This window comes from Phocaeicola abscessus CCUG 55929 (assembly GCF_000312445.1).
Classification (GTDB): Bacteria; Bacteroidota; Bacteroidia; order Bacteroidales; family Bacteroidaceae; genus Phocaeicola; species Phocaeicola abscessus.
This window is the reverse complement of sequence record NZ_HE997182.1, coordinates 532,841-590,511: the sequence shown is the minus strand read 5'-3', so window position 1 is coordinate 590,511 and position 57,671 is coordinate 532,841. Positions and strand designations below refer to the sequence as shown.

The 57,671-nt window shown below is 48.1% G+C and carries 37 protein-coding genes and 2 pseudogenes (1 of these 39 cut by a window edge); 10 read left to right on the top strand and 29 right to left on the bottom strand.

The annotated features are described in order from the left end of the window. Together BN102_RS02360 and BN102_RS02355 are read right to left on the bottom strand one after the other, a co-directional pair. Positions 1-960, bottom strand: partial view of an iron chelate uptake ABC transporter family permease subunit gene (locus tag BN102_RS02360; RefSeq protein ID WP_021311801.1) — the 5' portion only. 51 nt of this gene lie to the left of the window's left edge; the window shows 960 of its 1,011 coding nt (coding positions 1-960); it begins with the start codon at positions 958-960; its stop codon lies off the left edge, out of view. A 17-nt stretch (positions 961-977) separates the two neighbouring features. Next, on the bottom strand, positions 978-2,141 hold the full coding sequence (locus BN102_RS02355; protein WP_036787138.1) for an ABC transporter substrate-binding protein: 1,164 nt from the start codon (positions 2,139-2,141) through the stop codon (positions 978-980). A 252-nt stretch (positions 2,142-2,393) separates the two neighbouring features. On the opposite strand from BN102_RS02355, the gene BN102_RS02350 reads away from it, so the two are divergent. Next, positions 2,394-3,512, top strand: a complete 1,119-nt coding sequence (locus BN102_RS02350; RefSeq protein ID WP_019207463.1) for a carboxymuconolactone decarboxylase family protein — start codon at positions 2,394-2,396, stop codon at positions 3,510-3,512. Between the two features lie 135 nt (positions 3,513-3,647). Here BN102_RS02350 and BN102_RS02345 read toward each other — a convergent pair whose 3' ends face one another. After that, the gene (locus BN102_RS02345; protein WP_019207462.1) at positions 3,648-5,057 is read right to left on the bottom strand and encodes an aldo/keto reductase; all 1,410 of its coding nucleotides are present in this window, start codon (positions 5,055-5,057) and stop codon (positions 3,648-3,650) included. A 158-nt stretch (positions 5,058-5,215) separates the two neighbouring features. Then, positions 5,216-7,039 (bottom strand): LTA synthase family protein, encoded by a 1,824-nt coding sequence (locus BN102_RS02340; RefSeq protein WP_019207461.1) that lies wholly within the window; start codon positions 7,037-7,039, stop codon positions 5,216-5,218. A 131-nt stretch (positions 7,040-7,170) separates the two neighbouring features. Here BN102_RS02340 and BN102_RS02335 point away from each other — a divergent pair, with 131 nt between their 5' ends. Beyond that, positions 7,171-8,241 (top strand): cyclically-permuted mutarotase family protein, encoded by a 1,071-nt coding sequence (locus BN102_RS02335; protein ID WP_036786947.1) that lies wholly within the window; start codon positions 7,171-7,173, stop codon positions 8,239-8,241. 18 nt (positions 8,242-8,259) lie between these two features. Here the strand turns inward: BN102_RS02335 and BN102_RS02330 are convergent, their stop codons facing one another. From BN102_RS02330 to BN102_RS02310, 5 genes and pseudogenes are all read right to left on the bottom strand, one after another. Continuing rightward, positions 8,260-8,703 (bottom strand): NanQ anomerase/TabA/YiaL family protein, encoded by a 444-nt coding sequence (locus BN102_RS02330; protein WP_019207460.1) that lies wholly within the window; start codon positions 8,701-8,703, stop codon positions 8,260-8,262. A 2-nt stretch (positions 8,704-8,705) separates the two neighbouring features. Continuing rightward, a pseudogene (locus tag BN102_RS02325) lies at positions 8,706-9,887 on the bottom strand (AGE family epimerase/isomerase). Between the two features lie 11 nt (positions 9,888-9,898). After that, positions 9,899-10,816: a dihydrodipicolinate synthase family protein gene (locus BN102_RS02320; RefSeq protein WP_019207457.1), complete on the bottom strand. Its 918-nt coding sequence runs from the start codon at positions 10,814-10,816 to the stop codon at positions 9,899-9,901. A 6-nt stretch (positions 10,817-10,822) separates the two neighbouring features. Then, on the bottom strand, positions 10,823-12,064 hold the full coding sequence (locus tag BN102_RS02315) for an MFS transporter (RefSeq protein WP_019207456.1): 1,242 nt from the start codon (positions 12,062-12,064) through the stop codon (positions 10,823-10,825). Between the two features lie 213 nt (positions 12,065-12,277). Beyond that, positions 12,278-13,492: pseudogene (locus BN102_RS02310) on the bottom strand (anaerobic sulfatase-maturation protein). Between the two features lie 201 nt (positions 13,493-13,693). Between BN102_RS02310 and argS the strand changes: the two are divergent. From argS to BN102_RS02295, 3 genes are read left to right on the top strand one after another with little or no spacing between them, the layout of a single operon-like run. Then, entirely contained in the window at positions 13,694-15,517 is a 1,824-nt protein-coding gene (gene argS / locus BN102_RS02305) for an arginine--tRNA ligase (protein WP_019207452.1), read from the top strand. A 3-nt stretch (positions 15,518-15,520) separates the two neighbouring features. Further along, entirely contained in the window at positions 15,521-16,192 is a 672-nt protein-coding gene (locus BN102_RS02300; RefSeq protein ID WP_019207451.1) for a ribonuclease H1 domain-containing protein, read from the top strand. 29 nt (positions 16,193-16,221) lie between these two features. Beyond that, positions 16,222-16,515 carry a hypothetical protein gene (locus BN102_RS02295; RefSeq protein WP_019207450.1) on the top strand — a complete coding sequence of 98 codons (294 nt, stop codon included), beginning with the start codon at positions 16,222-16,224 and terminating at the stop codon, positions 16,513-16,515. A 416-nt stretch (positions 16,516-16,931) separates the two neighbouring features. Here BN102_RS02295 and BN102_RS02290 read toward each other — a convergent pair whose 3' ends face one another. The 11 genes from BN102_RS02290 to kbl all read right to left on the bottom strand — a co-directional run bounded on the left by BN102_RS02290 (position 16,932) and on the right by kbl (position 35,488). Continuing rightward, entirely contained in the window at positions 16,932-18,812 is a 1,881-nt protein-coding gene (locus tag BN102_RS02290) for an FAD-dependent oxidoreductase (protein WP_036786946.1), read from the bottom strand. 177 nt (positions 18,813-18,989) lie between these two features. Continuing rightward, complete coding sequence (locus BN102_RS02285; RefSeq protein ID WP_019207447.1) at positions 18,990-21,467, bottom strand: hypothetical protein; 2,478 nt, start codon at positions 21,465-21,467, stop codon at positions 18,990-18,992. Between the two features lie 76 nt (positions 21,468-21,543). Then, on the bottom strand, positions 21,544-23,244 hold the full coding sequence (locus BN102_RS02280) for a RagB/SusD family nutrient uptake outer membrane protein (protein WP_021311798.1): 1,701 nt from the start codon (positions 23,242-23,244) through the stop codon (positions 21,544-21,546). A 13-nt stretch (positions 23,245-23,257) separates the two neighbouring features. After that, positions 23,258-26,653, bottom strand: a complete 3,396-nt coding sequence (locus BN102_RS02275; RefSeq protein WP_019207445.1) for a TonB-dependent receptor — start codon at positions 26,651-26,653, stop codon at positions 23,258-23,260. A 114-nt stretch (positions 26,654-26,767) separates the two neighbouring features. Then, positions 26,768-27,847, bottom strand: a complete 1,080-nt coding sequence (locus BN102_RS02270; protein ID WP_019207444.1) for a FecR family protein — start codon at positions 27,845-27,847, stop codon at positions 26,768-26,770. A gap of 56 nt (positions 27,848-27,903) precedes the next feature. Next, positions 27,904-28,536 carry an RNA polymerase sigma factor gene (locus BN102_RS02265; RefSeq protein WP_019207443.1) on the bottom strand — a complete coding sequence of 211 codons (633 nt, stop codon included), beginning with the start codon at positions 28,534-28,536 and terminating at the stop codon, positions 27,904-27,906. Positions 28,537-28,848: 312 nt separating this feature from the next. Beyond that, entirely contained in the window at positions 28,849-29,724 is an 876-nt protein-coding gene (locus tag BN102_RS02260) for an alpha/beta hydrolase (RefSeq protein ID WP_021311779.1), read from the bottom strand. A 3-nt stretch (positions 29,725-29,727) separates the two neighbouring features. Then, positions 29,728-32,124 carry an alpha-L-rhamnosidase-related protein gene (locus tag BN102_RS02255; protein ID WP_019207441.1) on the bottom strand — a complete coding sequence of 799 codons (2,397 nt, stop codon included), beginning with the start codon at positions 32,122-32,124 and terminating at the stop codon, positions 29,728-29,730. Between the two features lie 12 nt (positions 32,125-32,136). After that, a complete protein-coding gene (locus BN102_RS02250) occupies positions 32,137-32,946 on the bottom strand; it encodes a glycoside hydrolase family 78 protein (protein WP_198006536.1) in 810 nt (269 codons plus the stop codon). A 39-nt stretch (positions 32,947-32,985) separates the two neighbouring features. Further along, on the bottom strand, positions 32,986-33,849 hold the full coding sequence (locus tag BN102_RS02245) for a hypothetical protein (RefSeq protein ID WP_019207439.1): 864 nt from the start codon (positions 33,847-33,849) through the stop codon (positions 32,986-32,988). Positions 33,850-34,297: 448 nt separating this feature from the next. Then, positions 34,298-35,488 carry a glycine C-acetyltransferase gene (kbl, locus tag BN102_RS02240; RefSeq protein WP_019207438.1) on the bottom strand — a complete coding sequence of 397 codons (1,191 nt, stop codon included), beginning with the start codon at positions 35,486-35,488 and terminating at the stop codon, positions 34,298-34,300. Positions 35,489-35,654: 166 nt separating this feature from the next. On the opposite strand from kbl, the gene BN102_RS02235 reads away from it, so the two are divergent. Further along, entirely contained in the window at positions 35,655-36,614 is a 960-nt protein-coding gene (locus tag BN102_RS02235; protein ID WP_019207437.1) for an NAD-dependent epimerase/dehydratase family protein, read from the top strand. A 167-nt stretch (positions 36,615-36,781) separates the two neighbouring features. Here BN102_RS02235 and secDF read toward each other — a convergent pair whose 3' ends face one another. The 3 genes from secDF to BN102_RS02220 all read right to left on the bottom strand — a co-directional run bounded on the left by secDF (position 36,782) and on the right by BN102_RS02220 (position 41,516). Then, positions 36,782-39,787, bottom strand: coding sequence for a protein translocase subunit SecDF (gene secDF / locus BN102_RS02230; RefSeq protein ID WP_036786945.1), 3,006 nt, complete (start codon positions 39,785-39,787; stop codon positions 36,782-36,784). A 177-nt stretch (positions 39,788-39,964) separates the two neighbouring features. Beyond that, a complete protein-coding gene (locus tag BN102_RS02225) occupies positions 39,965-40,858 on the bottom strand; it encodes a rhomboid family protein (RefSeq protein ID WP_019207435.1) in 894 nt (297 codons plus the stop codon). After that, entirely contained in the window at positions 40,839-41,516 is a 678-nt protein-coding gene (locus tag BN102_RS02220; protein WP_019207434.1) for a rhomboid family intramembrane serine protease, read from the bottom strand. Before BN102_RS02220 ends, BN102_RS02225 begins: the two co-directional genes overlap by 20 nt. 211 nt (positions 41,517-41,727) lie before the next feature. On the opposite strand from BN102_RS02220, the gene BN102_RS02215 reads away from it, so the two are divergent. From BN102_RS02215 to BN102_RS02205, 3 genes are all read left to right on the top strand, one after another. Further along, complete coding sequence (locus tag BN102_RS02215; protein WP_019207433.1) at positions 41,728-42,000, top strand: HU family DNA-binding protein; 273 nt, start codon at positions 41,728-41,730, stop codon at positions 41,998-42,000. Between the two features lie 214 nt (positions 42,001-42,214). Continuing rightward, on the top strand, positions 42,215-45,448 hold the full coding sequence (locus tag BN102_RS02210) for a glycoside hydrolase family 2 TIM barrel-domain containing protein (RefSeq protein WP_051007702.1): 3,234 nt from the start codon (positions 42,215-42,217) through the stop codon (positions 45,446-45,448). A gap of 180 nt (positions 45,449-45,628) precedes the next feature. Then, positions 45,629-47,467 (top strand): DEAD/DEAH box helicase, encoded by a 1,839-nt coding sequence (locus BN102_RS02205; RefSeq protein WP_019207431.1) that lies wholly within the window; start codon positions 45,629-45,631, stop codon positions 47,465-47,467. Positions 47,468-47,658: 191 nt separating this feature from the next. On the opposite strand, the gene BN102_RS02200 is transcribed toward BN102_RS02205, so the two are convergent. The 5 genes from BN102_RS02200 to BN102_RS02180 are packed head-to-tail and all read right to left on the bottom strand — an operon-like array spanning position 47,659 to position 53,437. Then, positions 47,659-49,779: a S46 family peptidase gene (locus tag BN102_RS02200; protein ID WP_021311808.1), complete on the bottom strand. Its 2,121-nt coding sequence runs from the start codon at positions 49,777-49,779 to the stop codon at positions 47,659-47,661. A 19-nt stretch (positions 49,780-49,798) separates the two neighbouring features. Further along, positions 49,799-51,241 (bottom strand): polysaccharide biosynthesis C-terminal domain-containing protein, encoded by a 1,443-nt coding sequence (locus BN102_RS02195; RefSeq protein WP_019207429.1) that lies wholly within the window; start codon positions 51,239-51,241, stop codon positions 49,799-49,801. Positions 51,242-51,244: 3 nt separating this feature from the next. Continuing rightward, entirely contained in the window at positions 51,245-52,276 is a 1,032-nt protein-coding gene (gene ruvB, locus BN102_RS02190) for a Holliday junction branch migration DNA helicase RuvB (RefSeq protein WP_019207428.1), read from the bottom strand. 3 nt (positions 52,277-52,279) lie between these two features. After that, positions 52,280-52,888, bottom strand: coding sequence for an SIS domain-containing protein (locus BN102_RS02185; RefSeq protein WP_035456430.1), 609 nt, complete (start codon positions 52,886-52,888; stop codon positions 52,280-52,282). Positions 52,889-52,903: 15 nt separating this feature from the next. Beyond that, positions 52,904-53,437 carry an LOG family protein gene (locus tag BN102_RS02180; protein WP_019207426.1) on the bottom strand — a complete coding sequence of 178 codons (534 nt, stop codon included), beginning with the start codon at positions 53,435-53,437 and terminating at the stop codon, positions 52,904-52,906. Positions 53,438-53,544: 107 nt separating this feature from the next. Between BN102_RS02180 and BN102_RS02175 the strand changes: the two genes are divergently transcribed. Next, the gene (locus tag BN102_RS02175; protein ID WP_019207425.1) at positions 53,545-54,777 is read left to right on the top strand and encodes a M16 family metallopeptidase; all 1,233 of its coding nucleotides are present in this window, start codon (positions 53,545-53,547) and stop codon (positions 54,775-54,777) included. Here the strand turns inward: BN102_RS02175 and BN102_RS02170 are convergent, their stop codons facing one another. Further along, the gene (locus tag BN102_RS02170; protein WP_156810918.1) at positions 54,778-57,261 is read right to left on the bottom strand and encodes a hypothetical protein; all 2,484 of its coding nucleotides are present in this window, start codon (positions 57,259-57,261) and stop codon (positions 54,778-54,780) included. It abuts the gene before it with no gap. Positions 57,262-57,671: the final 410 nt, after the last annotated feature.

Here is a 57,671-nt window from a genome sequence, read left to right as displayed (position 1 = left end):
CGGCGCTCCGATCAAAGCGGTAACGGAATTGACGGGCAAGGCGCCCTCGAACCCCGGCATTCGGGCGATCAGATTGCATATCAACGCTAAAGCCGCTCCCGTCAACATAGTGCCGGGCATCAAGATCCGATGATTGGAAGTATGAAAGATGGCGCGGCAAAGGTGGGGGACTGCCAATCCGATGAACATGATCGGCCCGCAATAAGCGGTGACGATAGCGACCAATACGCCCGAACAGGCAATCACCCACATCCGCGCTCGCCGGATGTTCAACCCGAGGTTCCGTGCATAGCTGTCGCCCAAGAGCAACAGGTTCATCGTTTTGACCAACAGCATGGACAACGGCAACAAGATGGTCATCAGCACCACGAAGAGCAGCATCTGATTGCCGGACACCCTCGAAAAACTACCTAAACCCCAAACCACATACGCTTTCACATCTTCCTCCGGACTGAAAAACTTCAGCACACCGATAATCGCCGTAGCCAAATAGCCGATCATCACCCCGATCACCAACAGGGTGACGTTTCCCTTCACCTTTTGAGAGATGTAAACGATCAGTATCATAATGGCTAAGGCACCGACGACGGCCGCCGCAGACATCGCCGCATCCCCCAAGTAACCCAAACGACTCAAAGCGACGCCGCCCAACGAACCGGAAAGCAACACCACAAAAGCGACCCCGAGACTGGCTCCGCTGCTAATGCCTAACACCGACGGGCCGGCAAGCGGATTATGAAAAACGGTTTGCATCTGCAAACCGCTGACCGCCAAACCGGCGCCCGCCACGATAGCTGTCAACGCTTGCGGTAAACGGGACTTTAGAATGATGTTCCGCCAAACGATCGAATCACTTTCCCCGCCGAAAAGAATCCGGCAAACCTCGCCAGCCGGTATCTTCACCGTCCCTATCCATACATTGATCGCAAAGAAGAAAACGATCGTAATCAACAACAACATGAAGGGAATCGACTTTTTCACTGCTTCAGGATTTTATAAAAGGTCGGTCGATAATCGGCCGGCAACAACTCCGGGTGAAACACGTAGACAAAGTCGGCGAGGACGACATCCGGCTCTACCGGCGCAATTTCATAATAGGGACTCTGTTGCATGTTGCAATAAATCACTTGCTTTTTCTGGAAAGCTTTGAAATCGGCATTCCGCGGATCGCTCGCCTTCAGGGCCTCGTACGAAAACTCTCCCGGGAAGCTGTTCAATATCCGCCAATAATCGGCATCGGCAGCTATGCTGTACAGCTTTTCATATTCCATGTTGACTCCTCCGCTACTCGGATTATCCTTCATCACATAGTCGGCGCCGGCATCCTCGAACATTTTCGCCAAGTAGTTTCTCCCACCGACGGCAAACCAGTTACCTCCATGCATTTCTCCACTGAATACTACGGGGCGCACGCTCACTTTCGCAGCCTTTTCCTTCAATGCAGTATAGCGAGCGACAATTCCGTCGAATACGTCGTTCGCCTCTTTTTCCTTTCCGATGAACAGGCTGATGAACTTGATCCATTCAGCTTGTCCCAACGGATCAAGTTCTTTATATCCCAAATGAGGAATCAGCGTAATGCCCGTTTCTTTAATAGCTTCGTAACCACCCCGTTTGAAGGGAGAGATGAATATCACATCCGGATTGGCAGCCATAATGATCTCGGCATCGAAGTTCCCCTCCATCCCGATCTTGACGATGCGCCCGTCGTTCACGCGGGCGTGAATATCGCGATTGTACAAATTCTTCGTACCCGTAATACCGGTAATGAAGTCGTGCGCTCGTAAAACCGTAAAATTCGACAACTGTAGCGAGGTCATGCAAATACAACGAGCGATAGGGACGTTTATCGCCGTATACTCGGGCGGTATCGCAACAGATTTCATTCCCTTGGATACAAGGGCGAAACGATAAGCGACCTCTCCTTCGTTTTGAGGATCTCGAATATCGATCAATCTGACGCCTTCCTTCGAATATTCGACAGAAAAACCTTTGGCATAGCGAGCCTGAATGACGGTGGCAGCGTCGGGCTCCGTCGCCGTTGCCGCATGGCCGGCCTGCAGTTTTTTCGTTGACGGATTGCAGGCGTCGAATAGCATCGAAAGGGCCGCAGCCGCACTTAAAAACAATACCTCTTTCATCGTTCCAATCGATTCGATCATTTTATGCAAAGATACGAATATTCGGTACATGCATGCCTATTTCAGGATAAAAAGAGCGAACGGGAACGAGAGATCGGCACGAAACGGAATGCGCACCAACAGCGACAACCTGCATAGTGTGAGTCAGGGTAAAAACCCTAAAGTGTAATTTCGGTACGATTATCCGTAATTATGTAAAACTGGTTCCCCTTCGTAATTCGTAGCTTTGTATCAAATTTAAACACTTACTACATGAACAGGTTGATCAAAGGATGGGCGACGAGCCTCCTGTTCTTGCTGTCCTGTTATTCATTAAATGCACAAGGAACCATGAAACATTCATTAAGCAAACGCCTGCAGAACATGGCCGCCATCGCTTGCTTAGAAGCGAAAGGCGATTTGGCCCGCTTGAGCAACGCTATCGACAACGGGTTGAACGACGGCTTGACAGTCAGTGAAATCAAAGAGGCGCTCTCACAACTGTATGCATATACGGGCTTTCCGAGAAGCCTGAACGGATTAAGCACGCTTCAACAAGTCGTCGAAGCACAAAAGAAGAGAGGGATTATCGATCGGGAGGGAAAGGATGCCGATCCCTTGCCTGCGGATTACGATGCACTGAAAGACGGTACGAGGGTACAGACCCGTCTGTCGGGGAGAGCTTTCGTCTACGACTTTGCTCCGACAACCGACTACTATCTGAAAGCACACCTCTTCGGCGATATCTTCGCACGAAACAACCTCTCTTTCGCCGATCGGGAACTGGTTACACTCAGCGCTCTCTCGGGAATAAAAGGCGTCGAACCCCAACTGAAGGCGCATGTCAACGGAGCGCGGAATATGGGACTGCCGGATGAAGATATTCGCGCCATTCCCGCCGCACTGAGAAAACATGTAGGTAAAACGGAAGCCTATCGGGCGCAAAAGGCTATTGCCGAAATCTTCGGCGAACCCTTCTCTGAAGGAGAACCCATCGAGCATATGATTTTCCTGAAGGGAGAGCCAAACACGGCATATGCCGACTATTTTATCGGGAACAGCTATTTAGCGGGATTGGCCGATGGCAGAGGGAAACTCCGCGTAGCGAACGTCACTTTCGAGCCACGTTGCCGAAACAACTGGCATATTCATCACAAGGGCGGACAAATACTGATTTGCGTCGGCGGTCGCGGTTGGTATCAGGCTTGGGGAAAACCGGCACAAGCGTTGCAGCCCGGCGATGTAGTGGATATCCCCGCCGAAGTGAAACATTGGCACGGTGCAACGAAAGACAGCTGGTTTCAGCATATCGCCATAGCCGTTCCCGTCGAGGGAGCATCCAACGAATGGTTGGAACCCGTTACGGACGAAGACTACGATAAGTTGAAATAACCGTCGGAAAACCACTTTCCTCAAACCAGTCGTTCACGCAGGCCGCTCGCCTATACCGATGCAATCTTTCAGACTTTTTGGACAGCATTCACCTCTCTTTCAAATAAGGAGGAGTTGAGGTATGCAGGGGATTGCTCAACTGTAAAACAGTTCCTGCTTCAAGGTCTCGATCTGCGCATCGATCTTGTGCAATTCGTCGGGAATACGGATGTTCTGAGGGCAATGCGGCTCGCATTGGGCGCATCCGATACAATGATCAGCCTGACGGAGCTTCGGGATCGTTCGGTTTAACCCTAACAGATAACTGCGACGCAGTCTGGCATATGCCTTGTCCTGTGTATCGTGCGGCAAGGTTCCCTCGTTCTTGCACTTGTTATAATAAACGAAGATACCCGGAATATCGATGCCGTAAGGACAGGGCATGCAATATTTGCAATCGTTACAGGGAATCGTTCGCAAACCGACCAACTTGCGGGCGATATCGTAAAGAAACGCTTCCTCCTCTTTGGAGACGGGTTTCAACGGGCAATAAGATAACAAATTATCCTTCAGATGCTCCATATAAGTCATACCGCTCAGTACCGTCAGCACGCCTTCCGGGGTACCGGCATAACGAAAGGCCCACGAGGCCACCGTATGTTCTGGGTCACGTTTCTTCATCTCCATCGCGATATACTGAGGGACATTCGAAAGCCGTCCGCCCAACAGGGGTTCCATGATTACGGCGGGTATTCCTCGTTGCCGCAATTCTCCGTACAGGTATTCCGCATCGGTATTCCGTTCGTTGATTTCTTTGGCATGTCCCCAATCCAAATAGTTTAATTCAATCTGCACGAAGTCCCAGTGGTATTTATCGTGATTCTCCAACAAATAATCAAAGACCTCTATATCGCCATGATAAGAGAAGCCGAGGTTCCGGATCTTCCCTTCCTTCCGCTGCTCCACGAGCCAATCCAAGATACCATTGTCCACGAAGCGTGCATTGAAAGCCTCCCAGCCCCCCATGCCGATGCCATGCAACAAGTAATAATCGATATAATCTACCTGAAGCTCCTTGAGCGAATTTTGAAACAATTTGACAGAAGCCTCGCGGCTATGCGTGACCGGACTGAAGTTCGACATCTTGGTAGCAATAAAATAACTGTCACGGGGATGACGGTGCAGCGCTATTCCCGTCGCATGTTCCGACATACCTTGACAGTAAACCGGCGAGGTATCGAAATAGTTCACGCCGTGCTCGATGGCGTAGTCGACCAATCGATTTACCATCTCCTGATCGATCGGGCTCTTGCTATCGCGCGCAGCCACTCCTTCCTCCGTCGGCAAGCGCATCATGCCATATCCTAAAAGAGAAACCTTATCCCCCGTCGTAGGAGAAGTACGATAGCTCATCTTTCCTCGGGGAGGTTCCGTCTGCGATTGATAGTCATCCTCTATCCGCAGCGTTTCCGGTTTTTTGCATCCCGTCAGAACCGCGGCGGTAGAGATGGCTCCCGTACCGAACAATCCCAAAAACTTCCGACGGTTCATCTTTTTCTTATCCATTGCTCTTCATATTAAATAAACCACACTGTCCAAGGCGTAAATTTAGAACTTTTATTCGGGAAACAAGAAAACAGATTACGGAATAAATAAACTTTTTCACCGATCGATAAAAATATGCAGAGCCTCGCACCACCCCACATCTATCGTCCCTTCGTCGACTACCTCTTTCCCAGATCGTCGTAAGCGCTCTGCAGGATTGCCTTTCCCCGCTCAAGCCGATTTTTGTCGGAAACGGGTTCGTCAATCACGATCTTCTCCGAATGATTATCGTATAGCGTTACACCGGTACCGTCGCAAAACGCAAATCCGTTGTTATAGCTGTAAAACGCAAAAGGATAGGTATAACGATCGTTCAACACATTTCGACTGAAAACGAAGGCCGAATGATCCAATCCGAGCTGTCCCAATAAGGTGGCGGGCAAATCGCTCTGGTTCATCAGCTTATCGATCTTCACCGGCTGTTTGACGGCTCCGCCTACCCAAATCATCGGGATACGGAAAAATTTAGGATGATTGGCATATTCGTTTTCAGGATAGTGGCGACCGTGGTCGGGAAGAATGATCACCAGCAGATTATCCCACAGCGAAGAGCCTTTCATCCGGTCGATCAGTTTTCCAATGCAATCGTCGGTATAAGCGTATGCGTTCTTTACTTTGTCGTCGAAGCGATCGAAAGGCACCTCAAAAGGTTCGTGGCTGCTCAACGTCAAAAACGCCGTATGCCATAATTTCTCTTTCCGGCTTATCAATTCCTGATAAAGATGTTCAAACGTGTACTCGTCATTCACGCCCCAAGCATTGCTGGTTTGTTCCGCCAACGAGAAATCACCGGCAGAGGTAAGATGTTGGAAACCCGTCGCCTTTAAATATCCTTTCATATTGGTAAAGTTAATATCCCCACCGTAAAGGAAATCGGTCGCATACCCCTGTCTCTCCAGCTCTTTTGCGATGGAAGGCAATTTGCTACACTTCGTTGGTATCTTCATGACCGAGACGGTAGGCAATCCCAAGTAGCCGCTGAAAGCGCATATTATCCCACGATCGGTACGGTAACTGTCCGCATAGCAGTTGGTGAAGAAAACACCTTCCTCGCAAAACCGGTTCAGATTGGGAGAGACTCCCGGATAGCCACCCAACGGTTCGATGAAAGTAGAGCCGTAACCTTCCAAAAGAAGGAGCAATACGTTCGGGCGTTTCGTCTTCAGAAGCTGCGTCGTACTATCGCCGTCAGCCGTCGGATATAATCCGCGAAATAAGTCGGCGCGTGTAGCCTCGTCGAAAAAATCGAATTGCTTGCCGTAATCTTTCGATTTGCTCATCGACGACAACAGACTGAATACAGGATTCACCGCCGAGTGATTCAAGAACTGATCTTCGCTGAAATAAGCTTGTCCCACATTGGTCGTCGATCGCCCTACTCCACCCCGGATAACCAGAACCAATATACCCGCGATGAACATCATCAGCACGGAGCCGAACACCCGATGCCGCATCTTTTCCAAGATCTTTGGAGTGATCTTCCACAACAGCCAGCCATAGAGAGCAGCGAGCGCTACGATAAGAATGATGCGGAGCAGGATGTAACCGGCAGAGACGCTGGCCAAAGCTTCCTTCGGCGAATCCATATAAACGAAAATAGAAGCGTCCAACTTAAATCCCCAAAAAGGATAAAGGGTCATGTCGACGATAAAAGCAAGCGCGATGAAAAGCGCTGTCAAGACGTAATAGGCAAGGAGGATCTTCTTCAGGGGGAAAGCTCTGCACCAGATGCTGATGAGCACACAAACAAAAGGTACGGCTATCAAATAACCTGTCATCGCCGCATCCAGAGAAAGGCCATGAAACATGACCCGCAAGAAATTGCCAAGAGAAATATCCCTCCCTACGGCACCATTGTAAATCATAAACAAGGGTTTCTGCAGCACAAAGATCAGCCAGACCGCCGCAAAAAACAGGCTCAGATAAACAAGTCGTTTCTTCATAATCACCGTATTTGCTGCAAAAGTAAATCAAATTGTACGAGCGACAAAATTTGTGCTAACTTTGTCGCAAACATAAACTGCATGAAGAAAACACATCTTGTACTGTTAAGTACGATATTACTTTGCCTGTCATGCGTGGGGGAAGGAGCAATGTCTGTCGATTACGAACTCATGGACGGTTTCCCTCAAGCCGAAACAGGTATCGAACAAGGTGTATCGGCCTGTTTCGCGGGGATACCGCCGGTTACCTGATCATAGCGGGAGGATGTAACTTTCCGGAAGTTCCCATTGCCGAAGGCGGCACGAAACGGTATTACAAAGGAATCTACGCCACGCCCTTGGATAAGGGGATCCGATTGACATGGAGACAGATCGGCGCACTACCCGACGCCGCCGCTTACGGAGTATCCATCATTACCGGCGACGGGCTTATCTTCATAGGCGGGAACAACCAAAAAAACACTTTCTCTTCAGTTATCCGCATACGTTGGGAAAGCCATTCGAGGGAACGTATTCAAATCGATTCGTTGCCCGGCCTGCCTTTTCCGTCGGATAATATGACGGGTTGTCGAGCAGGCGATTATCTTTATGTAGCCGGAGGGAATAAGGCAGGCATTCCTTGCCACCAATTCATTCGATTGGACTTGCGTCACGAAGAGCTCAGGTGGGAGACATTGCCTCCCTTTCCGGGGCAGGTCCGCATACAACTGGTGTGCGGAGCGATCGGAACGAACTTCTTCCTCTTCGGGGGATTCAACTTGACCGCCCGATCGATCGCTTTAAACGACTATCTTTACCGTGCAGAAGCGAAAGCATGGGAAGAAATCACCGGCCCCGTAGACGAATATAGCAGTCCGCTCGCCTTAGGAGGAGGTGCATCAGTCAGCATGAACGATCGCATGTTTTTCGTCGGAGGCATATACCGCAATCTGTTTCGAATAGGCATGACGGATCCACCAGCAGATTATATAAAACATCCTGCGGCATGGTACCGATTCAATCCTTACCTCCTGCAATACGACGTAAACGGGTGGAGTATCCTCGAAAAAAGCCCAGCGAAACGCACCGGGGCAGGAGAACTTCCCGTCACTGCCCGCACCGGCGCTTCATTCGTAAACGACGGAAAGAATCTTTATCTGATCGGAGGAGAATTAAAGCCGGGCATCCGGACGAATGAAATTTATCGGATAACGGTAAAATGATCCACTCCTCTTCTCCTTTCAGAGTTTTATTTTTGCCACCAATTTGCGGAAATCGTACGGGGCGATATTCGGGGCATGCGCATCTTCCGGATAAGCCACGACGAACTCCCCCGGATAAACATCCGTAAACGATGCGGGGCAATCGTCGGACAAAGCGAAATCTTTCTCCACATCGTATTCCTCGGCAAGGTGTCGCAGGTCAGACGTCGCCTTCCAACCCCATATCTCGTGCGCAAAAGGAATGTGTACATCCATATAACGACGGTGAAATTCCAACATCTGATCTTCTCTGGACATTCCCTTTACTTCGGAATAATTGATAAACAAGTTGTCGCCGTCTATTTCTATTCGTCCCAAGGGGATTGTCGAAAAGTCGTGCGACTTCACATAGTCGAACAACACTTTCATCGACGGATGCAGGGATTCAATCCGCCCGCTATCGCTCAGTTTACCGTGTATCATCGTTATTTGCCGTTTAAAATCTCAAGACAAAGCATGTAGCCTTTGATCATCATACGGGGAATATGGAAGGGCCCTTTGAAAATATTGCCTTTGCCCGGTTGAGCCACCGTACCGTCCCGATGCAAATAGCCATACCATTCTCCATATTCCCTGTCGGGGAAATGCTCGAATGTCCATTCGCTCACTTCCTTATGCATGTTTATGTATCTCTCTTCTTTCGTCGCCCAGTAAGCATACAGACTTGCAATAATCGTCTCCGTCTGAGGCCACCAGAATTTCATATCCTGCGAATAATCCTGAGGCGGGAAGTTCCGGCAATCCCGAAAGTTGATAATACCGCCATATACCTTATCCCATCCCCATTCGTACGACCAATTCAATATCCGCAAAGCCATATCGAGCAAATCTTTGTCCCATTGACGGTGCTCGGCTTCCTCCATCACAAACCAAGAGGTCTCGATACAGTGCCCGGGATTGATCACCCGGCCGTTGCAGGTATCGATAAATTCTTCCTCCAAGCCGACCGTTTCGAGCAAAGCCTTAAACTCCAGATGAATGAAATAACGCAATGTTTCCAACGATTTATCTATCTGAGCATCCAGTACAGGATCGGGAATCGCTTCTCGAATACGCGAAGCCGTATTGATCAGAATCATCGTCATGGAATATCCCCGCGTTTTCAACGCAGGCAGACACTTGGACTCCAACAATCCCGGCGTACGAAGATATGTCACTATCAGGTTGAACAGTTCCAAGGCTCTCTTTACATACCTGTCGTCTCTCGAAGCAATGGCATATTCCGCCATCGCGATGGCGGCAAAGCATTCGGAAAACAGATAACGACGCTTACGCAAGGGGGTACCGTCTTCCATGACCTCGAAAAACATTCGCCCGTCGGTATCAATACAATGACCGACCATAAAATCAATACAATGCTTGGAAGCCTCCAGCCATTCCGGTTTCTTCGCTATGTGGTTATACGCAAAGGCGGCAATAAAGGCGAAGCGTCCTTGGAACTACACAGACTTAGTCGTATCCATCAGCGCGCCATCCCTATCCAAGCAGGTATAAAGACCGCCATGTTGGCGGTCGAGCCCATGTTCTAGCCAGAAAGGCATGATGTTATCAGTCAATTCCCGTTTATACGTATCCGCCCACTGCTTCAAATAATTCCTGCCATCCATCACTTAACTGCTTAAAATTGATTACAACGTTCAAAGAAACCGATCTCTTCCAATTCTTTCTTCATGGCTTTCTCTTCCTCTTCCGTCAGATTTCGGAAAGGCACGCGATTCGGTCCCAGATCGAACCCTATTAATTTCATGATTCGTTTACCGCCAACGATATTTCCACGGTACCGACAAATCACATTGATGACTTCCTGACCGAAATTCTGTTTTTCGCGTGCGGTCTTCAAATCTCCCCCGTTCCAAGCCTCCCAGATACCGACCAATTCACGTCCGTTATAATTCGTGGTGCCGCAGATACAACCTTTCGCTCCGCCCAATGCCATTTCCGCCAGCATGGTTTCATCCTGTCCGTGAAGCATATCGAACTTGCCGTTTCCGTATAAGCGGCATTGATTATACTCGTACAAACTTTCAAAAGTGTATTTAATCCCTGCAAAATTAGGGATTCGCCCGTCGATGGCTTTCAACAGATCGAGCATCGGGAGAAATGCGCCGTTGAAGGCCGGGATATGATAATAATAAAACGGCAGATCGGGAGCCGCCGCCGCAATCTTCTCGCAATAGTCCGCCAGTTCCTCTATCCGTCCGACATGCGGGAAAGGAGGAGCCATAGAGCCTATTCCCCAAGCTCCGATTTCTTGCGCGTGAACAGCCATCCGAACGCTTTCGCGCAGGCAGCAGCTACCTACATGGATGATGACTTTAAAGTTCTCAGGAGCGACAGAAACCCATTTTTCGGCCAACGCCATCCGTTCCGCGACGCTCAACAGGTATCCCTCTCCCGAAGAACCATTGATAAAGACGCCTTTCAAACCGTTCTTCCTCAACATGGCGGCATACGCCGCTATGGGCCCGTCATTCACTGCTCCATCCGGAAAGAACGGAGTAAACGGGGCATCGATCAAACCTATTATCTTTTCCATTGATCATTATTTTAAATTATCCATTCTAGGATGCAGAAAATACAGTTGAAGAGCCACGACTATCGTCACCATCACGCTTAACAAGGCAAAACCCTCGCCTAAACTGCCTTTATCCGTCCATTTCCCGAAGATCTGCGTAACGGCAGCACCAAAAAAGACGCCAACCATATTCATGATCCCATAGGCGGTAGCCCGATACTTGGCAGAAATGAACTGACACAAGATGGGCATATTATTGGCATCAAAGAATCCGAAACCCACGCCGAACAAAAGGCTCGCCCCGATAATCGGCAAGAAGCTATGCCCGAATCCTAAAAGCAGCAATGACGGAATAGTCATTCCCAAACCTATCGCACTGATATAAATACGACCGCGGAGATCCCGTTGAACCCATCGGTCGGAAAGGACGCCTCCTGCAATGACGCCCAGGAACGAAGAAGCTGCAATGGTAATGGTAGACAAGGGGCCGGCCTGAGACATCGGAATGCCCAAGCTGTTTGAAAAGAGCGTCGGAAGCCAATTCTTCATCGCCCAACCCGGTAAACTCGGCGTCGCAAAATAAAACAAAATGATCCAGAAAGCAAGAGTGGAAAAAACAACCGTCAAGCCTGCCCATACGGATTTTTTTCCTGCCGCTCCTCCTTCGCTCGCAGATCGAATCTCCGACTTTCTATGATTCGGGGTCTCATACAAAAAGAAAACCAAGACGAAAGAATAGACGATACCGATGAGCCCGAAGCCGTGAAATGTCGATTGCCAGGAAAACATCATCGCCACCGTTGCACCAAAGCCGCCGATAGCCTGACCGACATAGAGGCCCGTCATGTGAATGCCTATCGCCAACGAGCGCGACTTGCCGCTATGCCAATCGGCAATCAGCGAAAGTGCCGAAGGGATGTATAACGCCTCGCTGACACCCATCAGCGCGCGAAGGCCGTATAGCTCGCGAAAAGAGTCGGCATATCCCATTAAGAATGTAACGGCCGACCAGACGAACAAGCTCCCCACGATCAACCATTTCCGACTCATCTTGTCGGCAATCATACCGGCGAGAGGACTTACAAAACCGTAAATCCAAAGGAATACGGCCATCAACGCACCGAAAGTTTCGGCTTTGTTGAGCTCCGCAATATCCACCTTCATCGCCGTTTGCATGGTGGACAGCATTTGTCGGTCCATATAATTAAGCAAGGCGACCGTCCACAATAAAGCCACAACAACCCATGGATAATACCGATGATTTTTCATGCTCCACAACGAATTGAAGATCGACAAACGGATCGGGAAACCGTTTGCTCAAAACAGTCGCAATATTAACCATTTTCCGATAAATAGAGAAATCCTCGGTTCTCTTTTATCTTAAAATAACATGCGTCCGATAAAAACGATCGCTGATCGATCGGACAAAGAGTGCCCGTGCGCCACCGACAACGTTTGCCGGCCGACTCAAACATCACTTCCTCATCCGACTTTTCCCTCTTTCAAAGCCTGCATGATACGGGCGGGAGCCCGTTTGTTCAACAATTCGTTCTTCATGAAATTCATATAAGTGAAGAACCGGAAGTAACCTTTACAGAGATAATTCAAGCCGGGGTCGCCCGTCTTCGTTTTGCAAAAACGATTCTTCGGGCATTCTCCGTTGCAGGCGAACAGATAAGGACATTCTTTGCACTGCGCCGGCAGAGACGTATGTTTCGCCTGCCCGAAAGCCTGCTGCCGTTCACCATACATCATTTCCACCAAGGTTTTCTGATAAATATTCCCCAATTTATACGGGAGGAAAACAAAATGATCGCAGGAATACACATCGCCGTTGAACTCCATCACGCCGGCGTGGCCGCATGTTTTAGCCAGACTGCATACTCCCGGCTGTTCGCCGACCCAGTTGGCGAGCGTCGAATCGAACAGTTGGATGAAATACTCGCCCACATCGTTCCGCACCCATTCATCAAAGATCGAGTACGTGAAGTTTCCCCATTGCTCCGGCGTCACGGAAAAGTCGGCCATCCGTTCGTTTCCTTCCTCCACGGCGGCCAGATGTCGTCCGTCGGCATGCTCGACGATACGCTCGACGATGGGGGTAAACTGAATGTAACGGCATCCTGTCTGTTTGAAAAAGCGATAGAAGTCGAGCGGATAATCTCCGTTAACATCGTTCACTACCGCCATCGCATTCCATTCCACCCGATGCTTGTTCAGGAGGTCGATTCCCCGCATTACCTTTACGAACGAAGGCAATCCTTACCTGTTCCTGCGATATTCGTCATGGAATTCCTGAGGGCCATCAACAGATACACCAACCAGCCAATGATTGTCACGAAAGAATTCGCACCACTCATCCGTCAGCATCGTCCCGTTCGTCTGGATACAGTTATCGATTCTCCGCCCGCAAGCATATCTCCGTTGCCATTCCATCGCTTTTTTATAGAACGAAAGCGGTCGCATCAGCGTCTCGCCACCGTGCCATATAAAGAGCACATCGGGCAACATCTGCGATTCGATATATTCCCGAACGAATTTCTCCAACAGTTCCTCGCTCATCACATGCTTGGGCACCTGCCAGTAGAGGTTCGACTTTTCCAGATAGTAACAATAATCGCACGCCAAGTTACAAAGCGCTCCCGCAGGCTTCAGCATCACGTAAAGCGGCTTGGCAAAAGGTGAAATAGCAATCATACAAACAGGTTCATGTGGCGAAGATAGGAAAAAAGATAGCAATAATGAAACATAACCGGGTATTCGCTCTCTCGAAAGAGACTTTACCCGGATGAAACAAAACGGCCCCAGCTACTTGTGACACCTAAAAAATAAGAAGCGATCAGCCGGTTATTCCGCCCATTTTTCATAACTTTGTACCCTGACTAATTAAGAAAGAATATGGTTAATATAGAAGAACAGCTGACCGCATCGATCATGAAAGCGATACGAACCTTATACGGCCAGGAATTACCTGCTAAGATGATTTCCTTACAGAAAACCAAGAAAGAGTTCGAAGGGCATCTCACCTTAGTCGTGTTTCCTTTCCTGCGTATCAGCCAAAAAGCTCCCGAACAGACGGCTCGTGAAATCGGCGAATACCTCAGACAACACGAATCTTGCCTGATCGCCGCCTATAATGTCGTAAAAGGTTTCCTCAACATAACCATCACTTCGGATTACTGGATCGAACTGTTGAACAGCATTCGGACGAATCCCCGTTACGGCATCAAGGAAGCGGCGCCCGATGCTCCCTTGGTCATGATCGAATATTCGTCGCCCAATACCAATAAACCGCTTCACTTGGGGCACATCCGCAACAACCTGTTAGGAAATGCGCTGGCCAACATCATAGCGGCCAACGGCAACAAAGTCGTTCGGACGAACATTGTCAACGATCGAGGCATTCATATCTGCAAGTCGATGTTAGCCTGGCTGAAGTACAGCAAGGGCGAAACGCCGGAATCGAGCGGGAAGAAAGGCGATCACCTGATCGGCGATTATTACGTAGCCTTCGAGAAACATTACCGAGCGGAAGTGACAGCGCTGAAAACGACATATCTGAGCGAAGGCATGCCGGAAGAGGAGGCTCAAACGAAAGCCGAGACAGAAGCGCCCTTGATGAAGGAAGCGCATACCATGCTCCGCAAATGGGAGGCCGACGATCCCGAAGTACGTGCGCTCTGGACGAAGATGAACGAATGGGTGTATGCCGGATTCAACGAGACATACCGGAAGATGGGCGTCTATTTCGACAAGATCTATTACGAATCGCAAACCTATCTGGAAGGAAAAGCGATGGTTCTCGAAGGGCTGAAAAAAGGGCTCTTCTATCAGAAAGAAGATCGTTCCGTGTGGGCAGACCTGACGGCGGAAGGCCTGGATCAGAAACTCTTGCTGCGCAGCGACGGCACGTCCGTCTACATGACGCAGGATATCGGCACGGCCAAACTCCGGTTTCAGGACTATCCCATCGACAAAATGATTTATGTGGTGGGCAACGAACAGAACTATCACTTCAAGGTCTTGTCCATCCTGCTGGATAAGCTCGGCTTCAAGTGGGGAAAGGAATTGGTTCATTTCTCGTACGGAATGGTCGAACTGCCGAACGGCAAAATGAAAAGCCGCGAAGGAACGGTGGTCGACGCCGATAACCTGATGGAGGACATGATTCGAACGGCCCAAGAGACAAGCGCGGAATTAGGCAAGTTGGACGGTCTGACCCAAGAAGAGGCGGACGACATCTCGCGTATCGTCGGCTTAGGCGCCTTGAAGTATTTCATATTAAAAGTTGACGCTCGCAAGAACATGCTGTTCAACCCGCAGGAATCGATCGACTTCAACGGCAACACCGGACCCTTCATTCAGTATACGCATGCCCGGATTCGGTCCGTACTGCGGAAAGCGGCGGAAAGCGGCATAGAAGTTCCCGAAACGATTCCGGCAGGACTCGAACTGAATACCAAAGAAGAAGAACTGATCCAACTTCTGGCCGATTATCGCACGGTTGTAGAACAAGCTGCAACGGATTGCAATCCGTCGATCATCGCCAACTATACGTATGAATTGGTAAAAGAATACAACCAGTTCTATCACGATTTCAGCATCCTGCACGAAGCGGAAGAACGAAAGAAAATCTTCCGCCTCGCACTGAGCGCCAGCGTAGCCGAAATCGTCAGATCGGGCATGGGATTGTTAGGAATCGAAGTCCCCGATCGCATGTAACGTATGTCGAAGAAACAGAAATATTATGTGGTCTGGAAAGGCGTCAGCCCGGGAATTTACCCTTCGTGGACAGATTGCCGGCTTCAGGTAAAGGGCTACCCCGGTGCGCTTTATAAATCGTTCGATACGAGGGAGGAAGCAGCGCGCGCTTTCGCCGTCCCCGCCGACAGTTACTTGCGGGAAGAGACCGATCGACGAAAGGCGAAAAAGGCAACGGCGGAAATACGTCCCGTCCCCGCCCGAAAAGAGTTGATCGAGCGGCTTCCCGAAGGTTTCGACAGGAATTGTCTGGCTGTCGACGCCGCATGCAGCGGCAATCCGGGCCACATGGAATACCGAGGCGTCTACCTGGGCAACGAACAGGAAATCTTTCACTTCGGACCTGTTTACGGAACCAACAACGTCGGGGAATTCCTGGCCATCGTTCACGGATTAGCCCTCTTGAAACGGAAAAACCTCCGGATGCCGATCTATTCCGACAGCCGGAACGCCTTACTATGGGTCAAAAACAAGCAATGCAAGACGAAGCTTCCGCACAATGCAAAAACGGCTCCGCTCTTTCGCCTCATCGAACGGGCGGAACACTGGCTTCAAAGCAATAAATACGACATCCCCCTGCTCAAGTGGGAAACGGAAAAGTGGGGTGAAATCCCCGCCGACTTCGGCAGAAAATAAACTCTTCCGATCCCAAGGATCATAAAAATATGGAGAAAAAACAGACAGGATTCATACCCAACACGCAGACCTATCCCGACGAGTGTACGGGAATCGATCGATTTCGACAACAACACCGGACCTTTCATCCAATATGCATATGCCCCGGATTCGTACTGCGGAAAGCGACGGAAATACGCCCCGTCCCTGCCCGGAAAGAATTGATCGAACGGCTTCCAGAAGATTTCGACAGGAATTGTCTGGCTATCGACGCCGCACGCCGTGGCAATTCGGGAAATGGGGAGGCTTCAACCAGTTTAGCAAGCTTTAAAAAAATATTTTGAACCCCTTGACCGGCTTAGCAAGAGTAAAAATTTCAGGCAGGCCTCTCGGATTTCACAATAAAGGGGACAGAGGGAAATTCGGATTACAGTTTCTCCTATGCCGACGAGTATCTGGCGGGAAAAGCTGTCTTCGACGAATCAAAAAGGTATGGGGTTGAAGGATACGAAGATAATAGGTCCTTCGGGAACGATCATCAACGGTAAAAGCGCTGAGGATGGTACACAACGTGACGATACGATGCGGCCTGCCGGTACGTGGCCGACGGATCATGAAGCATTAATCGCCACTTTCGAACTCGTTTTCTGTGTAGGCTGTGCCTCCCCGGCCAGCGGCTGTGTCGGAACAATTTATTTTTCCGCTTCGGAGTATTCCGAAAGGCTTGGAGAAGTGCGCGCCATCCGCATCCACTTTCCGGTCACGGCAAAATGTTTGCCGACTCATTCTCCGGCCATTCGCCCAAAGAACCGCCTTCGTTATACGTCTGATTATTGGGCAGGTCCCTGTCACCTACTCCTCTGCTCATCAACTTTTTCAGCTCCTCCAAATAATGCAGATACACGCCGCGGGGAGTGGTTTCATGTTCCTTGCAGATGGATGCGGCCATACCGACGACTTCCCCCATCATCCCCGTCGTACGCATCACGCGGACGGTACCTAAGGCCACATGAGTGACGCTGATATTGCGGCCGGCCATAAACAGATTAGGTACATTACGGGAATAGAGGCAGCGATAAGGTACGGCGTAATGATGAATCACCTGATGCTTCGTCACGGTTTTGAACGCATCGGAGAACTTTGCCGCATTGTCCGGGTCGGGACTATGGAGGTCGATGCTCCATGTGGCGGCAAACGACGCATCCTCATGAGAGATATTCTTCATCAAATCGTCTTCTTTGAGGATATAGTCGCCCATCAGTCGCCTCGATTCCCGTTTTCCCGCCACATAAGCGACCCACTCCAACTTGCGATTCCGGTACGGGCCGTTCTCTCTCCAATGATTCTTCAGAAAGCTCCAGTTCGAATAAACGACCAGCATGCCATAGTCGCGAATACGTTCGAAGTCCGTAATCTGATCGAGGTTCATTCCCGTCTCCCAAGTCCATTCTCCCATCATTACCTTTTCGCAGTTGTGCTCATCGAAATCCACTCCGTAACTGAACTCCGGGAATCCGCATGATTGCCCGCTATCCGTCGAATACCATTGAACGGAGGAACCCATCGTCATCTGATCCGGTTCGTCCGGTGCTATCTTTTCATTGAAATCACGCTTCCCTTCTCTGCCCATGCGGTAATCCGCACCGGCTAAATATCCGACCGTTCCGTCGCCGGTACAATCCGAAAATAACGGAGACCTGAATTCCAATTCCTCGCCGGTTTCTATCTGTCTGGCTATGACGGAAGCGATGTCCGTACCCTCTTTCTTTACTCTGATCACGCGATAGTTGGCAAAGAGCGTGACGTTTTTTTCTTTTTTCAGCCAATCCATCTTCTTCTGGTCTTCATACATCGCTGCGGGTTGGGCATTGCCTCCCTTCGACGGGCCGAACTCTTTTTGCAGATTCCCCAACTCTTTATATTTTCCAGCATGGATCCGTCCGCCCAGATGAACCCGAATTTCCGAACTGTTATTCCCTCCGAGAACCGGTCGGTCATGGATCAGAGCGACTTTACAACCCAGACGAGCAGCCGATACGGCCGCGCTCATCCCCGCAATGCCTGCACCGACAACGACCAAGTCATATCCCTCGAGGACAACCGGCACGTTCGGCCCATTCAACTTTTTCCGTCGAAAAGCTTCCAAAGCATGAATGTCCGAAGGAGGAACGACCTCTTTTTCCGTCGAAAAGTAGATAGCGTCGCAACGCCCGTCGAAACCGGTCAAGTCGTGCAATCGAAGCACAGTCTTCACCTCCTTTACCGTCACTTCCCCCGCTGCTTGCCATCCCCAGGCCGTACCTGCAGCTCCTAAAGGAGAGACCGTCTTTTGATCACCGACATACAACGTGAATTTACCCGGCCCCTCCCCCTTGTTCCATGGGGAAGTCCAATTATAGGTACGGACATACGCCCAATACTTCCCTGCCTCCGGAAATACCACTTCGGTAGTGGCATCCGCTACGGGAATTCCCAAGCCATGGGCCAACAGGTACGGCGAGCCCATCAAATCCATAAATTGCTGATCCACTACCCAGCCCCCTTTATGGCTGAAACTCTCCGTTTCCACGAAAAGATCCGCCGCTCTCATCTCTCCAATATGTGCGGCAAAAAGCAAAAGCGAGAATAAAATTCTTCCCATATTCTTTTGGATTAAATGAATAAAGATTTCATACGAAACTGCTAATATATACATTATCCGTCTTTAAATCCAAGTCCTCCGGCACCTTTTTCCGAAAAGAGATATTGATCTTTCCTGGGAAAGAATCGGGGGCAAAAAATACGACATCATACGGTGTACCCATTTACTACAATTAATTTATTGATACTCCAAAAGGGTAGTGACAATCGCATCCGTATCAACCTTGAAGCGAATCCATCTTGCCTGGAACGAATCGGGGAATCGATAATGGCAAGCTTTGTTTCTTTCCGCAGGTAAAGTCATATATTCCATCCAGTCGCCATTACCTGTGGGATCGACTTCTATCGTGATATTCGCATTCTTTCCTTCTACTGTCAATGTCAACTCTTTCTTATCATAAAAGGCCATCAGATAAGGATCGGAGATCTCTCCTCTCTTGACTGCAGCCTGTATCCATGGTCCGCCATATCCAACAGGTTTACCTAATTTCCACAAATCATCAATTACACCGGCCCATACCGCAGCTTTTCCATCGTCAGAGACAATGATATGAGGATTCTCCTTACCTGCTCTCGGATCAACGCCGGTCATCAATAACATCCCTCGATAAGAACCATAATCATTGATACGGAAATTATGTGACGAAATCGGACGAATCTTAGCATAACCATCGGCGTTTTCTGCCGGCAATTCATAGAAAGTACCCATACAACTGAATAAGTCGCGTTCGGTCGCTACTTCCCGACAGATACGAAGTAATCCCCGATCAGTTAAAGCTTTATAGTCTTCATTCCCTAACGGCAGTCTCCATCTACGATTCGAATCGTCTACAATCAATACAGAGCCTTTATCAACAGTAATCACCTGCTGAGGAATAGCCATTTTCGTACGAATGAATTCCGCGGTTCCGGCATCGTTCTTTTTCACTAACTGCAAGGTATCATTCATTTCATAATAACCTGTTTCCATAAATTCATCGGCTACACTCCTGTTGGACAAAAGGCCAAGGGCACGGCGATTATCACCCAAACTATATAATAGCCCACCCATCGCGCTTTTTGAAGAAACAGGCGATAAACCCATAAAGATCTCATTAGAGGCAATCGGTCTGTTATCTTCCGCAGCATATGAGAAACTGACAGTGGTCATCGCAGTCTTATCGATCTTAACCCGAATCCATTCTCCTCTTTCACGATTATCAAAGGGGACGAAAACGGATTTTCCTCCATCCACGGAAAGCATTTTTAATTCTTTCCATTGATTATTCCCTTTCTCATCTATTTCGAAAGTATAAGTCACAGGAATATCTCCTTCATTTTTTATCCATACGCATCGTCTCTTCCATCCGGCAAATAAGAAAGGTTCAGAATATTCATTGGCCTTTATCGTCTCCTTAGCCCATACGGCTCCTTCCGCAGTAACCGGTCCCAATTCATAAGGTTCGGTCAAAGAAGTGAACCATATATTCGAATTCGATTGCCCCGTAGCTTCGACATTACCTTTTGCCTTGCGCTTATTCAAAAATTCACTCTTGGCCGAATCGTCACTACCGAAAACAAGCTGATTATTCCAACGGGCGAAATCACCTATTACTTTCAGATAAGCGCTTCCTGGACGAATACCGGCGCTATGGTCGGCAGTAAACGTTCCTGGAAATTTCCAGAACATGCCATGCATGGTCATCAGATAATTCGATTCTGTCTCTGTTCCAATATGGCGTATCCTCGGCCATTCCGTATTCCAGCCATGAGCTCCGTCATAGCTATGGCTTGCTTTGGGCAATCGATAGAAAGACCAGCCTTCCTGAACCTGGCGGACGCCTAAGATCAAAGATTTATAATCCCATCCAACCGCCCAGATGGGATCTGTCGCAGGATCAGCATTTCCATAAATACCGCCGGGACCTGTTATTTCAGTAAATTGATTACGCCGAATAACTTTCCAATCCTTTCCGTTCCACTCTGCTAATACTCCTGCTTCAATATCAAATTTTTGCAAAGCTTCCTGGGTTCCTTCTCCATTATTTGCAAAGACTGCAACACCTTGCCCCGAGTAGAAACCTTTCCCATGAACGCCAGGCAACAGTTCATTAATTGGCCCAGCATCCGTATCCTTTGCCTTTCGCTTTAATCCGTTTCCATCCGGATAAAGTTCTTTTACTTCCAAGGAATGGACATCTATCTGATAAAATCCTTCTTCCATCGTCGCCAAAAGTATTTTATTCGCGGGATCAAATAAATCGCGAGCATTCCCTGTCGGGCGCCCAGGCATAATATCATAAGATATCGTTCTAACTTTTCCTTTTGCATCAACGGCATACGGGCCTATAAACAATTGGTTGCTCTCTTTATGGATCATTCGGTTGGCAGGCGTACCGCCTATACTTTCCTTCCGAATATTCTGCGTCATATCGGAAGCTATTTCATAGAGTTTGTCAGAGGAACCCGTCGGACAATGAGGACCATACGTGACTACCCATAACCTATTTGCCCAAGGAACCACGGCGCCCGTACCACATTCATTCTCATCATTATAATGTGCCAAAACAGGATAAATACCGGAGACAGACTTAGGAATCGTTTTCTCTTTCACGGAAAAACAGGAAGTTGAAAGGGCCGTTAAAGCCCCGGCAAGCAGTATTAAATTCTTTTTCATTTTAAAATATCCATTTTCCTATTGCAGCAAAAAGAAAGGCCATCGTCTTTCCGAATCAATACTTTTAAACATAATTTCAATAGCCCGGATTGGGAGTCATATATTTATTAATTTGGATTTCAGACGTCGGAATGGGCCATAAATATTGGCGATCATCCCAAAGGCGTTGGGAAAGCACTTGAATAAGCCCCGTCGCTTCCATCTTTGTAAAATCGGGGATTCCCTCTTCGTCAATGTCTGGAGCAAATGGCCAGAACCAATTATTCGTATCCACCACCTTCTCTTGCAATATGGAAGAAGGATAAAGCATGCCGTAATTCTTATGTGTATACACTCTCCTCGCAATTCTCCAACGAATAATATCCGTGTATCTACGATGTTCTTTTGCAAACTCCATCCGACGTTCAGTACGTAACTTCACACGCATTTGGGCCTGATCTGCAATGGCAACAGCCGGATATCGGTCGACGGCCGATTTCCCGACGCCATACGCTCTTGCCTTGACAGTATTAATCGCATCGATAACACTTTCATCGATCTGATTCAATTCAATTTTAGCTTCCGCATACATTAATAATACATCTGCATAACGCATTACGATAGAAAGAGGTTCAATGGTATACCCGTTCTCTGTCCAAGAAGCATCCACGCCTTTACACCATACCAGTCCATTGAACGAAGCGTACTGCGCATTCACGCGAGAATCGTTATTCTTAATCTGCGTACCAGTATTATAGTTCATTACATAGACGGCATCGGGACGCGGATTGTATTCATACCCGATCAATGGTTTTCCAAAAGGCTGAATAGTCATTGCTAAACGCGGGTCTCGATTCTTAAACGGATCATGAGAGTCAAATAAGGGCGATTCATCAATAGGAAGGCCGTCTATACATTCATAAGAAGCCAGTAAATCCCACGAAGGGTCGGTTGCAGCCCAACCGCCGGCATTACGAATTAAATCATTACGAACCGCTCCCGTACCAACGTATTGATTATATTCAATAGAACGTGGAACGATAAAAATGAACTCGTCCGATTTTTTGGTACTCTGCAAAAACAATCTGGCATAATCCGACTCTAATGAATATACCCCCAAATCCATACAGGCTTTAGCAGCAGTTACTGCCATCGAGTAGTCATTTTCATAAAGGGCGATACGAGCTTTCATAGACAAAGCAGCCCCTTTCGTCGCACGCTGTTCACCATTATACGAAACAGGAAGGGTGCTGACGGCCTTATCGAAATCATCATATATCAACTTAAGCACGGTCGCTTTATCCGTACGTCCCATTCCTAAACCTTGTTCAATATCAATTTCATCCTCAACCAGAGGGACGTCGCCGAATCTCTGTATCAACTTAGAATAAGCACAGGCACGATGAAAACGAGCTTCTGCTACATATTGCCGGACAAGAACCGCATTGGCTCCTTTATCAATCGCCCGTTGATATTTATGGATAATAGAATTAGCACGCGCAATAGCTTTATACTGATTCTTCCAAAGCTCCGTAACATTACTGTTTTGTCCATTCAGTGTCGCATTTTCAAAAGAAGTCAAAGTTTCGCGATAAGTATAATCATCCGACCAGTCAGTTTGCCATTCCCCATCTTCAGGCCAGAATATCATTCTATACAAATCATTCACTGCCATTCTTACTTCTTCTGCAGAAGAATACCAGTTTTCTGTCGAACCATTCGACAGGGGATTCATATCCAAATCATGGCACGACGTGAGAACCGCAAAAGTCCCTATAAACAAATACATTTTTTTCATGAGTCTTCTCTATTTAAAAGTTAACAGAAATACCAAACAATAAAGATTTCGTAATAGGATAGCCGGAAGTACTGACTTCCGGATCCCATCCGTCAGGATAACTGCTCAAGCAGAACAAATCATTGCCGGAAACATAGAAACGAACCGCATCCATATAAATCTTCTTCGCCCATTCGGATGGAAAAGTATAGCCTAAAGTCAGATTTTTAACGCGTAAATAACGACCGTTGAATAACCAATAATCCGACATTGCATAATTAGAATTCGCATTCGAATAAGTCAAACGTGGATACTTTGCCTTTGCATTTTCGACATCCGTTTTATTTACACTCCAATATTTACCATCGATTAAATCGGGAAATGTCAACCAGTTCTCCATTAACCCTTGGGTCATAATATTTGACTTCAAAGCGTTCTGCTTCCCTACACCTTGTAAGACAATAGACAGATCAAATCCTTTCCAAGTCCCGTTGAAGTTAAATCCAAACGTATAACGAGGAAGTGCCCCCCCTAGCAATACCCGATCGTATTCCGAAGAGATCTTCCCGTCAGGTACGCCATCCGGCCCGCTGATATCTTTGTATTTGACATCGCCCACCTTAATGTTATTATTTAATTTGGGAGAGTTAGCTAAATCCTCTTCCGTAAGAAAGAGACCATCGCTGACATAACCGTACCATTCATCGAATTCGCTGCCTTCCATTTTAACTTGACTACCCAGGAACTGAGTGCCTCCTAAGTCGCCCATTTTAGAGACAAAGTCCGATAAATTTGCACCGATCGAATAATGGAAGTCACCCACTCGATCATTCCAACCGATTTGCAGATCAAAACCTCTTGTGTTCATTTTACCCGTATTCACGCTTGGATTATCGTAACCCACAAATTTGGGGATTTCCAATGAAAGCAACATATCTTTTGTGATCTTTTTATAATAGTCGAAACCGACCGTTAACCTGTTTTTGAAAAAAGCCGCATCAAAACCGATATTCCAAGATTCGGTCGTCTCCCAAGTGATATTACGCACCGCATAGATTGCTTGAGCAGCAGCAGTTAATGAAGAAACATCCCCCCCGTTCAATAACAAAACATTATTGAAACCGATTGCTACTTGATAAGGATAATAACTACCGATACGTTCATTACCCAATGTTCCCCAAGAAGCTCTCAGCTTTAAGAAATCAAACCAAGCAGCATTCATCTTCTTAAAGAACGGTTCTTCACTGATAACCCAACCTGCAGAAAACGAAGGGAAGTTACCCCAACGGTTATCGGATGCGAAACGACTTGAACCGTCTCGACGGAAATTACCTTGTACCAAGTAACGGTTAGCAAAACTATAAGTCAACCGACCGAATATGGAACGATACGCATATTCTGTTGCACTGCCGCTATTATCGCGATACGTTTCCGGGCCAAGATTTAAATAAGGGAAATTAGTCAATTCGTATTGATCACGGGACGCGCCTAAATATTCCCATTTTTGATAGAAATCTTCATATCCAATCATGGCGATAATATCATGCTCCCCAAAGGTCTTTATATAGTTGGCCAGAAACTGTGTAGTCAGATTATAATCATCATCACGAGTTTCCGATAGACTGGTGGTATAGAAACCTTGTACATACCCCTTGACAGCATTAGCATTATCAGCATAAGTATAAGGTATTTTTTTCACAAACTTCTTCACCTTCGTAAAATTATAGGTCGGTGAAAAAACAGCAGAGAGCCTCAATCCTTCAACAGGTTTAAAGTCTAACGCTACTTTCCCGCCGACACGATAATATTTGCTTTTGGTATTCCCCCCTTCATGAAGCATCGCTAAAATATTCATGCCATCTTTCACGTCACCGTAACGACCGTCCGACCAATGATCGGCATAAACAGGAGGAATCATACGAACGTTATAATACAATGGATTTGCATTGGGCGTACGATAATCAGAAAATTTCAGATTTATATCGGCATGCGCCTCCAAGAATTTATTGATCTTAATATCGTTATTTGAACGAACCATATACCGTTCGAAACTATTGTTAGCATAAAGACCATCCGTTTTATCATAGCGCAAAGACACTTTCGTCTGCACCACTTTACTTCCGCCAGCCACATTGAAAGAATGAGTTTGACGCGGCGCGGAATCTTTCAATACCAGTTTTCGCCAATCGACATTCGGATATTTATCAGGATCAGTCTTACTCCTTTTTATCCAATTGTTAACCTGCTCCTCCGAATAAGTCTGATACCACCCTCCAGCATTATTATCATTGTAACGAAGCTCATTGGTCATTTCTAAATAACGCTGCACATCTACATAGGCAGGTAATGTCGTCGGTTTCTCCATACCGTATTCGAAATTATAATTCATCCGAACCTCATCGATCTTAGCACGTTTAGTCGTAACTAAAATGACACCTGCAGCAGCACGAGAGCCATAGATAGATGCGGATGCTGCATCTTTCAAGACCGACACGCTTTCTACATCATCAGGACTGACCTGATTAATATCGCCGGGAACACCATCGACAATTACCAGCGGACTCGAGTCGCTAATAGTGGTAACCCCACGAACATAGATATTACTTGCTGTAGCGCCAGGAGCATTATTAGTACGGGTTACCGTGATCCCAGCAGTAGAACCTTGTAATGCCGTTGACAAATTAGTCGTTTTCCGGGAAGCCAAATCGTCGCCTTTGATGGCAGCTACCGCACCTGTCAAATCTTTCTTCTTTATCGTACCGTAACCGATTACCACCACCTCATCCAAGGCTTCGCTATCTTCATGAAGTTCGACCGAGACAGGCTTGTCGCCGGTGACACCGACCTCTTTCGTTTCATATCCTATATAAGAAACGATTAAGACAGCGTTATCGTCGACATTCAAGCTAAACCTACCGTCCACATCGGTAATGGTTCCGTTGGCGGTGCCTTTTTCCAAAATATTGGCACCGACCACCGGTTCGCCGTTAGCATCCGTCACTGTTCCTTTCACCGGTTTTTTAGTCGATTGTTGTGGGGCAAGTTCTTTCTCAGCTCTCATCAAAACGATCTGGCGATCGTTGATCTTATACATGAGGAAACTTCCCGAGAGAACTTGGTCGAGTACCTGATCGATACTCTCTTCCTCCGCCTTAATCGAGATTTCCTTGGAGGTATCGAGCAAATCGTTGCGATAGAGAAATACAAACTCACTGTGTGCCTCGATATATTGGAATATCGATTTAATAGAAACTTTCTCAAAGGCAAAAGTGAACTTTTGCTGCTGTGCATAAACGAAGTCTTTAGCAATTCCTCCCGTAGAGGAGAGCAACAATCCTACCAAAAGCACTATTTTCAGCAGTTGACTAATAATGCTCATCTGTTTTAACTTGTTTTCCATAAAATAATAAGGTTGATAAATGTAATTCATTGGTTGTTACTTTTTCTGGACGAGAATTCGTATTATCCGGTACGACATTCGATTGAACGAAATTATGTTTCCATAAGCCATATTGGTTTTTAAGTTAGACGTATATTGAAGATACTATTTAGCTTTCAATCCATACGTATCTCCTCGTTTTGACACGAGGAATCCACCCGTCGCCGAGATTCTTTTCAAGGCTTCATCCACGCTGCATTTCAAATCGATTTTTCCGGCAATGTCGATATCAGCGATATTGCTCTCGCACGTGATATCCACTCCGTAATAACGACTCAATTTCGTTAAAATAGCACTTAACGGAGCGATCCGTAGGTTTAAAATGCCTTGCGTCCAGAGAGTGTAATCTGCCGCATTCACGTTCGATTTCTCCATCTCGCCGCTATGGTAAATCTTCGCTTTATTGTTCGGCAAAAGAGTAAGCTCCTTGCCGGATTTACTCTTCACATTTACTTTCCCTCGAACTAACACGACTTCATTGATTTCTAACGAGCTGCTGTATGCATTGATGTTGAAAGCCGTTCCCTGTACCTGCACCTCAAAGCCGACCGTTTTCACGACGAAAGGGGCCTGTTCGTCATGCATCACATCCAAGTATACCTCGCCGTCTACAAAGATTTCCCGTTTATCCTCCCTGAACTTCTTCGGAAATACCACCGACGTTCCCGCATTGATAAACATACTCGAGCCGTCGGCTAAAATCAGACGGGTATATTTTCCTTTCGGAACGAGTATTTGATCGTATTCCATTTCTTCGGATCGAGTTTCGTTTTCCGTTATCTTCTCTTCGTTTACGCTGATACCATTCGGAGAATAGATAACGACCGCTCCCTTATCGACAGGAACCATTTCGGTAGGCGAAACGATCAATCGGATTTCGTCCGTCGAAGTCGTATTGCAGATCATTTGGGCAGCGATTTCCATGATATCGATCGGCTTTCTCTCTCTTTCCGTTATCGATTTCTGTCGGCTCACGATCCATATACAACCGACAATAACAGCCGCCGCTGTCATCACTGCTGCGAGACGACGCAATCGCCGTCGTCGGATCTTTCTGTCGATACCTCTATCGATTAAAAACCATATTCTTTCCCGTTCCGCCTGCGTAGAAAGGGTTTCCTGTTTTCGATAATACGCAATAAGCCGGGCGATTGTTTCACGAAGATATGATATCTGGTTTTTCATCTATTCCCTTTTATATTATAATGGGGACAAAAGAAAAACCTACTCATTTTTTTCGACTATTTCAAAAAGATTTTTAAAAACATGAGGATTAATAAACGGACGGGAAAAGCATCGCCTTCCGCACCCCCTAAGATGTCGCGAAGTTTTGTCAAAGCGCGATTCGACAGATTCATGGAGGATTGGACATGGATATTCAGCGCTTCAGCGATTTCACTATGAGCGAATCCTTTTACATACCGCAGATAAAGAACCGCTTTTTGTTTGGAGGATAATTTTGAAATTGCCTCGACTAACTGGCGGCCTAACCGCATCTCTTCGTCATCTTTGGGAAACATATAGTCGAACAAGTCCTCGTCGATAGGCACATTGAACTCAAAATCTTCCAAAACGCTTTGCTTATTAATCGCAATCGTCTTATAAGCGAGATTGTTTCTCAAAGCTTTCAACAGATACGCCCTGACCGAGACGAGACGCTCCATGCGGATGTGCGAATTTTGAAATAAGTCGATGAAAAGATCTTGTATGCAATCTTCCACGAAGTCTTTATCCGGATTGCACTTCAATCCGTAATTCAACAAGAGGTCGTAATTTTCCTTATAAAGTAGTTCAAGCGCATGTCTGTCGCCTTGTATCAGCCGTTTGAACAAAGACAAGGAATTCAACGCTTTATCGAGTGCTCGATCTTTCATAAAACAAATTAAAATTCCATGTTCATGACAAAGATAGAAAAGATTTGCAAAAAGCACATGACAAAACAACAAAGTACAGGATTCTTTTTCGTTCGCATCCGACAAACCCGTATCTTTTAAGAGGCCAGAAGTTGCAAGCGCCAAACCCTTCGGTTTTACTCCCGTTAAGCCGCAACGAGTCCCGACACATTCGGTTTCGCTCCTTGTAAAAGTCGGTGCAAGCTTCTCGAAAAATGGCGACGGATCGCGTATATATCGAAGACGATCTGAGAGGAACGGAGAAATACCGTAGACAGCCGGCTTCCAACGCTCTCAGAACGATCTCAACCACGCTCCCAAATCGGACAGCATCTGAAGGTGATACCTGAAATGTTCATGCATACCCCAACCGTGTTCGCCCTCCGAATAGATATGAAGGGCGGCCGGAATGCGATGCTTTTTCAACGCATGGTAATAATACGTGGAATTCAGCGGATTGACCAGCGAATCGTCATCCGACAAGGCGATGAAAGCTCGCGGGGTATTATCCTTCACCTGCAAATCGTTGCTGTAATATTCCAATTGTTCCTTGGAAGCACGCTTACCTAACAGATTTTCAAAGGAACCTGCGTGTGCGAGTTTCGCATCGGAGGAGATGACCGGATACATCAGTATCTGGAAATCGGGCAAGACATCCGCCCGGGCATGGGTAGCCACCGTCGAAGCCAAATGTCCGCCGGCCGAAAAACCCATCACTCCAATGGCATGAGGGTCGACGTTCCATTCCTCGGCGTGTTCCCTGATTAGGCGGATGGTTTCGTACACGTCGGACTGCGGTACCTCCGGATGTCCGTAGGGAAGACGATATTTCAATATGACGGCGGCCACTTCCTGTGTAAGAAAAAAGTCGACCCACTCGAATCCTTCATAGTCATCGCAAAGCACTCCGTAACCGCCCCCCGGGCAAACGACAACCGCCTTGGTTGGCATCTTCGTTTTTTCGGGGAGGTAGACGGCTATACAGGGCTTGTAGTTCCGTTCGGCATCATCGTACCCTTGCACTTCTCTTCCGTTCGAATTGGGCAGTCCGTTTTGCCACAAGTCAATACGGATCGGTTTCACAGACGTGCTTTGCGCCATTGCAGGCCATCCCGTGATAAAAAAGAAACCGAACAATAACGTTTTCTTCAGCAATTGTAAATTTTTCATTCTTTATTTATGTTTATCTGTGACATCTATTTTATTCACGCCTGCAGTCAATGTCATTTCATTGTCGCGCCATTTGAACGTACCTACCAGATCGGGCGGCAACGTCAATTCCCCTTTCAGCCTCTTCCCTTTTTGCTCTAGAGAGACGGAAATAATACCATTCGGATGAGGAACATTGCCCTTCACGCGTTGTAAAGTTCCCAGATGGGGCTCTATCTTCACCGATTTGAAACCAGGTTCGGCCGGTTCCACACCGCAAACAGTCGCCAGAAAATCAATTAACGGACTGGCACTCCAAGCGTGACAATCCGAACGCGTAGGCTCGGGATTCTCCGCAAAAGTGGTCAAACCGATACCTATCATATCTTTCCACGGCTGGAGCATGGAGACATATCGATCCGCCAACCCCACCTTTTTCAAAGCTCTGAACAGATAGAACCGGTAATAGAACGTAGCCTGAATAAGCGAAGGGTCCGTAGCCAACCGATTGAAGAGGTCGACTTGTTTCTCCTTCGGCACGGCATCCGAAAGAATACCCATGATATTCACATGCTGACTATAGCTAGAGCCCTGCAAGTCGTCAGTCAGCAATTGCTTTCCCTCATTCCAACAATCGTTCCATACATGTTGACCTAAGGATATTCCGAGATGTTCATAGTAGGTTGCCAACTCCTTTTCCCCGCATTCTTTCAACAGGTCGACGGCATCTCGGATGGCATAGGCCAGCTGTAAGGTAACGATAGCTGATCCTCCCGTCAGGGTTGCCCGGTGCGTTCCTCCCAAAGGGTATTCGTTATCCCAGGGCCACTGTACCGGCCAGTCGATAAAATTCCAATGCGGCAAGCGGCCGAGTACGCCCGTGGCCGGCTCTATTTTATCGACAAACCAGGCCAATATCGTCTTGACACCGGGCATGCACGACTTTATGAAATCAGGATCGTCACGATACATCCAATAATCGTGCACCATGTTGATCCAATACAATGAAAAAGGCGGTATATACTGGGGAACGCGACTGGGATAACGACTGGCCGTAATCCCCTCGTACGTACGCGAGTAGTCGAACATCCTGATAGCTTTTCTCATGAGTCGGTCGTCGCCGCTTACGTAAAGAGAGATCAATGCCTGAATGCGCGTATCGCCCACGTATTGCAACTGTTCGTAATACGGACAGTCGAAATAAGTTTCGTTTGCACAAAGTCGGGCGGTCCGCCAACCTACTGTCCAGATTTTTGACAGTTCTGGATCGTCGCTGCTGAAACTACCGACCTCTTCAAAGGGATAAGCCGTATACATGCCGTAAAGGTCCTGTATCGTCAAGGGTTGTTCTTTCGTCTCGATATCCAATTGCACGTAACGGTAACAGCGGAACCACAAGGTACGGAACAGTCTGTCGTTCCCTCCATCCGGATAGAAAATATCGGTGAATCCCGTAATCTTCCTACCCGCTATATCATTCCGGTGGGCCTTTCCTTTATCGTTAAACAAAGCCTCGCCGTATCGCACCCGTATTTCGCTGTCTTTCCCTCCGGATACTTTCAGCTCTGGATAAGCGTTAGTCAGGAAAGTCTGGTCGATCAATACGGACACTTTCTTATTGGCGGGAATCGTCAAGGGAGCCTTTCCCTGCAAGAAAGCTTGCGGCACCGTCATTCCTTCCGTCCGCCTGATCGCCTTCATCCTCAACAGCGTATCTTCCATCAAGGGAATATCGCGGCGGCAAAGCATCCAATCATAACCGGTGCCTAATCCGTAAGGCTGCCCTCTTCTCAACAGTACCGGGCTTGCCCAAGCGGTATCATCAAAACTTTGCATTTCCCATCCCCACGGGTATTGACCTCCTTTTACGATGTCCGCGCAACCTACATCCTGTCTTTTTTCGGGAGAAGGAGCATATGCCAAATCCCGACAAACCTTCCAACTGCAATCGGTATTCACCTCTCTTTCCCTTTCCGAGTTCCCTTGCAGGATGAAGCCCGTCATAAGCATCATTTGAGCGCCAGGAGCATAGGAGCTCATATTCCAAACCAAAGCGGCGAGCACATTATCTCCTTCTTTTAGCAAGGGAGCGATATCAACCGTTTCGAAATACCAATGACTCAAATCTCCACGGGCCGGTCCGTAACAAACCGGCGTTCCGTTCACGAAGAGCCGGTAACGATTATCCGCCGACACATTGATGACATAGGTCACCGGAAGATCTTTGATCCGAAAGATCTTTCGAAAATGATATACTCCGTAATCGTAAAGGGAGACTCCGGGATAGGCGATCCACCTCGCATCCCATTTCTTTTCCAGAAGTTCCGGATTGGGTTCCGCCGTTTTCGCTCGCCGTTCCGTCTCAGCATGCGTTCCCCAAACGAGGAAGAGGGTCAAGACGAATAAGTTAATTCTTTTCATGGTATAGATACTTTAAGAAGTTACAAAGATCGCAGTTCCGTGAAAAGCGTTCACCTTCAAACGAACCATCTCCACGAAATTCTGCCCAAAATCATAGACAAACACTCCCGGATGGGCTTCCGTCATACGGACAGCATTCAAGGTGGCGGTTTTCCCTTTCGCAATCCACTCAGTGACATCGTACCCATCGTATAAAACAGTCTGTTTATAATCAGTCCATCCCGGAACCAAGACTCTGTCGCTCACTCTCCGGCCGTTGATGGGAACTTCATAATATCCCAAACCGGTAATATAAAGTCTGGCAGGAACAATGGCTTTCTCCACCCGACAAGTCTTACGGAGTACAGGAGCCGGATCATCTTCGTAAAAATCTTCTTTGGCAGGTGAGGCGAAATCGTCGCCTACCCATAGGGCTTTCCAATCCTTTTCATTCAAAAGGCCTGTTTCGAAGCAAGCGATCTCGCTCCAAGCGGAGGACTCCCCCTTTGAGTTCCAAATGCAGACTTTCCAATAATAACGAGTTGCAGAATGCAGTTTCTTTTTCTTATACACGATGTTATCGCTTCGATCCGATTTTATCAATCCGCTGTTCCATACATTGCCCTTATCGGTTTCCCTATCCTCTTTATTATCGCTTACCATCATCAGATAAACGGTTTGCCAGTCTCCCCAAATATCGGAAGTACATTGCCAGCCGAACAAAGGAGCGGCAGCATCCACACACATCGGATACTCCGTATTTTCACAAGTTAACCGACCGATCTTTATCGTTTCTGCAAAGGCAAAGGAGTAACCTATGCAAAGCGCCAACAAAAAGATCATTTTTTGATCTATAAATTTCATCTTACCTGTATACTCTCCTCATTCCTCACGGTGCAAAGATTCATTATGATAGGTTATCAGCCCGTCTAAAGGATAGCGCAAGATGATTCCCATCCGCATCTGGTACGCATGAGCCGTTTCCGCAAGGATATCCCTGAAACAATAGGCAATAGAACCGACACTGTTGAATTCATACTTCTCATAAGCGGGATAATGGAAAATGATCTTCTCGAACATTGCCGTAAAAGAATTCCTCACCAACCGGTAGAAGTAATCGTCCCTATGCAAATTCTCTTTAATGAAAGGACCGAACTGAGCGCAAAAGCGATTAGGCATAGGTTTTTTATAAATCTGATCTATCAATTGGTCGTCGGTCATTCGAATACGGTCTTTCACTATCTCATAAACCCTGTCCGACATACGATGCCGCATAAAGTCGCGAATCAAGAGTTTTCCCAAATAAGCTCCGCTTCCCTCGTCCCCTAAAATAAACCCCAGCGATCCGACTCTGAAAGCAATCTCCTTCCCATCATAGATGCCACTGTTCATCCCTGTTCCGAGAATAGCCGCAAAGCCAGAACGATCGCCCAGCAACGCGCGAGAAGCACCGATCAAATCGGTCGCAGCCGATATCTTCGTCGCTTTAGGAAAGGCCTGCTGCAAAGCCGATTTCATAAAGGGTTCCAGCAGTTTCGTTATGCCCGCCCCATAGAAAAAAACTTCACAGATTTCATCAAGATTCAAATCTGAAGGAAAAGCAGACGTTATATCCTCTACGATCCAGTCCGCAGTTATATAGTTCGGATTATAGCCAGCGCTCGAGAAGCGGATGCATCTACGATCATTCGTGATGCACGCCCAATCGGTTTTCGTTGCGCCGCTATCGGCAATCAGTTTCATCATTATATCAAGCCCTCAAGTTGAGGGCGAATTTAATAAAAATATTCGATCGGCAACTTTAGAGTCTTAAAAAAGTTTCTTCAAAAGCAGGTACAATCAACCCTTATATTTCTATCCTCACGGATGGAGAAAAACGAGATAGAGCCCCTGCAATGAGTGTATTCCTTCCTGTCTTAAAAGCTACGATTGGAGCTTTAAGCTTCATACTTTTCATTCATTCGCATCGCTGCCGACCCAATCGACGGAGGCAAAAATCCGTTTTAGGCGTTGCCGAGTGGTTCGGCGAGAAAGGAATTTCCCTTGATCCGTCAGCAGTTATTTCTTGGGTTAAAATTCATGTATATCTCTCCTCACTTCGCAATAGCCTCCTTAAAGCGAAGTACGATCCTTTATAACGAAGTTGTGTCAAAATGGATTTTTGGCACGATCCTTTCGCGTATGTCAACAATGACTATGCAATAACTTTCAATGCCTTCCCAACTTTGATAAAAGCGGCAATGGCTTTATCTAAATGTGCGGTTTCATGACCTGCCGAGAGCTGAACGCGGATGCGAGCTTCTCCCTTCGGAACTACCGGATAATAAAAGCCGGTCACATAGATACCCTCTTCTTGCATCTTAGCCGCAAATTCCTGCGACAGTTTCGCATCATAAAGCATCACGGCGCAAATAGCGCTTTGAGTAGGCTTGATATCGAAACCAGCCGCCAGCATCTTATCCCGGAAATAACGGACATTGCTCATCAACTTCGTATGCAAGTCATCACTCTCTTTCAACAGCCGGAACATCTCGATGCTTGCCCCGACAATGCCCGGAGCGACGGAATTGGAAAACAAATACGGACGAGAACGTTGACGTAACATGTCGATGATTTCCTTACGCCCCGTGGTGAAGCCGCCCATAGCGCCGCCGAACGATTTACCGAGCGTACCGGTAAACACGTCGATCTTCCCATAAAGTTCAAACTGTTCTGCCACGCCGCGACCTGACGGGCCGACCACGCCGGCAGAATGCGATTCGTCGACCATGACCATAGCATCATATTTTTCGGCCAAAGCACATATCTTATCCATCGGAGCGACATTTCCATCCATCGAGAACACGCCGTCCGTGGCAATCAGACGAAAGCGTTGAGTTTGAGCCGCTTTCAAACAATCCTCTAATTCTTTCATATCCGCATTGGCATATCGATAGCGTTTCGCCTTGCAAAGGCGCACACCGTCAATAATCGAAGCGTGGTTCAAGGCATCGGAAATGATAGCGTCCTCTTCCGAAAGGATTCCATCAAATAACCCGCCGTTAGCATCGAAGCAAGAACCGTAGAGAATGGCATCCTCCGTACGGAAGTAATCCGAAATAACCCTTTCCAATTCTTTGTGGATATCCTGCGTACCGCAGATAAAGCGGACAGACGACATACCGTATCCGTGGCTCTTCATGGTCTCCGTAGCCGCATTAACCAAACGAGAGTTATCTGAAAGACCTAAATAATTGTTCGCACAGAAATTAAGCACTTCTTTACCTGGTTTTACTTCAATATCGGCACGTTGCGCCGTAGTGATAATACGTTCCTCCTTATATAATCCGGCGGCCTTAATATCGGCCAGCTCCTTCGTAAGGAACTCTTTCATCTTACCATACATAATCTAAAAATTTATAGGGTTTCACAATATGCTTTGCATAAAGTTGGCATTGACAAAGTTCTAAAATTTTTCCGATAATAAAGAAAAATTAGCCCTAAAAAATCATTAATCATGCATAAAGTGCCTATCTTTGTGACAAAATGATTTTTCAAAAATCTTCATTAGAATGAAAAATGTATTAATCATCGGTTCTACCGGCCAGATTGGCTCAGAGTTGACAATGACGCTGCGAGGTATTTATAAAGGAGGAAGCATCGTAGCGGGATATATCCCCGGAGCGGAACCGAAAGGCGAATTAGCCGAATCCGGTCCTTCCATGATCGTGGATATTACCAATCCTCAACAGATAGCAGACGCCGTCAAGCAATACCGGATTGATACCATCTATAATTTAGCCGCTCTACTATCGGCTGTGGCGGAAGCCAAGCCGCAGTTAGCATGGAAGATCGGCATAGGCGGCCTAATGGATGTATTGGAAGTGGCGCGCGAATTAAGGTGCGCGGTGTTTACGCCCAGTTCCATCGGCTCGTTCGGCGATAACTCCCCCAAGGACGGCACTCCGCAGGACACCATCCAACAACCCCAAACGATGTACGGCGTAACCAAGGTTACCGGTGAATTGTTAAGTAATTATTACTTCCATAAATTCGGCGTGGATACGCGCTCCGTGCGTTTCCCCGGATTGATCTCCTACGTCACTCCTCCGGGAGGTGGCACTACCGACTACGCCGTTGACATATACTATTACGCCGCTCAGGAAAAAAAATTCGCCTGTCCTATTAAAAAAGGCACTTACATGGATATGATGTACATGCCCGACGCGCTCCGCGCAGCTATTGAAATCATGGAAGCCGATCCTGCCCGATTGATTCACCGCAATTCGTTCAATATCGCATCCATGAGCTTCGATCCCGAAATCATCTATCGTAAAATAAAAGAATACGTTCCGCATTTCGAAATGACGTACGAGGTAGATCCGCTCCGCCAGCACATCGCCGAGTCGTGGCCCAACAAAATGGACGATACCTGTGCCCGGCAGGAATGGGATTGGAAACCGGAATACGATTTAGATGCGATGACCAAAGACATGCTGACGAAGTTGAAAATCAAATTTGCAAAGAAATAAAGAGACACCCCACAGCCCGTCTGAAAGGAGTTGTCCCCATCAACACGTCGACCGACGGCAACGACGGAATAAAAAATTTCGCACCGACCGCTATAAATATGAGAGAAGCTGCGCCAAAACTTTCATTTTGACACAGCTTCTCTCCATCTCTAATAATATCAAGCCGATTACCCTTTGGCCTCCACCGGTTTCACTTCCGGAGCCGTGCCTTTCGGCATGCGTTTGCCTATCACCAAGTAAGCTGTAGGAGCTGCGACGAACAGCGAAGAACAAGTGCCGACAATAACTCCGAGAATCATGGCGAATGCGAAACTTCGAATGCTTTCGCCACCTAAAAGGAAGATGCATAACAACACAATCAAGGTGCTTACCGACGTATTAATGGTACGAGCCAATGTTTGATTCAAGGAATCATTGAATAATGCAAAATGATCACGCTTGGGATACAGTTGAAAATTCTCGCGGATACGATCGAATACGACCACCTTATCATTGATCGAATAACCGATAGCCGTCAGAATAGCCCCGATAAACGTCTGATCTATCTCCAACGAGAACGGAGCCCACCCGTAGCACAACGAGTACGCGCCGATAATCAGGAAAGTATCGACACACAAGGCGATGGTAGCGCCAATACTGAACGAAATATCGCGGAAACGCAACAAAATATATAAACCGATGGCAATCAAGGCCAATACGACCGACCAAATAGCCGAAGTCTTAATATCCTCCGCAATACTCGGCCCTACCTTCTGGGAACTGATGATAGAGCCTCCAGCCCGATTATCGCGATCGATGAAAGTTTCATACGAGGTGCCTTCTTCCAACAATTTGCCTTGCGACAAGGCATCGTACAAGAAACGTTCTATCTCCGAATCGATGGTCGGCGAATCGTCATTGATACGATAATTCGTAGAAATACGAATCGTCTTGTGATCGGTGCCCAAAGCGATAGCCTGCACATTAGCCCCCGCCACTTGAATCGAATCGTTCTGCGACAACAACGAACGAACCGCTTCCGGTTCCACCTGTTCTTCGAACTGAACGACGAAATTACGACCGCCGGTAAAGTCGATGCTCTGCGACAAGCCGCGCACGGCAAACGAAACGGCGCTGACACCGATAAGAGTACCGAAAACTAGGGAAGAACGTTTCCAGATACCCATGAACTTATACTTCGCATTCTGCATCAAGTTCTTCGATAGGCTTGTGGTAAATGTCAAATTCAACCACTTGTCCTTATTCATAAAATATTCATAGACTACCCGCGTCAGAAATACAGCCGTGAAGAAGGAACAAAGGATGCCGATAATCAGTGTTGTAGCAAACCCGCGAATAGGACCGGTTCCGAAGTTGAACAAGATAAAACCCGTCATGATAGAGGTGAAATTGGAGTCGAAAATCGCCGAGAACGCATTCGAATAACCTGCAGCCAAAGCCGCCTTCACGCTCTTACCCGCTCGCATCTCCTCTTTCGTGCGTTCGTAGATCAGTACGTTCGCATCGACAGCCATTCCCAACGACAACACCATACCGGCGATACCCGACATCGTCAAGGCCGCTTGGAAAGAAGTCAGGATGCCTAAAGTAAAGAAGAAGTTGAAGAGCAAAGCGCCGTTAGCCACCATGCCCGGAATGATTCCATACATCGCGCACATGTAAATCATCAGCAAGATCAGAGCCACCACAAACGACATGATACCTTGGTTGATGGATTCCTGTCCTAAAGACGGCCCGACGATATCCTCCTGAACAATGCGCGCAGGAGCCGGCATTTTGCCCGACTTCAGAACGTTCGCCAAGTCTTTCGTCTGTTCGACGGTAAAACTGCCGGTAATTTCTGAACTCCCGCCGTTAATCTCATTCATTACATTCGGAGCACTGTATACGTAACCGTCCAAAACGATGGCGATGGAACGGTTGATATTATTCTTCGTCAGCTGCGCCCAACGGCGAGAACCGTCATTGTTCATCGTCATACTCACGGAAGGACGACTATGTTGGTCGTAAGCATCGTGCGCATCGGTAATCACATCGCCCTCCATCGGAGCACGTCCGTTACGCTCCGTCACTTTGATGGCGTAGAGTTCGAAAATTCGCTCGCTCTTATCCCAGTCGGCAGCACTAACCCCCCACTTCAGACTGAGATCCTTGGGCAGGATGGCCTGAGCTTCTTTGGAGTGAAGATAACCGTTGATCGTCGCCGTATCTTTGTAATCGGCATAAGCGGCAATAGCGCCTCCCTGCTGGTTATTCAATTGCAGAATCGCCGTCAAGGGATGTTCTTTTTTCATTTGCTCCAACGTTTCCTTATCCGTGGCAGACTGGCCTCTCAATATGTTCGATAAACTGTCCGTCGATGCAGGAGCCGCAGCCTCTTCCACAGCGGTCGAATCGGTTCCTGCAGCGCTTCCGTTCGCAAGTACGTCGTGCAAACGACTGTCGAGGGCGGTCAAATAAGGATATACTTCGCTGGGGTAATAGGTTTCCCAGAATTCCAGATTGGCAGAACCTTGCAACAATTTCCTCACCCGTTCCGGTTCTTTGATACCGGGCAATTCCACCATGATACGCCCCATGCTCCCTTCCAGATTCTGAATATTAGGCTGCACGACGCCGAATCGATCGATACGGGTACGCAATACGTTGAAAGAATTGTCGATAGCCGACTTTACTTCTTCGCGCAAAACCTTTTCCACTTCCGCATCCGTACTACGTGTATTGACTTTATCCTTTAACTGCTGCGTAGCAAACAGCTCGGCCAGCTTAGCATTCGGGGCCAATCGTTTATATTCGCGGATGAACAAGGTGATGAAATCGTCTTGGCTGGTAATGGATTGCTTGGATGCAGTGCTCACTGCCCGATTGAAAGCCTCATCCGATTTATGATCGGCTAAAGCCTTCACCACATCTGGCACCGAGACTTCAAGAATAACGTTCATACCGCCTTTCAAATCCAAGCCCAGACCGATTTCCATCTCCCGACATTTTTTCAGCGTATAGCCCAGATAGACTTTCTTGCTCTGCATTGAGTCCAAATAATGCTGTTCACCTTGAGGATCCTGAGCCGCTTTATTCATGTGATAACGGGTCACGAATGAAAACGACAGATAAAAGAGACAAACCAAGGTCAAAGCTATAGCTAAAAACTTTACAAGTCCTTTATTTTGCATGTTACTTTAGAAATTTATTATTTTAATTTTTAATTTGTTCTCGTTATCAAGGTTGCAAATATAGTTTTTTTTTCACATTCAAAAGGTATAAAACGCAAATATTTAATTTTGAGGGGGAGAAAAAGGTCGGTAATTATCTTTCTTATCTGGCATTCAGATAATCAGCCTTATTGCATTTCATTTTTTACCAGCATCAAACAGGCGTTTCTTTTCTTCCGTCGTCAAGTGATCATACCCGGACTGTTTTAATTTGTCCAAGATCCGGTCTATTTCATCGCTTTGCTCTTTTTTACGGATATTATACTCGTAATCCTGCCGATGTTTTCCGTAATAAGTTTTCATCTTGGATTTTCGGCGCCTGTAAAAAAGAGTCCTATTCCCAATACAAAAATCAATCGCTTTATTAATCCACGACGTCACATCATGACCTTTCGTCAAGGAAGAAGCAAAGAGCCATCCCCCCAAAGCTCCTCCCAAATGAGAAATATGTCCGCCGGCATTTCCCGAAGTGATCATCAGCAAATCGGTCACAATCATTACCGAAGCCACATATTTCAATCGAACAGCACCCACAAACAGGAAATTTATCTTATATTCCGGCGCTTTGACGGCAACGGCTATAGAAATAGCCAAAACGGAAGCCGAAGCGCCCAAGAGATAAGAACTGTTGACAAAATCGGTAAAATAAGGAAAGACATTATACGCCAAGATGTAAAGGAGTCCGCCGCAAATACCTCCTAAAAAATATAATCCACGCAAATGTCTTGCGGAAAAGAAAATTAGAAACAAACGCCCGAAAAAATACAACCACAGCATATTGAACAGTAGATGTATCAAGTCGGCGTGCATAAACATATAGGTGATCAACGACCACGGCTGATGGCAGAATTGCGATACGGAAGAGGGCAGATCTAACCAGCGAAAAATGGACTCACTACTCCGATTGAAAAGCAGCAACAATATCCCAACAAGGGCTGTCATGAAAAAGACGCCCGTATTCACATAAATAAACCTCAGATGGATGTCTGCACGCTTATACCGATTCCGTATATCAGAAATTATATCGCCCAATCTGACCTTTTTTTCTCCAATACCTTATTAATATAAAACCGAAAATCATTCCTCCCAAATGAGCAAAATGCGCAACTCCGTCGCTGGTCATAAAAATACCGAGGAACAATTCCAACACGATATAGCCGAAAACGAAATATTTTGCCTTGACAGGAAAAGGGATGGGGATAATGAACAATTCGGCGTTTGGAAACAGCATTCCGAACCCCATTAAAATACCATAAATAGCGCCTGAAGCTCCGATAGTGTTCATCATATTCAAGTATTCCCCCATAGGAATATGGGTGGAACCTACGGCGACAGCCTGATAATTAGACAAGACGAATGCGTATTCCATATATTGCACCAACTCCTGAATCAAAGCCGCCCCTACTCCGCAAAGTATATAGTAAAGCAGAAAACGCTTCTGCCCCCATACGGCCTCGAGCGTTCTCCCAAACATCCAAAGCGCGAACATATTGAAAAGTATGTGTTCAAAATTAGCATGCATGAACATATACGTGACAATCTGAACCGGATTGAAATGCGAAGCCATGAAAAAGTGCAATCCGACATATTCGGTCAAATCGATACCGTACTTCCTCAAAACGATCATTCCGAGAAAGCAGAGTACGTTAACGATCAGCAGATTTTTAGTTACTGGAGGTAAATTATTCATCACGCAAAAGATGTTAGGTCATTCGACGTCGGGTGCAAATATATCATTTTATTCTGTTAAAAAGCAGAAAAAAGGCTTCCTATTAGATTTTTTTGGTATTTAAGCCATCTTTTTTTCTCTAAGAATTTGTTTTGTGAATTTGAAAGTTTATATTTGTCGCAGAATTTAAAGTAAATCTCAGAATATTAATTATTAATCAATCGTTTTCACTATGAACAAAGCAGAACTTATCAGTGCAATCGCAGCTGAGGCCGGCTTGACCAAAGCCGATGCAAAGAAATCTGTGGACGCTATCGTCGCAGTGGTTACAAAAGCGCTTAAAGCCGGCGATAAAGTAACATTAGTTGGTTTCGGCACTTTCGCTGTTAGCAAGAGAGCAGCCAGAACGGGTATCAATCCTTCTACGAAGAAGCCGATCAAGATTGCAGCCAAAAAAGTTGCGAAATTTAAAGCTGGTGCAGAATTAGCTAAGGCTGTTAAATAAGCTGACTTCTAAAGACCTTCAAGCGGCTGTGTCAAAATGAAAGTTTTGGCGCAGCCGTTTTGGGTATGTAAGCAATGTTCAACACAGGGCACTGAGACGGAGGATGCAAGAAGCTTGCACCGACGTGATTAAGCCCGAATGTCGATCGGGGTGAAGCTGTTTGGCATTACCGCGATGTTTTTTGTTGTCGTATTCAGTCAAACTAAAACCAGTTATGAAAATAAGTATGAATCATTTTATGCACAAGTCGCTTTTTGTCCTCTGTTGTTTTTCATCTGTAAGTGCTGCATTCTCCGAAAACATTCCCTATTGGCAAGACATCTCAGTGACTTCTGTCCAAAAAGTACCCGCACGTTCCGCATTTATGTCGTATCCGGATCGAGCCACCGCATTAAAAGGCGATTATGAAGCCAGCCCATATTACGAACTACTCAACGGGACGTGGAATTTCTATTATGTCGATGCCTATAAAGATCTGCCTGCGAATATCGAAAAGCCCGGGGCCGCCATCAACTGGAAAACGATAAAAGTTCCGGGAAATTGGGAGATGCAAGGCTACGGTGTGGCTATCTACGTCAATCAACCTTACGATTTCCAACCCAGGAATCCGCAACCGCCGTACTTGCCCGAAGCCAATCCTGTCGGGGTATATCAACGTGAATTCGAAGTTCCGACAAATTGGGCGGGACGCAACATCTACCTGCATCTCGAAGGGGCGAAATCCGGTGTGTACGTGTATCTGAACGGTAAAGAAGTGGGATATAACGAAGATGCGAAAGATCCCGCCGAGTATCTGATCAACGATTATTTGCAGGCAGGAAAGAATTACCTCGTTATCAAATGTTATCGCTACAGTACCGGTTCTTATTTGGAATGTCAAGATTTCTGGCGGATGAGCGGCATTGAACGGGATGTCTATCTGTTTTCTCAACCGAAAGTCGCCATACAAGATTTCAAAGTCATTTCTACCTTGGACGATTCTTACCAAAATGGGCTTTTCAATTTAGCCATCGATATCAACAATCAAGATGCGGATCATTCGTCTATCAGCCTCTCCTACGAACTGCTCGACGAGCAGGGGAAAACCGTCGCCTCCGGCGAACGACAGGTTAATGCCGCCCACGGAATGACCCGGAAAGCCGCGACATTCGACGCCGGTCTGCCTGCCGTCAAAACCTGGACCTCCGAACACCCTCACCTGTATCAATTACTCATTGCTGTAAAGGAAGGAGGACAGCCAATCGAAGTCGTTCCATTCCACGTAGGCTTCCGCAAATTCGAGATCAAAGCTATTGATCGGAAAGCGGAAAACGGGGAACCGTATCACTGTTTTTTTATCAATGGTCAACCAGTCAAGATGAAAGGAGTGAACATCCACGAGCATAATCCGGAAACAGGTCATTACGTAACGGAAGAACTGATGCGCAAAGACTTTACACTGATGAAGCGACATAATATCAATACGGTCAGGCTCTGCCACTATCCGCAAAGCCACCGTTTTTACGAGCTTTGCGACGAATTCGGAATATACGTCTACGATGAAGCGAACATCGAAAGTCACGGAATGGGATACAGCTTGAATAAGGGACGCTCGTTGGGAAACAACCCCGAATGGCTTGCCAAACACATGGATCGTACGGTAAACATGTACGAACGGAACAAGAACTATCCCTGCGTGACCATCCTCTCTTTAGGAAACGAAGCGGGCAACGGATATAATTTCTATATGACTTACAATTGGCTGAAAGCTCAGGAAAAAGGCGCGATGAACCGTCCCGTCTGCTATGAGCGCGCCCAATGGGAATGGAACACCGATATGTATGTTCCGCAATACCCCGAAGCCGAGTGGTTCGAGCAGATGGGCAGAAAAGGCAGCGACCGCCCGGTGATCCCCTCGGAATACGCACACGCCATGGGAAACTCCACCGGCGGACTGTGGGCGCAATGGAAAGCGATCTACAAATATCCGAACTTGCAGGGAGGTTATATCTGGGATTGGGTCGATCAGGGCCTGCTGCAAAAAGATGAAAAAGGAAAAGAATTTTACGCTTACGGCGGCGACTTCGGTGTCGATGCGCCGAGCGATGCTAATTTCCTCATCAACGGGATCGTAGGCCCCGATCGCAGCCCGCACCCTGCTATGAAAGAAGTGAAATATGCTTATCAGAACGTAGGCTTCGACCTGATCGACGCCTGCGAAGGCATATTCCGCATTACAAACCGGTTCTATTTCTCCAACCTCAAAGACTACGAAATTACCTGTACGGTCAAAGAGAACGGAAAAGTGATTAGCACTCGTAAGTTGAACCTGGATGTAGAGCCGCAGGCCTCGAAAGACATCACCATCGACGTGAAAAACTTGAAAGCGAAAAAGAATGTCGAATACTTCGTTAACTTTGCCGTAACGAATAAGGTAGCCACTCCTTTAATCCCTGCGGGGACCAATCTCGCCAACGACCAATTTCGTCTGCCTGTCGATCCGATAAAAGACCGTTTCGTCACAGGCCATCCGATGAAAGTGAGCGAAAACGGCGATCACATCACGTTAACAGGAAATAACCTGACTTTCGTTTTCAACAGGAAGAGCGGCATGGTGACCTCTTATAAAGTGGGACGTACGGAATACCTCCAAGACGGATTCGGCTTACAACCCAACTTCTGGCGAGCGCCGACCGACAACGACTACGGCAACGGAGAACCGAAACGCACCCATGTCTGGAAAGAGGCGAGCAAGCACTTCGACGTCGTTTCCGTCGAGTTGAATGACAACGCGTTGAAGATTCTCTACAAATTACCGGCAGGGAATACCTATACTGTCGCCTATACTTTCGGAAAGAATGGAAATGTTCATGTGGATTGCAACTTCACTCCCGCCGACATAAAAGCGGAAGTACCGAGAATCGGACTTCGCCTCCGTGTTCCGGCCGAAATGAATCGGGTGGAGTACTTCGGTCGAGGACCGGAGGAAAACTATATCGATCGGAAGGCCGGCAGTTCGGTCGACCTATACCAAACGACGGCGGAAGCGATGTATCACCCGTACGTCCGCCCGCAAGAAAACGGGCATCGCACGGATACCCGCTGGGTTATAATCGCCGGCAAGGGGAAAGGACTGAAGTTCGTCGCCGATACGGTACTCGAGTTCAATGCTTTGCGTAACAGCGTCGAGGACTTCGATTCGGAAGAGACGACCACCCGCCCGCGACAATGGAGCAACATGTCGGCTCAGGAAGTGGCTGACCGCGACGAGGCGAAAGCCAAGGATGTGCTTCGCCGCCAGACGCACACCAACGACATCGCTCCGCGCGACTTCGTCGAGGTATGCATCGACATGCAGCAACAGGGCGTCGGTGGATACGACAGCTGGGGCTCGGAGCCGGAACCCTGGGCGAAGCTCGAACCGAACAAGCGTTATCAGTGGGGATTCACCATTTGCCCCGTGAAATAAATCCGCACCGAACAGCAGAAAAGCGGATATGCTGTAGAAAGGAGACTCAAACGTTAATAACCATTAAATAGAAACGCTTGGGGAAGTGCGGATATGCTATAATCGAATGACAATCACTATCTTTGCACGCCTTTTCCTAAGGATAGGCGGCAATAGTGCCAAATAAAAGAAAAACAGAGAATGAAAACATTTGAAGAATTAGGCGTTTCTCCTGAGATACGGAAAGCGATCGAAGAGATGGGATACGTGCATCCCATGCCCGTACAGGCAGAAGTGATTCCGTATTTATTAGGCGAGGGGAACGATGTGGTGGCTCTGGCTCAAACGGGAACCGGGAAAACGGCGGCATACGGATTGCCTCTTATTCAGCGGACGATCGTAGAGGAGAAGATTCCGCAGTCGTTGATCCTTTGTCCCACAAGAGAACTTTGCCTGCAAATCGCCGGCGATCTGACCGATTATTCGAAGTATATCAAAGCACTGAAAGTGCTTCCCGTATACGGAGGTTCGTCCATCGAAAGCCAAATCCGCATGCTAAAGAGCGGCGTCCACATCATCGTGGCTACACCCGGGCGTTTGCTCGACTTGATTGAACGAAGAGTCGCCAAGCTCGACGCGATTAAAAACGTAGTCATGGACGAAGCCGACGAGATGTTGAACATGGGATTCTCGGAAGATCTGAACGCCATCCTCGAGCAGGTTCCTCAAGAACGGAACACGCTCATGTTCTCCGCCACTATGAGCAACGAAATCGCCCGCATCGCCAAGCAATACCTACACGAGGCTAAAGAAATCACCATCGGTACCAAGAACGAAGGAAGCAACAACGTCAACCATATGGCATACATCGTGCATGCGAAAGACAAGTATGCGGCACTGAAACGCTTAGTGGACTATTACCCCCAAATTTACGGCATCATCTTCTGCCGAACCCGCATAGAGACGCAGGAGATCGCCGACAAGCTGATTCAAGACGGTTACGACGCGGATTCGCTGCACGGAGAACTGAGTCAGGCGCAGCGAGACTTCGTCATGCAGAAGTTCCGCCAGCGCCATCTCCAGCTGTTAGTCGCTACGGACGTGGCCGCACGCGGCCTGGACGTCAGCGACCTGACGCACATCATCAACTACGGATTTCCCGACGACAACGAGGTCTACACGCACCGAAGCGGAAGGACGGGACGCGCTGGAAAAACTGGCATATCCATCGCCATCATCAACATGAAAGAGAAGGGCAAGCTGCGCAATATCGAACGCACCATGCAGAAAAAATTCACGATAGGGAATCTGCCTACCGGCAAAGAGATCTGCGAACAGCAATTGCTCAAGGTCATCGACGACGTAGAAAAAGTAAAGGTCAACGAAGAAGAGATCGAAGACTTCTTGCCGAACATCTACCGCAAATGGGAATGGCTATCGAAGGAAGACCTCATCAAACGGATGGTTTCGCTGGAATTCAACCGCTTTCTGGAATACTACAGCAACGCCGAAGACGTAGAAACGCTGTCGGCCGACAGCAGGAAAGCGAACGACCGTAAGGAAAGAGGAGCAAACCGTGAGCGACGGGGACGGTCGGCCGAAAGAGGCTATACTCGCATCTTCATCACGCTGGGCAGAAAAGACAGAATAGCCCCCACCAAGCTGATCGATTTGATCAACCGTCACACGAAAGGAAAACATATCGAAGTGGGACGCATCGACTTGATGCAGAACTTCTCGTTCTTCGAAGTGATCGAACCGCAAGCGGACGAAGTGATCCAAGCGCTGAACGGTATTCGGATGAAAGGGAGAATAATCAACGTCGAAGCGGCCGACGAAAATAAAGGCAACAGCGATAAGGCGGGAAAGAAACGCCATCCGGACAGAGAAGCACGTCGAAAGGAAGAACGTCCGAAACCACACCGAAAGGACAGAGCCGGACGAAAGGAAAAAGACTACCCCATCCAAGCACCGAGAAAGAAAGACGATTGGAAGCAATTCTTCGTTCGAGACGAAGGTAAGCGGAAAAAGAGGAAATGAGAAGAGCGCGAATCGCTGCGAAATAAACTTCGGTTTAGATGCTACCGAGCCACTCGGCGGAAGCTAAAATCCGTTTTAGGCGCTGTCGAGCCACTCGGCGGGAGTTAAAATCCGTTTTAGGCGCTGCAGAGCCACTCGGCGAGGGCGCCTCCCACATTCGATACGAAAAAACGAGGGGAGAGGAAGCCGTATCAGTCCACCAGTTTCAACTCTTTGATCAGCCGGGAAGCCTTGCCGTATTTGTCGATCATATAAAGCACGTAACGGATATCGACACCGATGCACCGCTGCAAGTTCGGTTCGAAGACGAGGTCACCGCTCATCGCTTCCCAATTCCCGTCGAAAGCCAGTCCGATCAATTCGCCCTTTCCGTTAAACATTCCGCTGCCGGAATTACCGCCGGTAATATCGTTGTCGGAGATGAAGCAGACGTTCATGTCGCCTTTCGCGCCATACCGGCCGAAGGCTCCCTTTTTCAACGTCTCGAGTACGGAATCCAAGACCTCGTAATCCGGGTTCTCGCCGGCCCCCTGCTGTTTTTCGAATATTCCCTTCGTCGTGGTATAATAACGATGATGCACGCCGTCTTTCGGGTCGTATCCGTTCACCAGTCCGAAGCTCATCCGCATGGTAGAGTTCGCATCCGGATAAAAAGTCGCTTCCGATTCCATCGCCCGCAGCGCGGCGGTCAGCAATCGTTCGTCCCTATGGATAACCTCGCTGCTCTCGCCCATCCGAGCCTTGAGCGCCATATACTCGGCAAGCACATTTATGGCAATCTCCACCGCCGGGTCTACGTAGGTCGTATCACCGCCGAAGATACGTTCCATACCGCGGGGCGTGTCCATCTCCGTCGTCCGGTACAGCTCGTCCACGAACGCCTGGGTGCTGCCGTCGAATCTCCCGTCGATATCCTTGTAAAGCGGCAACAGGTAGGCGGTATCCGCATGTTCCCGATACATATCGAGCATGGCGACACACAGTTTTTTGTCCGTAACCGCGTCATAATCCTTGTAAAACTCCTCCATTCTGCGTTTGAACCTTGCCTTTTCCTCATCGGTAGATTCCTCGTCGACGAACATCGATAAGGTTAGCGCGGCCTGAACCAATTCCGGTCCGTCCAGAAACGTCTCGCGGAAATAGACCAGCGTCCGCTGCAAATCTTTCCGCTCGGCATACCTGTGCTTCAGCTCCGCAAAGATCGGTTCGTATTCGGCGCGTCGTTCGGACTTCTTACCGACCCACGTACGAATCCGCTCTTCCAAGATCCGTTTTTTCTCGATCACATTCAAATCCTTGATGGCTTTGTTCATGCCGATGCTGTTTTTCCAATAATTGGAACTCGAAGCGAATTTGGAAGCATACTTGATACGCAGCGTATCGTTCCCGTCCATCGCTTTTTTCAGAATGTCGAGTTTGACCGTGCGGACATCGATCAACGCTTCGTTATTGACGTTCATCCGCTCTTCTACTCCGTACGAAGACAAATAGCGGCTGGTCGATCCGGGATACCCTATCGTCATGCAGAAGGAGCCTTCGTCGTACCCTTTCAGCGAGACAGGAGCGTAATAAATCGGATGATAGGGGACATTGTCCGGAGCATAAGCAGCCGGTTCGTTCTCTTCGTTCGCATAAATCCGGAACACGGAGAAGTCGCACGTGTGGCGAGGCCACATCCAGTTGTCCGTATCGCCGCCGAACTTACCGACCGACGAAGGAGGCGCAAATACCAGCCGGACATCGTTGTAATCCTTATAAACCGACAGGTAGAATTCGCTCCCGCCATAGAACGGACGGACGTCGGCCCGGAGCAACGTGTCGTTCTCAATCGCTTCCTCCACGATCATATTCGAAATAGAATCGATCAGAACGTTGCGCCGCGACTCGTCGACTCCCCGGGGGATGACTCCCAACACTCGGTTGGTCACATCTTCCGTCCTGATCAGGAAACTGACGAACAAGTCCGGATTCGGCAACTCTTCCCCATACGATCGGGCGACAAACCCGTTCCGCAAATAATCGTGTTCGACGGAACTGTGTTGCTGAATCATCTCGTAACCGCAGTGGTGATTGGTGAAAACCAGGCCGTCAGGCGAAACGACTACGCCCGAGCAAAACCCTCCACCCAAGCTGACAATCGCATGGCAAAGACTTTTTCCGTTCGGATTATACAACTGTTCGGGCGTCATTTCCAAGCCCAAATCCTTCATCCATTGTCGCGTCTCGGCAGTCATGAAACCTGGTAACCACATCCCCTCATGCGCTGAAGCGACGAGCGGTGAAAACAAGAGTATAAAAAGCAACTTCTTCATTTTTATTATATCGATTTAATTATTTTCTGATCAAACGGTTGACGAAAGGGATCTCCCTCAAAGGCAAATCCTTTTTAACGATATAGGCTATAAAAACAAACAACAACAAGGTACGTACGGCCAGCGTCGAGAGCATATCCTCGAACGGCAAATACTCGGCAACGAGGTACAAGATCATCGCGATCGAAACGTAGACGAATATACCTTTCAAATCATAACGGACGGGGTATTTCTTTTGCCCTACCGCGTAAGACAGCAACATGGCTACCGCGTAACCGGCAAAACCGGCCCAAGCGCAAGCCATATATCCGTAAACGGGAACAAAGATCACATTGACAGCTATCAAAACCGCACATCCGGCAAAGGAGAAATAAGCTCCCCACTTGGTTTCGTCTATCAGCTTATACCAAAACGACAGGTTGAAATAAACTCCCATAAAGATTTCGGCCATCATCACGACGGGAACAACTTTGAGCCCTTCCCAATAGTCGGGCTGCAAGATGTACTTCAACAAGTCTATATAAAACATGACCGCCAGGAAAGCTAACAGCGTGAAGATGATAAAATACTTCATTCCCTTGGCGTAGGTCTCCTTGCTGTCCTCGTCCCTACTTTTTCCGAACACGAACGGTTCGTATGCATAGCGAAACGCCTGCGTCAGCATGGCCATAATCATGGCGATCTTGCTGCAGGCCCCGTAAATGGCGAGTTGAGTTTTCGCTCCCGCTTCATCGGCATAGACATGCCGGAAGATGATCTTGTCCGCTACCTGATTCAATATGCCGGCAATGCCCAAAATCAGGATGGGATAGCTGTACATCAACATCCGCTTGACAAGTTCTCGGTCAAAACCCCGTTCGAATTTCAGCTGCGGAATCAATAAAAGTCCGACGATCGTCGTACAAATCAAATTGAACAGAAAAGCATAGAATACATCGCCTCCCTTCATAAACACGAAGTAAACGAGGTTGAACGCAATGTTCATTACGATAAACAATAATTTTAAGGCAGCAAAATGCAATGCCCGGCGCCGGTATCTCAAGTAAGCGAACGGAATGCACTGGAAAGCGTCCTGGGCGACGACGAAGATCATCATGCCGACGTACCAAGGGTGATCCGCATATCCCATTGCGGCAGAAATGGGTTTCAAAAAGGCCATGCTCCCGAAGACAAAGAGCAACGAAGTGCATCCGACCATTTTCAGGACGGTCGAGTATACCGTTTTCGGATTTTCCGTCTCCTTATTTACGAACCGGAAGAAAGTAGTCTCCATGCCATACGTCAGCAGGACCAGCCACAAGGCCGTCCATGCATAAATCTCGGTGACGATGCCGTAACCTCCCGATGCGGCAGTCATCGCCGCCGCATAAATAGGGACTAATAAATAATTCAGAAATCTGCCGACAATACTGCTCAAGCCGTAAATAGCGGTATCTTTCGCCAACGATTTTAGCCCGGCCATCTTCTACTCGTCAAACAACGTCCTTTCGCGCTGATAAAACCTGTTTCGTCCTAAATGCGTATATGCCAACTCCGTTACTTCACGGCCTCTCGGAGTGCGTTTCAAGAATCCTTCCTTGATCAGAAAGGGTTCATACACTTCCTCGATCGTTCCCGCATCTTCGCTTAAAGCGGTCGCAATGGTCGTCAAACCCACCGGTCCGCCGCCGAATTTATCGATGATCGTGAGTAAAATCTTATTGTCGATTTCATCGAGCCCGTACCGATCGATATTCAAAGCTTCCAGGGCGAAACGCGCTATGTTCATATCGATCTTGCCGGAACCTTTCACTTGCGCAAAGTCGCGCACGCGTCGAAGCAATGCATTCGCCACTCGCGGCGTCCCACGACTCCGGGAGGCGATCTCGGCCGCCGCACTCTCCTCGCAGGGGATCGCTAAAATTTTCGCCGAGCGGAGAATAATCTTCTTCAACACCTCGTCGTCATAATACTCCAAATGGAGATTGATGCCGAAGCGAGCTCTTAAAGGAGCGGTCAATAAGCCGCTCCGCGTAGTGGCGCCGACTAATGTAAAAGGGCTCAGCTCCAACTGGATGCTTCGCGCCGAAGGGCCTTTATCGATCATAATGTCGATGCGATAATCCTCCATGGCGGAATACAGATATTCCTCCACCACGGGACTCAATCGATGCATCTCGTCGATAAAAAGCACGTCGTTGGCTTCCAGGCTGGTGAGCACACCTGCCAAATCGCCGGGTTTATCGAGTACCGGCCCCGAGGTAACCTTCAGTCCCACCCCCAACTCGTTGGCGATGATCTGGCTCAACGTGGTTTTCCCCAAACCGGGCGGGCCGTGAAGCAACACGTGGTCGAGCGCTTCCGCCCTCAAGCGTGCAGCCTTTACGAAAATGCGCAGATTATCCACCACCTTGTCCTGACCGCTGAAGTCGGCAAAGTTCAGAGGTCGCAAGGCGTTCTCAAAATCGCGCTCGTTATTCGAGAGCTGTTGCTCATGTATGTTGAACTTTCCTTCCATACTTTATTTTTCATTCGTCAAGGCTCTCGCTTTCTTGCCCAAATACCCTCCATGGTGACGTTTACTGTAATCTTCGATCGTGAAGTTCGTACGTTTCATGGTTTCTACGACAAGAATATCGCCGATGACCGTCATCACGGTCGTCGAAGTGGTAGGTGTCATGCCCAAAGCGCAAACCTCGGCGGGATGACCGGTATAAAGACATACATCCGACTCTTTGGCCAGAGGGCTGTCCAAATTGCCGGTAATGACGATATATTTCAGGTGGGGATTCAATACGTGGGCCAACTGTGTCAATTCGAGGATTTCTCTCGTCTTTCCCGAGTTGGAAATCAGCAGCATGACGTCATTTTCCTGCAAGATGCCCAGATCTCCATGCTGTGCTTCGCTGGGATGGAGGAAAACGGCGGGGATTCCTGTCGAACAGAATGTCGTGGCGATGTTCATGGCTATTTGTCCGGCCTTTCCCATTCCCGTCGTCACCAATTTTCCTTTTTTCTTATGAACCTGTTCGACAATCAGGTCGACAGCCTTTTCATAGTCGTCTGCTATCGGAATGTTCAATACGGCCTTTGATTCTTTTTCCAACAATTCGTGAATAGATGCAATAATCGGTTCCATCGGTTTTTAAATTAAAAGTTCGGTTAATTCGTCCGGACTGTCGGCAACGGTAAAATAATTCTTTAATGGGCGATGAGCGAAACGTTGCACCTCCAGTCCGGCCAGAAAATCGATCATACCTTGCCAAAAGCCGTTCACATTATAAAATATCATTTTCTTATGATGATAATCCAGGGAAGCCGCAGCCATGACGTGAAAGATCTCGTCCAAAGTTCCCACTCCTCCGGGAAAAGCGACCAGCACCTCCGAGCGTTGGAGCATCGTGTCCTTTCTGTCGCTCAGCGTTCTGCAGGGAATCATTTCGTCGAGGATGGCGCTCGCTCTCTTCAATTCCAACATACGAGAGGGAATCACGCCTATTACCCGAGCGCCATACTGCTTAGCCGTCCGTGAGATACAATCCATCAATCCGACATTGGCGCCGCCGTAAATTAATGTTTTCTTGTGTTCGCCCATCCATTGTCCGAAGGCACTGGCATATTGAAAAAATACCGCATCAACATTCTCGGAAGCCGAACAAAACAGACCAATACGTTCCATATTCCGTTTCGCTTTACCCTACAAATATAGAGCAAATATCCGTATTTTTCGTCAAAGGCAATAACTTTTGTTGTATTTTTGTCGGTTGAATCAGAACGATTAGAAAAATGGCTTTTCAAACATATACCTTGCCGAACGGCCTCCGTATCATCCACGTTCCGACCACATCCCCCGTCACTTACTGCGGTTTTGCCATCAACGCCGGAACTCGCGACGAGCGTGCGGAACAACAAGGGATGGCTCACTTCGTAGAACACAATATCTTTAAGGGAACGAAAAGACGCCGCGCATGGCATATCCTGAACCGCATGGAAAACGTAGGAGGGAACTTGGATGCTTTTACGGGAAAGGAAGAAACGATCGTCTATATCGATTGCCTGAAAGCGCATTTCTCCCGAGCTGCGGAGCTGCTCTCCGATATCGTCTTCCACAGCACTTTCCCACAAGCGGAGATCGACAAGGAAGTGGAGGTGATCATCGACGAAATACAAAGTTATGAGGACAATCCCGCCGAACTGATTTATGACGATATCGAGAGCATGCTATTCAAAAATCATCCGTTGGGACGAAACATTCTGGGGAAACCCGAAGTATTGCGAAACTTCCGCACAACCGATGCACTGGCATTCACGAACCGGTTTTACCTTCCGGGAAACACGGTCTTTTTCGTGCAAGGGAATCACGATTTCAAACGTATCGTTCATACGATGGAAAAGTTGACGGCCGAACTGGAGAAAGCGAACTTTACCTATCGACGGACGGCCATTCCCCGTTACCAGCCTCAGCAACTCATCCTGCAGAAAAACACCCGTCAGGCCCACGTCATGATCGGATGTCGCGGTTATGAAGCAAGGAGCCGGAAGCAAAGCGCGTTATACCTGCTGAACAACATCTTGGGAGGGCCGGGGATGAACAGTCGCCTGAACGTATCCCTCCGCGAACGCCGCGGATTGGTCTATACCGTCGAATCGAACGTCTCGTCTTATACGGATACCGGCGTCTTCAGCATTTACTTCGGCTGCGATCCGAAAGATGTGCAGCTATGCATCGAACTTACGCAGAAAGAATTGAGGTTGCTGCGAGAAAATCTGCTGACCCCTGCCCAATTGAGTGCGGCGAAAAAACAGCTTATCGGTCAGTTAGGCGTAGCCAGCGACCATTTCGAGAACAACGCCTTGGAAATGGGAAAAATCTTCCTGCATTACAACCGTTACGACGAACCCGAGGCGATATATGCCCGAATCCACGCGCTTACGGCCGAAGAATTGCGAGAAGTAGCCCACGAGAAGTTCTGCGAAGACGACTTCTCGCTGCTGATCTACGCCGAAACGGAAGGATGATCACTTCCTGACGACAAAGCTTACTTCTTTCATCTTTCCGCTGAGTACGAACGTCTCGGCCGTCATTTGCTTCACGCCGTCGGATTCGCTCTTCGCATTCAAATGGGCAGGAATCCGGATATGCGCGGGCAAGTATCCGTCAGAAACAAGTTTTACCGCACACGCGTCATCGGTTATCCGATCCACATTCATCGTTACTTTCCCCGTCAAGGTGTACAGGTTCCTTACGGAAGAGTGCCCGGTTTCAATCAGCCATTCGAAAGGCATCGCGCCCAACAGGGTGATAAAGTCAGCACTGTTCTCGTAATAGAACGAGTTTAGCATCATGTCTATGATTCTTCCGTTCGCGCTTCCGTTGGGCTGCCAGGGAGCAAACGCCGGATTCCTCTTCGAGAATCGCTCCGCCGTCTGATAAGTATCCTGCGACATGCCGTATCTCAAACAAGTTTGGACGAGGATAAAGGCCTTCTTCCACTCTCCCAGTTTCAAATACACTTGCTGCCAATAATGCTCGCATTGATTGGTGTACATGATTTCCCGATCGAGCCCCCCCATAAACTCGCCGTCCGTATAATGATTTTCGAAAAAATCCATGAACTTTCGAAAAGTGTCCGCGCGGGGGTCCATAATGCCTACCAGCGCAATAGGCGTCATGCTGTCCGTGATCTCAAACTTGGGCTGGATGTCCTGCTTCACTCCCTCTTCCTGAACGATTCTTCCGATATAACCGTCCGGGCGCTTCAACAGGTCTATGGCTGCCAAGAGATCTCGACGATACATTTCCAATTGATTCCGCAACGTTGCCGCCTCCGGATGACCGATGTATTCCAAGAAGTCGACCGCTTTAGCGAATCCCCAAAAAGTAAAAACGTCCGTATCGGAAAGGCAATAACCCGTATCCGCATCGCATCCGACCGCCCAAGGCATCAAGCCGTACGTGGAGGGACGCGAGCCGTCCGCATTCAGCTTCCTCGTCGCCTTGACTTCTCCCTCGATCCAACGGACCGCTTTCAGAATCTTCGGCAGGAATTGTTCGATAAAAGCTTCGTCGCGGGAATAGAGATAATATTCGCAGGCCAAAACCAAAGCCATCCCCGTGGTGTTCGCCCAGCGGGGGCCGGTAGTTCCTACGGCACCTGCCGTCGTGGTAAACTTTCCGACGGGAGGGCAACCGGCATCCTGCAGAGAAAAGATAAAGTCGAGCCCCCGTTTCACGTCGTCGAACTGCCCGGTACGCAACATCGCCCTCAACATGTGGACGGCCTCGAAAACCCATACATAGAAACGCTCCGACGAACCACCCTGAGCCGGCTGATACGACGACTTTCCCGGATATTTAATCAGCATTTGCTTAATACTCAACTGCATTACGGAAAAGATGTCCGGCCAATGATTCTTATTAAAATCGAGCTGAGCGACATCGCCCGAAAGTTCCTTCGCGTAAGCATCCAACGCGGCCTGTTCAAGCCGGGCAGGCGACAGAGAAGCCAAACGGGCAAAATGCCGCTCCGTGGCCTGCGCGTCATCGACCAACAGTTTTATCGAGAAACTAGCCGTTTCGTTCGGCTTTACGGACTTATGCGCGTGAATCACATCCTGCATAGACTTCAACCGGTAAGGAGGCAGGACATAGCCCGACCCGAACCACACCTGAGGATAAAGCACCTCTTCGTAATCTTTATCGGCATAAGTCTTCGACCTTTCCCACTCCACCTGCATGTCTTCGGGAATCACCCGCCCTATTCGCTTATCCTCCTTATAAATATCCGTGCCTCGCAAAGAGATCTTGTCGTAGGGTCTCCACTTGGTATTGTCCCAATAAAAGGGAATGTAATGGTAGTCGAAGATCTCGTTCTCCGGATAATATCCCAATTTGGCCCTGACATGAGCGACTTTCTCCGAAGCGCTTTCGTTCTTCACCGAGATATGCACGCACAGCGCATGCTGCTCCTCATCGAGTGCAGCGACCGCATAGGTTATGTGATAGTAAACGTCGTTGGCATAATAGTCGGCAGACGCTACCGGGTAGCGATTGTCTTTCAGACTCAGCTTCGTCAAGTTGAAATCGGGCAGATAGGCCGGGTCGTCGAAGGCGAACTGCAACAGCATGTCGTCCTGTGTCTGCGCCGCTTTTATTTTCTCCGCATCGTTCGTAAGGTCTGTCGGAACATAACGGCGGGAAACCGCCATGGACGGATTGACATAGACCCAACTCGGCGAATGAACCGGCTGTATCTGCAAGTTGATCGTACGGGGAGGGGCATATCGGAAGGGCTTCTCTTCCAACAACTGAGGCCACGATTGATTGGCTAACGTCAGGAACGACCATTTCCCGGAATCGTCGACCATACTGTCGCCCTTGCACCCGAAACTTTCCGGAGTAATTCCGGGCACATACTGCTCGACAGACATGTTCCGTCCCCTTTGAGCTTGCAACAACAGGCTGCACATGGCACAGCAACATAAAAACAGTCCTTTCTTCATGCTATTTAAATTATATTGGTAAACAACTCTTCTTTCTCTCAATACATCTTTTTACCTGTGGGTAGGCCTGGGCTACTCGTATTTCTCCACGCCGCAGCCGGGCATACCGGTTACACGAACGAAGCAGGCGACCTGCCTGTAATGCGATTCGCCGCGCGGACGAAGAAGGCGGCTTGCCTGCGATACGACTCACCGCGCGAACGAAGAAGGCGACCTGCCTGCGATACGACTCGCCGCGCGAACGAAGAAGGCGACCTGCCTGCGATACGACTCGCCGCGCGAACGAAGAAGGCGACCTGCCTGCGATACGACTCGCCGCGCGGACGAAGAAGGCGGCCTGCCTGCGATACGACTCGCCGCGCGGACGAAGAAGGCGGCCTGCCTGCGATACGACTCGCCGCGCGGACGAA

What these genes read in the sequence shown, in the direction of transcription:
- BN102_RS02355 (WP_036787138.1), bottom strand. Translation starts at nt 2,141, where the DNA reads ATGAAAGAGGTATTGTTTTTAAGTGCGGCTGCGGCCCTTTCGATGCTA.
- BN102_RS02350 (WP_019207463.1), top strand. Translation starts at nt 2,394, where the DNA reads ATGAACAGGTTGATCAAAGGATGGGCGACGAGCCTCCTGTTCTTGCTG.
- BN102_RS02345 (WP_019207462.1), bottom strand. Translation starts at nt 5,057, where the DNA reads ATGGATAAGAAAAAGATGAACCGTCGGAAGTTTTTGGGATTGTTCGGT.
- BN102_RS02340 (WP_019207461.1), bottom strand. Translation starts at nt 7,039, where the DNA reads ATGAAGAAACGACTTGTTTATCTGAGCCTGTTTTTTGCGGCGGTCTGG.
- BN102_RS02335 (WP_036786947.1), top strand. Translation starts at nt 7,171, where the DNA reads ATGCGTGGGGGAAGGAGCAATGTCTGTCGATTACGAACTCATGGACGG.
- BN102_RS02330 (WP_019207460.1), bottom strand. Translation starts at nt 8,703, where the DNA reads ATGATACACGGTAAACTGAGCGATAGCGGGCGGATTGAATCCCTGCAT.
- BN102_RS02320 (WP_019207457.1), bottom strand. Translation starts at nt 10,816, where the DNA reads ATGGAAAAGATAATAGGTTTGATCGATGCCCCGTTTACTCCGTTCTTT.
- BN102_RS02315 (WP_019207456.1), bottom strand. Translation starts at nt 12,064, where the DNA reads ATGAAAAATCATCGGTATTATCCATGGGTTGTTGTGGCTTTATTGTGG.
- argS (WP_019207452.1), top strand. Translation starts at nt 13,694, where the DNA reads ATGGTTAATATAGAAGAACAGCTGACCGCATCGATCATGAAAGCGATA.
- BN102_RS02300 (WP_019207451.1), top strand. Translation starts at nt 15,521, where the DNA reads ATGTCGAAGAAACAGAAATATTATGTGGTCTGGAAAGGCGTCAGCCCG.
- BN102_RS02295 (WP_019207450.1), top strand. Translation starts at nt 16,222, where the DNA reads ATGGAGAAAAAACAGACAGGATTCATACCCAACACGCAGACCTATCCC.
- BN102_RS02290 (WP_036786946.1), bottom strand. Translation starts at nt 18,812, where the DNA reads ATGGGAAGAATTTTATTCTCGCTTTTGCTTTTTGCCGCACATATTGGA.
- BN102_RS02285 (WP_019207447.1), bottom strand. Translation starts at nt 21,467, where the DNA reads ATGAAAAAGAATTTAATACTGCTTGCCGGGGCTTTAACGGCCCTTTCA.
- BN102_RS02280 (WP_021311798.1), bottom strand. Translation starts at nt 23,244, where the DNA reads ATGAAAAAAATGTATTTGTTTATAGGGACTTTTGCGGTTCTCACGTCG.
- BN102_RS02275 (WP_019207445.1), bottom strand. Translation starts at nt 26,653, where the DNA reads ATGAATTACATTTATCAACCTTATTATTTTATGGAAAACAAGTTAAAA.
- BN102_RS02270 (WP_019207444.1), bottom strand. Translation starts at nt 27,847, where the DNA reads ATGAAAAACCAGATATCATATCTTCGTGAAACAATCGCCCGGCTTATT.
- BN102_RS02265 (WP_019207443.1), bottom strand. Translation starts at nt 28,536, where the DNA reads ATGAAAGATCGAGCACTCGATAAAGCGTTGAATTCCTTGTCTTTGTTC.
- BN102_RS02260 (WP_021311779.1), bottom strand. Translation starts at nt 29,724, where the DNA reads ATGAAAAATTTACAATTGCTGAAGAAAACGTTATTGTTCGGTTTCTTT.
- BN102_RS02255 (WP_019207441.1), bottom strand. Translation starts at nt 32,124, where the DNA reads ATGAAAAGAATTAACTTATTCGTCTTGACCCTCTTCCTCGTTTGGGGA.
- BN102_RS02250 (WP_198006536.1), bottom strand. Translation starts at nt 32,946, where the DNA reads ATGATCTTTTTGTTGGCGCTTTGCATAGGTTACTCCTTTGCCTTTGCA.
- BN102_RS02245 (WP_019207439.1), bottom strand. Translation starts at nt 33,849, where the DNA reads ATGATGAAACTGATTGCCGATAGCGGCGCAACGAAAACCGATTGGGCG.
- kbl (WP_019207438.1), bottom strand. Translation starts at nt 35,488, where the DNA reads ATGTATGGTAAGATGAAAGAGTTCCTTACGAAGGAGCTGGCCGATATT.
- BN102_RS02235 (WP_019207437.1), top strand. Translation starts at nt 35,655, where the DNA reads ATGAAAAATGTATTAATCATCGGTTCTACCGGCCAGATTGGCTCAGAG.
- secDF (WP_036786945.1), bottom strand. Translation starts at nt 39,787, where the DNA reads ATGCAAAATAAAGGACTTGTAAAGTTTTTAGCTATAGCTTTGACCTTG.
- BN102_RS02220 (WP_019207434.1), bottom strand. Translation starts at nt 41,516, where the DNA reads ATGAATAATTTACCTCCAGTAACTAAAAATCTGCTGATCGTTAACGTA.
- BN102_RS02215 (WP_019207433.1), top strand. Translation starts at nt 41,728, where the DNA reads ATGAACAAAGCAGAACTTATCAGTGCAATCGCAGCTGAGGCCGGCTTG.
- BN102_RS02210 (WP_051007702.1), top strand. Translation starts at nt 42,215, where the DNA reads ATGAAAATAAGTATGAATCATTTTATGCACAAGTCGCTTTTTGTCCTC.
- BN102_RS02205 (WP_019207431.1), top strand. Translation starts at nt 45,629, where the DNA reads ATGAAAACATTTGAAGAATTAGGCGTTTCTCCTGAGATACGGAAAGCG.
- BN102_RS02200 (WP_021311808.1), bottom strand. Translation starts at nt 49,779, where the DNA reads ATGAAGAAGTTGCTTTTTATACTCTTGTTTTCACCGCTCGTCGCTTCA.
- BN102_RS02195 (WP_019207429.1), bottom strand. Translation starts at nt 51,241, where the DNA reads ATGGCCGGGCTAAAATCGTTGGCGAAAGATACCGCTATTTACGGCTTG.
- ruvB (WP_019207428.1), bottom strand. Translation starts at nt 52,276, where the DNA reads ATGGAAGGAAAGTTCAACATACATGAGCAACAGCTCTCGAATAACGAG.
- BN102_RS02180 (WP_019207426.1), bottom strand. Translation starts at nt 53,437, where the DNA reads ATGGAACGTATTGGTCTGTTTTGTTCGGCTTCCGAGAATGTTGATGCG.
- BN102_RS02175 (WP_019207425.1), top strand. Translation starts at nt 53,545, where the DNA reads ATGGCTTTTCAAACATATACCTTGCCGAACGGCCTCCGTATCATCCAC.
- BN102_RS02170 (WP_156810918.1), bottom strand. Translation starts at nt 57,261, where the DNA reads ATGAAGAAAGGACTGTTTTTATGTTGCTGTGCCATGTGCAGCCTGTTG.